The organism is Pseudomonas sp. DCB_AW (genome assembly GCF_026240895.1).
GTDB classification, from domain to species: domain Bacteria; phylum Pseudomonadota; class Gammaproteobacteria; order Pseudomonadales; family Pseudomonadaceae; genus Aquipseudomonas; species Aquipseudomonas kermanshahensis.
The window spans coordinates 54686-109011 of the sequence record NZ_JAPFCE010000004.1 but is presented as its reverse complement, the minus strand read 5'-3'; the positions used below and the strand labels follow the sequence as shown (position 1 = coordinate 109011).

Here is a 54326-nt window from a genome sequence, read left to right as displayed (position 1 = left end):
TGGAAAAGTCGCAGACGATCGATGCCAATTTCTCTCAGCTGACGCTGGGTGCCGATGGCACCAGCCTGCAGGAGACCAAGGGCCAGATGACCGTCAAGCGCCCGGGCCTGTTCTACTGGCACACCGATGCCCCGCAGGAGCAGGTGGTGGTGTCTGATGGCAAGATGGTCACCCTGTGGGACCCGGACCTTGAGCAGGCCACCATCAAGAAGCTTGATGTACGCCTGAACCAGACCCCGGCGCTGCTGCTGTCCGGTGACGTGTCGAAGATCAGCCAAAGCTTCGACATCGCGTCCAAGGAGCAGGGCGAAGTCATGGATTTCACCTTGAAGCCGAAAACCAAGGACACCTTGTTCGACTCCCTGCGCGTGTCGTTCCGCAAGGGCCTGATCAATGACATGCAGCTGATCGACAGCGTCGGCCAGCGGACCAACATCCTGTTCAGTGGGGTGAAGGCCAACCAGGCAGTGCCTGACAGCAAGTTCAAGTTCGATGTCCCGAAAGGCGCGGATATCATCCAGGAGTAACCGGAGCCCGTGATGGACCTGTTTCGAAGCGAACCCGTCGCCCAGCCCCTGGCTGCTCGCCTGCGCCCGTCCAACCTGGACGAGTACGTTGGCCAGGAGCACCTGCTGGCGCGCGGCAAGCCGCTGCGCGAAGCGCTGGAGCAGGGGGCGTTGCACTCGATGATCTTCTGGGGGCCGCCCGGGGTGGGCAAGACCACCTTGGCGCGGCTGTTGGCGCAGTTCTGTGACGCGCACTTCGAAACGGTCTCGGCGGTACTGGCAGGGGTCAAGGAGATTCGCCAGGCGGTCGAGGTGGCCAAGCAGCAGGCGGCCCAGTATGGCCGCCGCACCATCCTGTTCGTCGACGAAGTGCACCGCTTCAACAAGTCGCAGCAGGACGCCTTTTTGCCCTACGTGGAAGACGGCACGCTGATCTTCATTGGTGCCACCACCGAAAACCCGTCCTTCGAGCTCAACAATGCGTTGCTTTCGCGCGCGCGGGTGTACGTGCTCAAGAGCTTGGACGAGCCGGCGCTGCGCAAGCTCGTCGATCGTGCCTTGAGCGAAGAGCGCGGCCTGGGCAAGCACAACCTGCAGGTGGGCGACGAGGCCTTCAAGATGCTCATGGCTGCCGCCGACGGCGATGGCCGGCGCATGCTCAACTTTCTCGAAAACGCCTCGGACCTGGCTGAAGATGGCAGCGAAATTGGCGTCGAGCTGCTGCAAAGCCTGCTCGGTGACAGCCGTCGGCGCTTCGATAAGGGCGGCGAGGCGTTCTATGACCAGATCTCGGCGTTGCACAAGTCGGTGCGTGGCTCCAACCCCGATGCCGCGCTGTATTGGTTCGCGCGCATGCTCGATGGAGGGTGCGACCCGCTGTACATCGCCCGCCGCGTGGTGCGCATGGCCAGCGAAGACATCGGCAACGCCGACCCGCGTGCCCTGAGCCTGTGCCTGTCGGCGTGGGACGTGCAAGAGCGCCTGGGCAGCCCCGAGGGTGAGCTGGCCGTGGCCCAGGCCATCACCTATATCGCCTGTGCGCCAAAGAGCAATGCGGTGTACATGGGCTTCAAGACTGCCCTGCGCGAGGCGGCCGAGCATGGTTCGCTGGAAGTGCCGCTGCACCTGCGTAACGCCCCGACCAAGTTGATGAAGCAATTGGGCTACGGCGACGAATACCGCTATGCCCATGACGAGCCCGATGCCTACGCTGCGGGCGAGGATTACTTCCCCGATCAGCTTGAGCCCCGCCAGTATTACCAACCCGTACCCCGTGGCCTGGAGCTGAAAATCGGCGAGAAGCTACGGCACCTGGCCGAGCTGGATCGCAGCAGCCCCCGGCAACGGAGAAAACCGTGATTGCATTGATCGCCGCCGTCAGTGCAGGCGGCATCGCCGGCACGTTACTGCGCTTCGCCACCACGAACTGGGTGGTTGCCCACTGGCCACGGCACTTCTATCTCGGTACGCTGGCGGTCAATTTGATCGGCTGCCTGTTGATCGGCCTGCTGTATGGCCTGTTTTTGCACAAGCCCATGGTCCCGGTCGAGCTGCGCGCGGGCCTGATCGTCGGCTTCCTGGGCGGCTTAACCACGTTTTCCTCCTTTTCGCTCGATACCGTACGCCTCATGGAAAGCGGGCAGATGCCCCTGGCTTTGGGCTATACCGGTATCAGCGTGGTGGGCGGGCTGCTCGCGACCTGGGCTGGCCTGTCCTTGACCCGATTCTGAACCAACACCTACACATAACGAGAGAACGATATGCTCGATTCCAAACTGTTACGCGGCCAACTTCAGGAAGTGGCGGATCGCCTGGCCTCCCGTGGCTTCAGCCTGGATGTCGCGCGCATCGAATCACTGGAAGAGCGCCGCAAGGCCGTGCAGACGCGCACCGAGCAACTGCAGGCCGAGCGTAACGCCCGTTCCAAGTCCATCGGCCAGGCCAAGGCCAAGGGCGAAGATATCGCGCCGCTGATGGCCGACGTCGAGCGCATGGCCAATGAGCTGGCCGCAGGCAAAGTCGAGCTGGACGGCATCCAGGCTGAGCTGGATGGCATCCTGCTGACCATTCCTAACCTGCCGGACGCCAGCGTGCCGGTTGGTGCCAGCGAAGACGACAACGTTGAAGTACGCCGCTGGGGCACCCCTAAGGCCTTCGACTTCGAAATCAAAGACCACGTCGCCCTGGGCGAAATCAGCGGTGGCCTGGACTTCGAAGCGGCAGCCAAGCTGTCCGGCGCCCGCTTTGCCGTGCTGCGTGGCCCGATTGCCCGTCTGCACCGCGCCCTGGCGCAGTTCATGATCAACCTGCACACCGGTGAGCACGGCTACGAAGAGCACTACACCCCGTACCTGGTACAAGCGCCGGCCCTGCAGGGCACCGGCCAGCTGCCGAAGTTCGAGGAAGACCTGTTCAAGATCAGCCGCGAAGGCGAGGCTGACTTCTACCTGATCCCAACCGCCGAGGTTTCGCTGACCAACTTGGTTGCCGGTGAAATCCTCGATGCCAAGCAACTGCCGCTCAAGCTGGTCGCCCACACGCCTTGCTTCCGCAGTGAAGCCGGCGCATCGGGCCGTGACACCCGTGGCATGATCCGCCAGCACCAGTTCGACAAGGTCGAAATGGTCCAGGTAGTCGAGCCATCCAAGTCGATGGAAGCCCTCGAAGGCCTGACCGGCAACGCCGAGCGCGTGCTGCAGCTGTTGGAACTGCCCTACCGGGTACTGGCGCTGTGCACCGGCGACATGGGCTTCGGTGCGGTGAAAACCTACGACCTGGAAGTGTGGGTACCGAGCCAGGACAAGTACCGCGAGATCAGCTCCTGCTCCAACTGCGGTGATTTCCAGGCGCGTCGCATGCAAGCCCGCTGGCGCAACCCGGAAACCGGCAAACCAGAGCTGGTGCATACCCTCAACGGTTCTGGCCTGGCAGTAGGCCGCACCCTGGTGGCGGTATTGGAGAACTACCAGCAGGCCGACGGTTCGATCCGTGTGCCTGAGGTGCTCAAGCCGTACATGGGTGGTGTCGAGGTCATCCGCTAAATGGATTACCTGCCACTGTTCCACAAGCTGCAGGGCGGCCGGGTACTGGTCGTCGGCGGCGGTGAAATTGCCTTGCGCAAAGCACGCCTGCTGGCGGATGCCGGCGCCGCGCTGCGCGTGGTGGCGCCCGAGGTTGACGGCCAACTGGCCGCACTGGCCCGGGAAGGTGGCGGTGAGGTCTTGGTGCGCGGCTATCAGGCGCCCGACCTGGTCGGTTGCCGGCTGGTGATCGCGGCCACTGATGACGCTGGGCTGAACGCCCAGGTGTCGGCCGATGCCCAGGCGCTCAACCTGCCGGTCAACGTGGTGGACGCGCCGGCCCTGTGCACGGTGATCTTCCCGGCCATCGTCGACCGCTCGCCGTTGGTGGTGGCAGTCTCCAGTGGGGGTGATGCGCCCGTGCTGGCGCGTTTGATTCGCGCCAAGCTGGAAGCGTGGATCCCTTCGGCCTACGGCGAACTGGCCGGGCTGGCGGCGCGGTTCCGGCACCAGGTCAAACGCCTGTACCCAGACGTCAACCAGCGTCGCGGCTTTTGGGAAAATGTCTTCCAGGGCCCGATTGCCGAGCGTCAGCTGGCCGGGCAGGGTGCCGAGGCCGAACGCCTGTTGCAGGCCATGGTCGATGGCGCGCCGGTGCAGCAGGGCGGTGAGGTGTATCTGGTCGGGGCAGGGCCGGGCGATCCGGACTTGTTGACCTTCCGCGCCTTGCGCCTGATGCAGCAGGCCGATGTGGTGCTGTACGACCGCCTGGTGGCCCCGGCCATCATCGACATGTGCCGGCGTGATGCCGAGCGTATCTACGTCGGCAAGCGACGCGCTGACCATGCCGTGCCGCAGGACCAGATCAACCGCCTGCTGGTCGACTTGGCCAAGCAGGGCAAGCGCGTGCTGCGCCTCAAGGGTGGCGATCCGTTCATCTTTGGCCGTGGTGGCGAGGAGATCGAACAGCTGGCCGAGCAGGGCATCCCCTTCCAGGTGGTGCCCGGCATTACCGCGGCCAGTGGTTGTTCAGCCTATGGCGGCATCCCGCTGACCCATCGCGACTACGCCCAATCGGTGCGCTTCGTGACTGGGCACCTCAAGGATGGCACCAGCAATTTGCCTTGGGATGACCTGGTGGCACCGGCGCAAACCCTGGTGTTCTACATGGGGTTGGTGGGCTTGCCGACCATTTGCGCCGAACTGATTCGTCATGGGCGTGCGGCCAGTACGCCAGCGGCGCTGGTGCAGCAAGGCACTACGCGCAATCAACGGGTGTTTACGGGCACCCTGGCGGATTTGCCGGCGCTTGTCGCCCAGCATGAAGTGCATGCGCCGACCCTGGTGATTGTTGGGGAAGTGGTGCAGTTGCGTGAGAAGCTGGCGTGGTTTGAAGGTTCGCAACATAGCTGAAACGGGTGGGGCCGCTTTGCGGCCCTTCGCAGCACAAGGCTGCTCCTACACAGGCGTGCGCCGGACCTGTAGGAGCAGCCTTGTGCTGCGAAGGGCTGCAAAGCAGCCCCGCTGTGTCACCGGTTAACCCAGATCCCCTGGCCCGCCAACCGCTCCCGATCATGCGCCACACCAAAGTCCTGCAATGGCCCTTTAGGCACGATCCCATTCGGGTTGATGGTCTTGTGGCTCATGTAGTAATGCTTCTGGATATGCTCCATATCCACCGTCTGCGCCACCCCCGGCCACTGGTACACTTCGCGCAGCCAGTTTGACAGGTTGTGGTAGTCGCTCAGGCGTCGCAGGTTGCACTTGAAGTGCCCGTGGTACACCGCATCAAAGCGCACCAACGTAGTGAACAGTCGTACATCCGCCTCGGTGAGGTACTCGCCAGCAAGGTAGCGATTGCGGCTCAGCACGTCTTCCAGGTAATCCAGCTCATTGAACACGTCGTCAAACGCGGCCTCGTAGGCCTCTTGCGTGGTGGCGAAGCCTGCGCGGTAGACGCCATTGTTCACCGCGGGGTAGATCCGTTCGTTCAGCGCTTCGATCGCCGGGCGCAAGGGCTCGGGGTAGAGGTCCAGGCGGTTGCCGGTCAGCTCGTCGAAGGCGCTGTTGAAGATGCGGATGATCTCGGCCGATTCGTTGTTGACGATACGCTTCTCTTTTTTGTCCCACAGCACCGGCACGGTAACGCGCCCGGTGTAGTGCGGGTCATCCTGGGTGTAGCGTTGGTGCAGGAATTCGAGTGCATCGAGGTGGTCGCCGGTGGAGCCCTGCTGCTGGTCGAAGGTCCAGCCATTCTCTTGCATCAGCCAGCTCACCACCGACACATCGATGAGCGGCGACAGGCCCTTGAGGGCACGGAAAATCAGGGTGCGGTGCGCCCATGGGCAAGCCAGCGACACGTACAGGTGATAACGGCCGGCCTCGGGTGCGGGCAACGCGTTGCGGCGCTGGGCGTTTTCGCGTTTGAAGGCCCCGTCTTTACCGGTTTCATACCACTGGTCGTGCCAGCGGCCGTCGATCAAAAGGCCCATGTTGAGCTCCTGGAACAAAGTTGTTTGTCGTTGGAGCCCAGTCTAGGGAATATCGTTCGAATAAATAGCGCAAAGACTCGGGGTCTTTAATCGATTAAATCGATGCGTTGCGTTCGCTCCAGTAGCGACGCGCTGTGGCGAAGGCGTCGTCACGGTTCTGCCCCAGCCCGCGCAAGGCCAGGGCCATGGTGGCGACCACGGCCATTTCGCCGTAGCTGTCTTCGGCTTCGCCCTGCCACACGGCGAGCAGTTGCTGCGGCTGCAGGCTCGGTGGTTTGACATGGCGGCGTTCGCTCAGGGCTGGCCACTCTTCATCCCAGGCCTCGCCCGCTGTAGTGCCATAGAGATGGCTGATGACATCGGGATTGACCTCGATCTCGCCGCCATCGCCCTTGATCACCACGGCATGGTCGCCGAGCAGGCGGCTAGCTTCACGGTGCACCGCCTGGTAGCCAGGGTGGAAGATGCTCTGCAGGCCGCAGCGTGCACCCAGCGGGTTCAGTACCCGAGCCAAGGAATGGATTGGCGAGCGCAGGCCCAAGGTGTTGCGCAGGTCAATCATGCGTTGCAACTGGGGTGCCCAGTCCTGCAACGGGAAAAACGCCAGCCGCTGCTGGTCGAGCGCGGTGCTGACGGCCGTCCAGTCGCGGCACAGCGGAATCTGCAGCTGTTCGAGCAGTTGTTCAGTGAACATGCGCCCGGCGGTGTGGGCGCCGCCGCCATGCATCAGGATGCGCACCCCGTTGTTGGCCAGGCACTTGGCCGCCAGCAGGTACCAGGGCAGGTGGCGCTTCTTGCCCGCGTACGTGGGCCAGTCCAGGTCCACGGCAATGTGCGGCGCTTGCAAGTGCGCGCGCAGGGCCTCGGTGAAACCGGCCAGTTCATCGGCGCTTTCTTCCTTGTGCCGCAGCAGCATGAGGAAGGCGCCGAGCTGGGTGTCCTCGACTTTGCCTTCCAGCAGCAAGGTCATGGCCGCGCGGGCTTCTTCGCGGGTCAGGCCGCGCGCGCCGCGCTTGCCTTTGCCAAGGATGCGCACGAATTCGGCGAACGGGTGTTCGGCGGGTGTTTCCAGGGTGAGCGGGCGTGGTTCGATCATATGCAGTTGGTCGGCTTGGGCAGGCCCGCCAGCTTGGCGGCAAGTTTGGCAGGAGTGCCGTTGAACAGGCGGTTCAGGTGCGGGCTGTTGCCCTTTTCAGGGCCCAGCTTCAGCGCGGTGTACTTGATCAGCGGGCGTGTGGCCGGCGAAAGCTGGAATTCCTGGTAGAACTGGCGCAGCAGCTCGAGGATTTCCCAGTGGTCAGCGGTCAGCGGGATGCCTTCACGTGTGGCGAGGGCATCGGCGACGGCAGGGGACCAGTCGTGCAGGTCGACCAGAAAGCCGTCTTTGTCCAGGGCAATCGTTTGATCGCCAACGTTCAGCGTACTCATAGCCAGCTGTTGACCTTGTCGTAATGCAGCGACAGCTCGACGAATGCAGCATAGTCCACAGGCTTGGCCAGGTCGTTTGCGACCGCGCGGGCGTGCAGGTCTTCTTCGAGGGCGAACAAACGCTGCTCGAGCGCGGCGGCTTGCAGCAGGCGCTGGGGCTCGCTGCCGGCGTGCAGTGCATAGACCGCATCACCGCACAGCAGCAGTGCATCGTCGGCACCGAGCAGGCGCAGGCAACTGGCCAGGCGGTCGTCGCCGAAGGGCGAGTGGGCAATTACATGCAGGGTTGTCATCACAGCGTTACCACCTGGTCAAAACGGGCGATCAATGCGGTCAGTGCCGCGTCGTCTAGCACCTGCACCGGTAGCGCCAGGGTGTCGGCGGCAAGGCCGCGCTGGCGCAGGCTATGGCTGCAGGCGAAGAGCGCTTCGACGCCGAACATCGGCAAAGCCTGCAGGTTGGCCGCCAGGTTCTTCTGTTGCAAAGTTGAAGGTTGCTGGCCCGGGGCGAGCTGGAACACGCCATCGTCCAGGAACAGCATGCCCGGCGGCAGGTCGAACGCGCCACCGGCCAGTGCGATGTCCAGCGCCTCACGGGCCGATGGGCCGTTCCAGGGTGCCTGGCGGCTGATGATCAACAAGGACTTGGCCATTTCAATCGCCTCCGAAGCAGATCAGCCGATCGGCACTCTGCGCCGCCTCGTGCAGTTGGCCGAGCCCGGACAGCTCCCAGGGCTTGGGCAGGTTCGCGGCTGGCCGTTGATAGCGGCTGGCTTCGGCCTCGTCGAGCACGCCACGGCGCAATGCAGCGGCAATGCACACCACCGCGTCCAACTGGTGGTGGTCGATGAAAGTGCGCCATTGGGCGGCGACATCCAGCTCATCCTGAGGCGTTACCACGTTGGCCGAGGCACTGTGCACCCCGTCCTGATAGAAGAACAACCGGGCAATCTCATGCCCGCCGGCCAGCACCGCCTCGGCAAAGCGCAGGGCGCGGCGCGAGGAGGGCGCATGGGCCGGGGAAAAAACCGCGATAGCGAATTTCATGGACAACTCATGCAAAGGAATGCCGCCATGATAAAGCAAAAAAGCCCAACCCCGCTCATACAAGGACCTCGTAGCCTTGTGCAGAGGGGGGGGCTTTTCAGCGAGGCGTTGAAGGGTCAGGCGCGCTCTTTGCTCTCTGGCAGGAACCAGTTCAGCACCAGGGCGCAAATACCGCCGGTGGCGACGCCCGACTCCAGCACATTGCGGATTGCCGCCGGCATGTGGGCCAGGAACTCAGGCACCTGGGCCACGCCCAGGCCCAAGGCCAGCGACACGGCAATGATCAGCAGGGCGCGACGGTCCAGCTGCGTGCTGGCCAGGATGTTGATACCCGAGGCCGCTACCGCGCCGAACATCACCATAGCCGCGCCACCCAGTACTGGCTCTGGTACCGCCTGGATTACTCCGGCAACCGACGGGAACAGGCCCAACAGCACCAGCATCACGGCGATCCAGATACCAATATGGCGGCTGGCGATGCCGGTCAGCTGAATAACGCCGTTGTTCTGGGCGAAGATTGAGCTGGGGAAGGTGTTGAACAAGCCGGCCAGCAGCGAGTTGGCGCCGTTGACCAGCACGCCGCCTTTGATCCGCTGCATCCACACCGGGCCTTCGACCGGTTGGCGCGAGACCTTGCTGGTGGCGGTGACGTCACCAATGGCTTCCAGCGACGTCACCAGGTAGATCACCAACATCGGGATGAACAGCGCCCACGAGAAGCTCAGGCCAAAATGCAGCGGCGTGGGCACCTGGAACAGCGCAGCCTCGTGCATGCCGGTGAAGTCCAGGCGGCCCAGGTAGCCCGCGAGCGCATAGCCCACCGCCAAAGCGATGACGATAGCGCAGCTGCGCATCCATACCACCGGGATGCGGTTGAGAATGACGATGATCGCCAGCACCACGCCCGACAGCAGCAGGTTTTCGCCATTGGCGAAGGTGCCGTTGGCCATCGCGCCAAAGCCGCCGCCCATGCTGATCAGGCCGACCTTAATCAGGGTCAGGCCGATCATCAGCACGACGATGCCGGTCACCAGTGGCGTGATCAGGCGTTTGACGAACGGCAGGATGCGCGAAACGCCCATCTCCACGAAGGAGCCTGCGATCACCACGCCAAAAATCGCCGCCATCACGCCTTCTACCGGCGTGCCTTGCTTGACCATTAGCGCACCGCCAGCGATCAGCGGCCCGACGAAGTTGAAGCTGGTGCCTTGAACGATCAGCAACCCCGCGCCAAACGGCCCGAAGCGCTTGCACTGAACGAAGGTGGCGATGCCGGAGATCACCAGCGACATGGATACGATCAGGTTGGTGTCCCGCGCCGAAACACCCAGCGCCTGACAAATCAGCAGGCCAGGTGTCACGATCGGCACGATGATCGCCAGCAGGTGCTGCAGCGCCGCCAACAGGCCGATCAGCAGCCGTGGCTTGTCCTCAAGACCCAGCACCAGTTCATTGGCAGGCGCCGATGCGCCTGGGCTGTGTTCGTGTGAGCTCATTGCAGAAAGCCGCCCCGGAAGAAAAAAGGAGCGCATTCTACGGGCTGAAGTGCAATTGGGGTAGTGGCAAGCACGATGGCGGCATGATCGGTGTCTATTCGCTCAATAAGCTGACTTTTAAGTCAGTCTTTGGCGCACAAAAAAGCCCGCCGAAGCGGGCTTTTCCATGAGGCGCAGTATCAGTCGTCGCGGCCCATGATGCCGAACAGCTGCAGCAGGCTGACGAACAGGTTGTAGATCGATACATACAGGCTGATGGTCGCCATGATGTAGTTGCGCTCGCCGCCATGGATGATCGCGCTGGTCTGGAACAGAATGCAGACCGACGAGAACAGCACGAAGCCAGCGCTGATCGCCAGTTGCAGGCCGCTGATCTGGAAGAAGAAGCTGGCAACCACCGCACCCAGCAGCACGAAGAAGCCTGCCGTGATGAAGCCGCTGAGGAAGCTCATGTCCTTGCGGGTGATCAGCACATAGGACGACAGGCCACCGAACACCAGTGCGGTCATGGCGAATGCCGAGCTGACCACTTCAGCGCCACCGGCCATGCCCAGGTAACGGTTGAGAATAGGGCCGAGGATGAAGCCCATGAAGCCAGTGAGGGCGAAGGTGGACACCAGGCCCCAGGCCGAATCACGCAGTTTGTTGGTGAGGAAGAACAACCCGTAGAAGCCGATCAGCACCACGAACACGTTCGGGTAGCCGACGCGCATCTGCTGGGCCACAAAGGCCATGACACCGCTGAAGGCGAGGGTGAGTGCCAGCAGGCTGTACGTGTTGCGCAGGACTTTGCTGATCTCCTGCTGCTCGACCTGCTGGCCGTGGTGTACGGCGTAATCCTGTTCGCGCATGGCGAGGCTCCTTGGTAAACCTGTGGTTTCAGACGTTCAGATGCTAGGAGTCTATCAGACGTCCTGCAACCCGCGACACAGAGAGTTTGACAGCGTGTTTCATTACGGTATTATGGCGGCCGCAAAACGAGCTGGAAGCGTGGCCGAGTGGTTTAAGGCAACGGTCTTGAAAACCGTCGATGGGCAACTATCCTAGAGTTCGAATCTCTACGCTTCCGCCATATTCAAAGCCCTGATTATTCAGGGCTTTTTGCGTTTTTAGGGCATAGAAAAACTACCCGTGGGAACACTCTTGGGAATGGTTTATCTCGGAAGCGCTTCTGATACGTCCGTAGGTCTGAGCCCGTCGATTGGCGCCTTCTCGAAGATGTCGAGCAACTGCCTACCTCGGCCCCAGCATGACTAAGTCCTTAGCTGCTCGCCTTCGCTTCGAGTTCGCCCCACTTCAGTCGAGCCAAGCTCAGATCGCTGCCTAAGGGTCTCGGCTTAGCTGACTTGTCCAGGAAGAAATATCTGATTCATTCCTTGCCGGGGTTCTTCTGCGCTTGCTGGTGCGCTTGCGCCGGTAGTAGGTGACCTTTTCAGCGAGTCGATGAGCTCGTTTTGTTACTCGCCCTCGGCCTGGCCAATAGCTCAGAGGTGCTGACCCCGCGCCCCTCGACGGTCGGTTGATGCTTTGTTTGCCGACCGCCATCCCCCACTGCTGCGTCGCAGATCAACTGCTTGTAAATGTTGTCGCCATCGATGCTAAGGCCGCCCCGCCCGAGTAGGTCGGCGGGCTTGAGTTTTAGGGGGAGGGGTTTAAAAGGCCAGGAGGCGCAGGTAAGTGCGAATAGAAGCTCGCGAGGATATAGCTTCGGTCGAAGCCGCACGACACAACGCAAGGTCGGACGGCCCCATTTTAGTGTCTTGTAGAGGGTTTGGATTTAACTCTTTCTGTATAGGCTCAATCCACAGCCGTGATAATCATTTGGAGCTTGGGCGACCTGGAATATGGCTAAGGATCGATTTGGAGAACCCGCCATCGACACAGATATCCTGCCCCGTGACATAGCCGGCTAGCGGGCTAATGAGAAATTCGATCACGTTTGCGATGTCTAGCGGTTCGCCGATTCTGGCCAGTGGAATGATCGCTTCTCGTGCTTTCTTGATCTGCGGATCAGCGTACATTTTTTCAGACATGGGTGTATGTGTCATGCCTGGCGACACGATATTGACCCGAATGCCTTCAGGTGCCCACTCCAGAGCGAGAGTTTGCGCCAGCATTGTTAATGCTGCCTTGGTGGGGCTGTAGGCGCCAGAGCCGGCGTGCGGAAGCTGGCCAGACATCGACGAGGTAAAGCACGCTGAGCCTCGGCTCTCGCGAAGATGCGGGTAGCTTGCTTTGGCAAGCAGCCAGGCGCCGCGAAGATTGACGGCGAACATGTCGTCCCAATCCTCAATGGACAAATTGCAGATCGCGCCGGGGCTGGCGACGCCAGCATTCGCAACCAGCGTGTCAAGCCCGCCGAATTCGGCTACTGCAGCTGCTACCAGTTGGTCAGGCACCGCAGGATCGCCGAGATCACCAGACAATGAGATCGCGACGCCACCCATAGCCATGATTTTTCGAACGATTTCATCCTGGGTTGCGTTTGGGGCTTGCCCACAAACGGCAATTTTCGGCTGCGAGCCCCGGGCAAGCGCAGCCTCCGCGATTCTCAGGCATACCGAAGCACCGATGCCGCTACTACCGCCACTCACCAAAGCTCTCATTTAACAACCCTCACACATAGATTTTGTTGTAGGTGGAAGCCTTAACCTACAAAACCGGGTGCAATTTTGCAATCAAATTGACAATGGAATTCCATTACGTTATGTTTTTTTCACCATCAGAATGACCTTGACAGCGCAACGGCTGTCGCCATCCACATACATCCATGGTCGCGTCTTCCTCTAAGCGATAGTGGTCAGCCTACAAAATTCATAATATGAATGGCCCGTTTCACTCCGGTGAGTACTCAACTGAAAGGATGTTTCGATATGATCATCAGCACGTTTTCTTATCTGTGGTCATCCACGGCAATCGATGCAATTGCGCAGCTCTCTGAGCATGGGCACCGTGTGTTCGAGGTGCCCGTAAGTTCGCCACATTGCTGGCCGGTGGAAATGTCGACTGCAGAGCGTTCTGCTGCAAGCGTGCGTCTGCGTCAGTACGATGCCAAGATCAGGTCGCTCAATGCCGGCGGCTATGACGTCAACTTGGCAAGTCCCGCCGCCAACATGCGTCAGAAGAGCATTGATCACATTAAGGCGGTGATTGACCTGGCTGTCGCTTGGGATACCCAGGAGGTGGTGATATCTCCTGGCACGCGGCGCCCGATGATTTCTCCACCGCTCGAAAAGACTTATGATTGGATGTACGAGAGCCTGGCGGCTCTGACGCCGCTGGCGAAACAGGCTGGTGTGCGCTTGCTGCTAGAAAATACCCCGTATTGCTTCACCCCTACGATGCGGGAGTTGGCTGAGGTTGTTGATACTGTCAATGATGATGTCGTCAGAGTCGTTTATGACATCGCCAACGCTGCTTACATAGGTGAGGACCCAGTAGCGAGTTTGCTGGCCTACCAGAGTGCTATCGACTTTGTGCATGTGTCCGACACCGGCACGGATGTGTGGGGGCATGATCCAGTTGGTACCGGAGTGGTAGACTTCATCGGATTGGGTGAGGCCGTTCACGCGACCTGCGGTATTGAAAACTGCGTGCTCGAAATCATCCGCGAAGAAAACGCCTTATATGAACTGAACAAAGGTGTGCAGGATCTGCGTGAGAAGGGGTGGAACATTCGGTAGTTGCCTTTCTATCGCTCGTCGCCCCAGTAGCCCTGAGGCCCGCAATGGGCCCAGGTGCAAGTTAGAGCATTAGCGCGCAGCTTACGAGTCTCCCCCGCTGACAGATGTCCACAGAGACCAGCACTCTCCCACCCTGCTGGCCGAACGTTTCAAGTGTTCAATATGAGCATCCAAGGTTTCCTCGCGCATGCGTGCAATGGGGCCGGCGATGCTAAGGGTTGCCACCGGAGCTGAGTTGCTTGATCGTGAGGGGTCGAATACAGGCACTGCCACGACGCACACGCCCACTTCGCCTTCTTCTCGTACTACCGCATGCCCCTCTTTGCGAATCAGTGCGATGTCATCAAAAATGTCGCGAATCGAAACGCGTGCGTTGGGCCCTGCATATTCTCGGCTATTCTCGATATCCCAGGCGGCGAGAATGCGCATGGCGCGCTCATCACGCATAGTGGAGAGCCATGCTTTGCCTGCCGCAGTGGTATGGGGAATGATTTTTTCGTCTAGGGCGCGGCGGTATTGAAGGCCCCTGGTATTTTTCGTGGCCTGCAGTACCCAAGTCAGATGATCCTCTGCAACTTCCGCCAGGCGAACATGCTCGCCGGTTTCGCTGGCTAGTTCGTTGAGCAAAGGTTGCATGATCCTGGAAAACCCAGTTTCAGTGATGTAGTTCACGCCCATGCTGGGAATTTTCAGCGTCAGGCAGTAATGGTCCTGCTCGTCCTGGTAAACGTAGCCTCTTTCCCGCAGGGCGCTCAATATACGGTGAGCCGTGGCCATCGCCACTTGAGTCTGTTCACTGATTTCAGACAGGGCGAGGCCGCCTGGATGGGAAAGGAGCAGTTCCAGAGTATTGAAGTAGCGGCCTATATGTGACAATTTTTAGTCCTTTGTTTCGCGTCAGGGCATTATAGGGTGATGGGGGCGCCACCCAGGCGATCTGACTCATAGGCCGCCTCGATGATACGCATGACGCGGTGCATGGTTGCTAGCCCGGCGCCTGTATAAGCAACGTCTCGGTCAGGCGCGAGAATGTCGGTTACGAAGTTGTCGTAATACACGTCAGAGTTCAGGCTCATGTGCAGTTCACTTGCCTGCCCGGCCGCGTTGACCAGCCGCAAGCCGTCAGCGGTAGAGCGCGCATAGAACTGATCAGTTGACATTGAAAATGAATACTCCCGCTGCTCGGGTGTATTGGCGGGATAATTGTACCCCGTTTCGATAGTGCAGATGCAGCCACTCTCGGTCACCAGGGTCATCAACGAGCCGATCTCTACTGCTGTCAGTAACGAATCGCGATACATCACTGCCGACACGCTGCGAATCGCTTCTCCGGAGATTTCCTCAACCAGATCGACGAAATGAGGGGCGAGATTGATCGTGCATCCGCCCCCCGATCGTTTTGGCTCAAGCATCCAAGAGCAACTGTTAGCCAGGTAGCGTCCAGGCGGGCCAGCGTTGAATCGAAACGCCAGGGTTCTCCACTTGGCTTCACTCTGCCTGGCTTCTTGTTTTAGGCGGTTCAGTAATTCACTGTGCCTCCATATCAACGGCACCGCCACGAATAGACCGTTGGCTTCGGTGCGTTGGTAAAGGTCCAGCACCTCATGCTGGGTTAGCCCGCAAGGCTTTTCCATCGCGAAGGGGACCTTTTGCTCGATCAATGCCTCGCCCATGGCATACAGCTCATCATGCGGGCCAAAGGCGAAGGCAAAATCAGCTTTCTCGTTTTCCAGCAGGGTTTCCCAGCGATCGTAAAGTTGCGCTCCGAAACGCTGGGCGAGAGCGGGCCCCCGCGACCCCGTTGCGTCGGACACCGCCGTGACCGTTACATCAGGCAAGCGCTCAAGCGCATCGAGATAGAGCGGGGTGTGCCAGTGGCTGACTTCTAGGAGAACGACTTTCAAACATCCACCTTTATAAATAAGTATGTTTGACAAACCTGCGGTGCCATGGAGGTTACGGATCGAACCGCGAAAGAATAGCGCGCAAGCTACATTTTTGAGGTTGCAAAACAGCCTATCACGACCCTGTTATGAACGAAAGTAAGTTACGTTTTGATCGGGCGCTGTGGAGCAATAGCAGTCGGCGTGAGGGGTGCGCGCATGCCGAAAGCATGCGCATCGTGGAATGTTCTGATTGGAGTGATGAAGAGGGTGCGGGCTGGCAGTCAAGGGAGGGGTATGGGAGGCTACAATCCCGTCGAGTAACGGCGCTCGATGTCTTCAAAACCCAAGAAACTAAGAGCCAGCAAGGCCTGGCCTACGTGCATGGGCTGGCCGTCAAGGGTTTTGCATCCGCGTGATTGTGCCTCAATTAATAAAGCGGTCGGCTCGGCTCGAGTGATGATGTCGACCACCACCGTAGCTGGGTTCAGGCGCGCTGCTTCTATTGGCATCGGATCATCAGGGTTCATGCCAAGCGGGGTAGCATTGATAACGATGTCATGACCTGTAGGGTCTGGAGGCCCTGCTTGTACGTTGCACGCCCCTTCTTTGCCAGCGTTTTGCGCCAAGTCAGCGGCGCGGAGCGGATCCAAATCTGAAATGGTCAGTGAGCGAGCGCCAGCAGCGGCAACGGCGAAAGCGATGGCCCTTCCCGAGCCCCCAGCTCCGACCAGGAGAACTGATTTCCCGTGTAGAGAAACACCCTGACGCTGCATGCCCAGTACGCAGCCGAGCCCATCGAACACAGCTCCCTCCCAGCGACCGTCCTTGTCGCAGCGAACCACATTGATTGCGCCGATCTGGCGCGCGGTAGGGTGAAGAATGTCTACGACTTCAAGCATGGTTTGCTTGTGCGGCATGGTGACCAGTAGTCCAGCGAGGTTGCGGATTGTGCGCGCGCCTTTTACGAACTCGGCCAGGCCCTGCGTACCGACCTCCAATGGAATGCAGACGGCGTCAGACTGTGCTTCGGCGAATAGCCTATTCAGCAGCATCGGGGATTTGGCGCTCTTGAGCGGATCACCTATCAATCCATAGATGCGCGTTGTGCCGGTGATGAGTGGATGCATGTGAACCTACTGTAGTTGACGGGGGCACGCCAATTGCCAGCTCGCAGCTGTTGGACTTTGTTGCTGGCGGCGCACACGTTTATCGCCGGGGTGCTTAACGTGCTGCGCAGAGCAACTGCGCAACACGTTGAGAGTGATGGGGCTGGTTGTCAGTCGGGCATCACTGGAGTTGATTTTTGAGCGCTTGATTGGGGGTGCTAGTGCTCGATCTGGGATTGGATTTTTCCCGCAGCAGTTCGTACTCCTCTTTCGACATTGGCACAGCGTTGGGGTCACCCAGTTCGCTCAGACGAATACGGAACGTTTCGCGGGTAGTAAACGCCGCAATGGCGCAGATGGCACAGATACCGAAAGTCAGCGCTCCAATTTTCAGAGGGATATTTTCGGTGCCAGGCGGCGCAACCGATACGAACAGGGCTGGTAGAAACGCAGTGCATGCCACGCCGATGTTTTGACCGATGGCCATACCAGTGACGCGTACCCGTGTGCGGAACAACTCAGGGAACATGCTTGGGAAAACACCATTGAAACCTTGGTAGGCCACGCCCCACATCAGAAGCGAGAGAATCAAAGACAGCCAGAGATTGTGGATACTGATTGCATAGAGGTACCCAAACGACAAGAGACCGCCGCAGAGCACGCCCACGATCACCGGGGGGCGACGGCCAATTTTGTCAGAGAGTTTACCGACGAATGGGATAAGTATCACAGCGCACAAATTGCCCAGGACAGGAATCCACATGAACAAGCCGGAGGGAAAACCAATACCGTAAGCTGGCTGGACTGCATAGGTGGCGCCGAACACGGAGGCGAGGATTGCAAGTACTGCAGAGAGTGCCATGCAGATGACACGCAACACATCCTTCCAGCTTTCGGTGAGTACCTCGACTACTGGCAATTTACGAGGCTTGTCCTGTGCTCGCGCCTCCGCGAAGACTGGGGCCTCATGTACTTCGCGGCGGATGATCCATCCGACCACAAGCACCACAGCGCTAAGCAAGAAGGGAATTCGCCAGCCCCATGACGCAAAGTCATCCGCAGGCATGAATTGGGCGAGCGGCAGGAAAACCGCCGCCGCGAGCAGTTGCCCGGCTTGCACCCCTTGAAGGGTGAAGCTTGCGAAGTAACCACGGCGCCCGTCAGGTGCATGCTCCATGGTCATAGAGCTTGCGCAAGACACTTCACCGGCAACCGCGAACCCTTGGATCAGGCGCAAGATAATCAGTATTGCGGGAGCCCACACGCCGATCTGCTGGTAGGTTGGGAGTAAGCCAATGCACATGGTCGAGAAGCCCATCAAGAACATGCAGTAGACCAATACTGTCTTGCGGCCATGGCGGTCACCCAGGTGCCCTAGCACCACTGCTCCTATGGGTCGTGCGATGTACCCAACGCCGAAGCTAGCGAGTGAAACGATGATTCCTACGGTTGGATCGTCCGTTGGAAAAAACAGTTGCGGGAAAAGCAGGGCAGCGGCAGTCGCATAGATGAAAAAGTCGTAGTACTCCAACGCCGAGCCGATCCAGCCGCTAGCTGCGGCCTTCCTTGACTGACGCTTGGAGTGTGGATCGCTCGGGATGCCATGGCTCATGAAGTGTCTCCGGTACCGTAATTTTGTTATTGTAACGTCGTTCCATTTGTAATGTTGTTCCCGCGCATTGCCTTTGTCAAGCGTGCTGGCACGGTTCAGGTTCATGAGTCGGCCAGCCCTTGGGCTGGCTGTTCACGAGCCATTCATTGTTTATGGGAGCGGTAGGCCCGCCAGCGTGAGTTGCAGCCTCATCGCTGTACTTCTAGTGAGCCGGGTATAGATAAGGAGTAGGGGACGGGCCAGCGAGTGAACGTATTTGCGTTGACTTGACGATCACGTGATGATTACTATTGTAACTGTGTTCCAGATAGAACGGCGTGACATTTTTTGTTGGCGCTGCTCAAAACCAGCTGAGAATAATCCCATGAGAGTCGTTAAAGGTGCTGTTGATCGTTGCCTTGAGGCTATCGAGCTGCTGGCTCGTGAGGCCCGCTGGATGCGAATGTCCGATATTGCAGGTGAATTGGGGATGGAAAAGGGGCCTGCGCACCGTGTGCTTGCGCAGTTGGTGGAGCAAGGGTGGGCCGAGCAGGATGAGGCGACGTCCCAATACCGTCTGACACTCAAATTGGCGCTTTTGGGGCAGCGTTATCTGAACGGCATCGGATTGCCGGAGCTTGTTCAGCCGATCATTGAAAATGTAGCGTCTTTATCCCATGAGCTGGTACGCCTGACTGTCGTCTGCGAGGGCGGCTTGTCCTGGCTGGCCTCGGCTCAAGGCGCTGCACCTGGGTTGATGTACTCGCCCGCCATGGATCAGCCTATCAATCTGTACACCACCGCTAATGGCAAAGCCTGGCTTGCATCTATGCCTGACGAGCAAGTTGTCGAGATTGCTATCCGCGACGGTCTGGGCAAAGACCAGGGTACAGGCAAGGGTCCTCGGGCTATCAATACTGTCGAACGCTTACTTTCCGACTTGGCGGCGACCAGAGCACGGGGCTATGGACTCGTTGTGGAAGAGGCTGAGGCCGGCGTGTGGGCAATCGCGGTTCCGGTGAGGCTCATCCCATCTGGAATTGTGGTCGGGACCATGAGTATCGCCGGTCCGGTGTTGCGCATGCATCCAGACCGCTACGAGGATTTGCATGCACTGCTCGAGGATGCTGCGAACAAGCTCGGTACGGTATGGCCTCGGCAATCCAGCGTGCAGGGATGAAGTACATGGATAAGTTCAGTCAATCAGCCGATGCGCCTGAATCCATCCTTCTGCAAGCCGCCGCGCACCTCGCGAACGCACGGCAAACGGGTAATAAATTAGATGCCCTGCCATGCAATGAGATTTCACTGAGCCTAGAGCAAGGCTTCGAAATACAGCAGCATGTCGGTGTGCTGGCCGGGAAAAAAGTGGGCGGATGGAAATGCGCACTGCCCAAGCCTGGCAAGTGGATAGTCGCGCCCATCTACACCGATTGCATCGTGAGCTGCGATCAATACTCCCTGGGCTTCGCAACTTCCAAAGTGCGAATCGAACCTGAGCTTGCATGCGTGTTAGGGGCCGGCCTTCCTGCCCGCGCGGCACCTTACACGGCCGACGACATAACGCGCTCTATCAGCCAGGTACACCTTGCGCTGGAGGTGATCGACTGTCGGTACACCGATCCGCAAAAGGTTACGTTTGAGCAGTTGCTGGCTGATGGGTTGTTCAACCATGGGCTAGTCCTGGGGGCACGTGCCGTTTCACTAGCCTCGAACAATTTGCCCACTCACCTTGATGTAACGCTTAGTCATCCGGGTGTCGAGCCTGTGAGCGTTGCCGGCACTCACCCGGATCAAGACCCCGTCTCGCCGATCGTCTGGCTTGCAAATTTTCTTTCTGCACGGGGCATTGATCTGCAAGCGGGTCAGGTCGTGATCACCGGCTCCTATGCAGGGGTACTCGAAGTTCCCACTCACCAGCCGCTGGACATCCAGTTCGGCGAGGCAGGTTCACTGTCTGTCTTTTTTTCAACGCTTGAGGAGTAACGTATGCGCTTGGTTCGTTTCGGTTTGCCTGGACAAGAACTGCCTGGGATTTTGGATGCTCAAGGACAGGTCAGGGATCTCACTGGCATCGTCGATGATATCGATGCAGCGGCGCTGTCGCCGTCCAGCATCGAGAAGCTGCGCGGTGTCGACATTGAGCGTCTGCCGTTCGCGCCTGCTGGATCGCGTCTAGGGCCGTGTGTGGGCAGTGTGCCGAACCTGATCTGCATCGGTCTCAATTATTCTGACCACGCCGCCGAGACCAACACGCCTATTCCGAGCCAGCCAGTTGTATTCAATAAACACACAGGCTCTATCAGCGGTGCAAACGATCCTGTGATTCTGCCGGGTGATTCGAAGAAGCTCGACTGGGAAGTTGAACTGGCCATCGTGATTGGTTCACCCGCCTGGCACGTAGAAGAAAGCAAGGCGCTGGATCATGTGGCCGGATACTGCCTGGCTAACGATGTCTCCGAACGTGCCTATCAGCTTGAGTACGAAGGGCAATGGACCAAGGGTAAGAGCAGCTTTTCCTTCGCGCCACTTGGCCCTTGGTTGGTGACTCGCGATGAAATCGCCGATCCGCAGAACCTCGACCTCTGGCTGGAAGTGAACGGCAAGCGTTATCAGAACGGTAACACTCGGACCATGATTTTCAGTGTCGCGCACATCGTTTCTTACCTGAGCCGTTTCATGCCGCTCATGCCGGGTGATGTGATTATCACCGGGACACCACCAGGTGTTGGGCTTGGACAGAAACCAAATGTGTTTCTCAAGGCGGGTGACGTCATGCGCGTAGGGGGCACAGGGCTGGGCGAACAGTCTCAGGCGGTAGTGCCGTATGTAGCGGAAATGGGAGCTGCCTGGGTTGCGGGCCGTCATCCTAACGTTGATTAATGCCGGAGAATGAGACATGAGCTTTGCAGGAACAGGTGTGGTTGCAATTTGGCATGATCTTGTGCCCGACGCGCGGGATGAGTTCTACGAATGGCATAACCGTGAACACATGCCAGAGCGCGCGGCGATTCCGGGATTTCAGCGGGGGCGACGATACATCGCGCTCGATGCTGGGCCTGCTTATTTCAATCTGTACGAGGCTGATTCTGTCGAGGTGCTGGGGGGGCCAGATTACCTGGCTCGCCTAAATGCGCCGACGCCATGGACACAGAAAGTCGTGCAGTCATACCGTAATGTCGCTCGATCGATTTGCGACGTTCATTACACGGCCGGTGTGGGTAATGGCGCTTATTTGGTGACCCTGCGCTTCAATGTCGCCGTCGAGCGCTACACGGACGTTCTGCAAGCATTGCGCGATCGAATGTTGCCCCCGCTGGTCGATGCACAAGGGATCACCGGTGTCCACTTCTGCACCGCTGATGAAGCCGTCAGCAAGGTTGAGACTGCGGAGAAGAAGGCCCGATCAGAGGGCACTGAAATTCCATCCTGGATCATCATGATCGAAGGTTGCGCGGCTGACTATGTCGGACATATCAGAGAGCGACTGGTCGCGGAGTTGAGCAACCTGCTGGACGACCCTGAGCAGCAGCTCGCCACCACGCTTTACCAACTGGAATACACCCGCTGCAAGACACCTTCCAGCGCGGGTTGAGATTTGCTGACCTGCAGCGACACTGCAGGTAGTGCTTGATCGTTTTCCTCTTCTGGGCGCGCCTCGCCAAGTGTCATGCGCTGTGTCTCTGGCGTGCTCATTTTTTGACTTTACAGAGGGTACCGGGAGTTTGGCCTGCGCTCACGAATTAACGGGCTCGGCCGTCGCCGTCTGCTGGAGTCGCAAGAATAGCGCGCCGCTCTTAGCCACGCGCTGCGCCACGGAGGCGCAGTAATAAGCCTGAGGTCATGCAGGCTTGCGCTATTCATAGAAAACGGAAGAACCCTCTGCTTGAAGGGGGCGTCAATTAATAGAAAGCGTTGTACAAAACCTCGTTGAATGAATGCTCGGCGTGACAAGCTGCGTTTATATTAAATGTCTGTGATGGAAATAATAAAAAATGAAAATCCGCGCATCCGAATATATTTACAATAACGCAAAGGTATTTTTTGTTCTGCCGCTTCTCAGTACGGTAGTCTGCGTGCAGGCAACCGAGGCTGGATTTATAGGGGATTCAACTGCTGCGCTGGCGCTACGTAATTTTTACATTAACCGTAACTTTGTAAGCGACTCTGCCACTCAAGGCAAAGCAGAAGAGTGGAGTCAAGCTTTTATCATGAATTATAAGTCGGGCTTTACCCAGGGGCCGGTGGGCTTTGGCGTTGACGCCCTGGGGCTGTTCGCCGTGAAGTTAGACAGTGGGCGTGGCACCCGAGGAACACAATTGCTGCCCATTCATGACGATGGCCGCGCGGCCGATGATTACGGGCGTTTGGCAATTGCAGGTAAAGCGCGGTTCTCTTCTACAGAGCTCAAGGTCGGCGAATGGATGCCCACGCTGCCAATCTTGCGTTCAGATGACGGCCGGTCGTTACCCCAGACGTTCCGCGGTGCACAGATTACTTCTCGAGAAATCGAAAATGTTACCCTCTACGGCGGGCAATTCCGTGCTAACAGCCCGCGAAATGATGCCAGCATGGAGGATATGTTCCTCGCGCAGAAACCGGGCGTTACCTCTGATCGGTTCAACTTCCTGGGTGGCGAGTATACGTTCAATGACAAGCGGACGATGCTCGGCGTGTGGGGGGCTGAGTTGAAAGATATCTATAGTCAGCAGATGGTGCAGCTCACCCATAGCCAATCCGTTGGCGACTGGACGCTGGGTGCCAATTTACAATGGTTCACTGGTAAGGATGAGGGGCGATCTCTGGCGGGAGATCTTGATAACCGTACAGGATCTGGTTTGTTTTTCGCCAAGTATGGTGCAAACACATTTTATATCGGGTTGCAAAAGGTCTCTGGTCAGGATGGTTGGATGAAAGTTAACGGCACGTCGGGTGGCTCACTGGCCAATGACAGCTTTAACTCTAGCTACGAAAATGCTAATGAGCGCTCTTGGCAGTTGCGACATGATTATAATTTCACGGTACTGGGTGTGCCCGGGCTGACCCTTATGAACCGGTACATCAAGGGAAGCGGTATCCATGTGGGTACTGAGACTGACGCCAAGGAGTGGGGCAGGGAGAGTGAACTGGCTTATGTTTTTCAATCTGGCGCACTTAAAGACCTGAACGTCAAATGGCGAAATTCGACACTGCGTCGAGCGTGGGGGACTAATACTAGTTTCAATGAAAACCGCCTAATCATTAACTACCCGCTTTCGCTGTTTTGATTTACAGGGATTGTTAGTGGCCCCCGAGCGTCTGTGGTCTGCAGTTAACGGCAGGCTATATTAGGAAGGACTAGCTGGGTAGAGTCGCGTTCGGTTGCGATGAAGCCCATGCGTAAAGCAGTGGGCGTCATCGAGAAATGAACGTACAGATCGCCAGGTAGACTAAGTTCACGGTGATAAGCTCACGCATCATGGCTGTGGCCAGCCGCCATCGTATGGGCATTCATACTGCTGCCTTCCAGTTTGTAGTAGCACACCCCACGGATCCGCGATCATCCGGCTGTGCGGGTGCTGAGGCAGACAGTTGGGTTGATGGTGAGGCCAATTCCCTTTTGTTTGCTCTCGCGAACCGGGGATATCGATTCTGATTTCAACGGGCAAAGCAAAGCCCGCCAAGGCGGGCTAGGGCGGTTCCGTCAGAGGGCAGCGTTATACTTTTTGCTGTTGCCGGCGCTGGACACGGGTCACGGCGATCTGCACGGCAGCCGCTACAACGCAGAGCAAGCCGATTTTCCAGCTGCCCTCCAGCCCGAAATGCTCGGAGGCCTTCCCAGCGATGAGTACGCTAAAGAAGATGGCGACAGGCAGGATCAATTTATTCATTAGGGCTTCCAGCAGAGAACGACAAAAGGCGTAAAGGGCATACGGTTCGGGTCATTAGGCTTGGTCAGCCTCGGCGGAATGCACCTTGCGCACGATCACATCGATCCGATGCCAATTCACGGATTCAGAATCGATGATCATAGGGGATTCCGTTTCACGCAACAGGATAACCTCAAGCCCTTCTGAAAGCCGCCGAACGTCTTCCACGCTTTGAAATGACATCTGCACTTGGCTCGCCCAGCTGTGCCTCAGGCCGAAGAAATGGCCCACGAAGGCGCCACCTGGCAGTAGTGCATCGCGCACCTGGCTCCAGAGGTAATCGAATCGGCCAGGGTGGCAAAAAGGCAGGGAAAGGCCGGCGTGGATCAAGTTCGAGGCAGGCAACTCGGTGAGGTGCTCAAAGTCTGCGACTTTCGCGTCGAGCATGCGGGCGTCGCTCGATGAGCACTTGCGGATCGTCCTGGCGATGGCTTCAGGTTCTTTGTCGATTGCCAGAACCTGCCAGCCTGCCTGGATGAGTTGCCAAGCCTCATTGCCGGCGCCGCACCCCAGGTCGACTGCGTGGCGTGGGTATTGATCTTTGACGTGGTCAATCGCGTAACTGAGCAGTGGGGAGGGGGCACGTTTGTCCGTGCGCTCATAGAAAGCGTTCCAGCTCGTCATCGATAAAGCGTCCTGACCAGTCCATTGTTCATCAGGCCATTGAGGGAGTGGCCCTGCATCATCGATGGATATTATCTCGGTAACTCACCCCGCCTGGGTTCGGTGTATTACTGCACGTTACCGAGTACATCCAGCTTGAGTTAACCCCTCACCCTCAGCGCGCCAAATTCAAAGATGGGTACGTATCCACCCGTCAGCCACGTCGCCCATCGTCAACGGCTCGCCGCTCTTGATCCAGGCCATGAAGGCGCGATCAAACTTGAATGCGCTTCCGCACTCATCCGTCAGGAACCGTCGAACTTTTTGCGTGCTCCGGTAGTGTTTGTCCAGCGGGGTGCTTCTGGTGATCGGCCCTGCGTGCCAGTCAACGCTCATTTCCCTATTCCCGTTCGAAGGCATGAGCAAAGAGCTTACCCGCGCAGACGCTACAAATCACTCATGCGCTGGCCGCTGGCTGAACAGGGGCTACTGCAAGGTCGGTGGTTTGACCGTGCCCGCCATCTTGCTCAACACCGCCTCTATTCGCGCGATCGACTTCTCAAGGTCATCGGCTTCCTTGTCATAGCCCTCCTTTCTAAATCGATCACGCGACTGTCGCAGGTTGAGCAGGTTTTTTTGCAGTTTCAGGGCCGAGGCGTCGAACGGGTCCATGCTTTTCTCATGCGGTGGGCATCCGTGCCGTTGTAGGAAAATGGGACCGTAGCAGCTCGATTTTGCCGATGAAACTGATGTTTCATACAGGGAAATGCCACTGCTTGGATTTCTCCTACGATGCACGGGTAAAGATCCTACAAACTTCGCATCTGACCGTTTCAAATCGTGTGCTGCAGATGGTCCTCAACGCCCCGGGCTCAAGGGTTTTGAGCAATTTCGGTCGCGCCGTCGCCCGCAGCGGTGTAAAGCAAGGCCACCGAACGTTGTGAAACCTTATGTAGCAATTACAGCCCCTGAAGTAGGGGCTGCTGACGCGGGAAACACGTCGGTGACTACAGGTGGTCCGCGTCGATCACTGCTTGAGCGAACGCATCGGGGGCTTCTTGGGGCAGGTTGTGGCCAATGCCGCCACTGATCAGGCGGTACGCGTACTTGCCGGTGAAGCGTTGTGCATAGCTTTCTGCCGGTGGGTGCGGTGCTCCGTTGGCATCACCTTCCAAGGTAATGGTCGGCACACTGATGCTGGGGAAGGTGGCCAGTTTCGCTTCCAGTGGGGCGTAGCGGGCCTCGCCCTGTGCCAGCCCCAAGCGCCAGCGGTAGTTGTGCACGGTGATGGCAACCTGATCGGGGTTGTCCAGCGCCTTGGCACTGCGCTCGAAGGTGGTGTCATCGAAGGCCCACTTGGGTGAGGCGGTTTGCCAGATCAGCTTGGCGAACGCATGGCGGTTCTTGTCATAACCGGCTTGGCCGCGCTCGGTGGCGAAGTAGTACTGGTACCACCATTGCAGTTCGGCACTGGGCGGGAGCGGCGCCTTGGCGGCTTCCTGGCTGCTGATCAGGTAGCCACTGACTGACACCAGTGCTTTGACCCGCTCGGGCCACAGGGCCGAGACGATGTCGGCAGTACGGGCGCCCCAGTCGAAACCGGCGAGTACGGCGTGCTGGATGTGAAGGGCGTCCATGAAGGCGATGACGTCGCTGGCCAGGGCCGAGGGCTGGGCATTGCGTAGGGTCTGCGCTGAAAGGAAGCGGGTCTGCCCATAGCCCCGTACGTACGGCACGAGCACGCGGTAGCCTTTTGCGGCGAGCTTCGGTGCCACCGCCTCGAAACTGTGAATGTCGTAGGGCCACCCATGCAGCAAGATGACCACAGGGCCATCGGCTGGGCCTTGCTCGACATAGGCCACATCGAGAACGCCAGCTTCAACGTGCTTGAGTGGGCCGAAGCGCTCCGCTGGGGTGGCCGTTGCCTGAGCCGGTGCTGACGCAGCCGAACAGGCGGCAGTCGCCATCAGGCCAAGGGGAAGAAGGGCACAGGCGAGGAGGTGGCGGATGCGGCGTGTTGGGTGGCTTGAAGGTGTCGAGGGGTGGGCAAGCATCGTGCATCTCCTTGGCAAGGCCATAGGTATGGGTTGATGCAAGCCAGTAAAGAGGACCTCTGTATCGAGGGTATGTCCGATTTAGCTGTAGGAAACGTTCTTGTGTATCAGGTCTCAGTTTGTACACATAAAGATACAACCACGCCGTCGCAGCGTGTCAGACCGCTTCTGCTACGATCGATAATTTTCCCCAGGCCAAGGAGAGGCCCTATGCATTACGTCGTGATCGAGCGCCACCGCAGCGAATACCCAAGGCCGATTCGTTTTGCCAAGGGCACGCTGCTGGATATCGGCCCGCGCTATGAAGGCGAGCCGGGCTGGCAGGACTGGTACTTGTGTTCATGCCCTGGGCAGGAGCCGGGGTGGGTGCCGGCGCAATTGATCGAGCGGTTCAGTGTGGAGAAAGGCAGGGCGCTTGATCACTACTCGGCCCATGAGCTGGATGCCGACCCCGGGCAACTGGTGCAGAAGGTGCGCTCGCTCAATGGCTGGATGTGGTGTCGGCGCCATGACGATGATGAGTTCGGTTGGTTGCCGCTGGCAAAACTGGAGCAATTGAGTTGAGGTGGGTCGCGCCGCTGTGCTGATCACTGGCATCTGATCCGCTTTTTTTCTACAAACCTGCATCTGTAACCGTATCAGCCATGGACCGACAATAGGCCCATCCCCGCATCACACTGTAGAGGTTCCGATGGGCAAGCTGACGCTGTTCCTGGGTGGTTTTCTGCTCCTGACCATTCTGATAGGTATTTTGGGCACCATTCCGCCAAGCTGACTTTCACCCGACTCCTCCCTTCGCGGCCCGTCTGATTCGCCAGATGGGCCCACCCGCCTGCGCCCTCGGCTACTCCGTTCATTCACCATGACTGATCAGTGGTACCTGCAAGTAATTCTCAAGTGCGAATGGCTCGTGTAATCTCCCGCCGCCGTCCTGCGGCCCACGTTGATGGGCCGGTCTTTTGCCTTGGAGTCGAAACACACATGGAATGCAAGAAAGGCACTTCAGCCATGCTGGAGTGGCGTAGCCGTTTTCTCGCTGAAGGCACGCTCGATGAGGACGCGTACGACGAGGCACTGCGCAGCGCGGGCGTATTGGAACAGGCGGGTGAGATCAGCACGCTTGAGTGGATCGAGTTGGTCAGGCTGGCCAATACAGCGTTGCTGCATGTGCGATAAGTCGTTCTTTGCGCTGGGAAATCTGTCCACAAAAAACGTGGGTAGGTCTGTGGATAAAATGCTGCAAGCCAAGCCGGAAGCGGGCTCTGTTAAATTGAGCAGAATTTGAACAGTCCTTTTGAGTCCTCGCCGTCACGCCGACAGGCCGGCGCGGCGCAGGGCCTGCAGCAGTTCACGAACCCGCGCGGGCAACTCGCCGGCCGGGTACAGCGCGTGCATTTGCGGGTCTTGGCCGGTGCTTGAGGTCAAGCGGTATTGCGGGCACACCCGCACCAGGCGCCCGGCCTTGACCTGAGTTTCGCCCACCCAGGCCGCCAGGCGGGCGATACCGGCCCCGGCCAGTGTGCTGTGGTACACCGCATCGCCGGAATCCAGCCGAAGCCGTGGCGTCGGGCGCATGTTGGTGATCAGGCCATCTCGGCAAAAATGCCAGGCTTTGAGTATGCGTGGGGCGGTATGCAGAATCAGTGCGTGGTGTTCCAGGTCTTCTGGGTGTTGCGGGTTGCCGGCCCTGGCCAGGTAAGCCGGGCTCGCATAAAGATGGCGCTGGTAACCCCACAGCGGATAGCCGATCAGTTCGCTGGATTGCGGAAAGGCACCGCGTACCACGAAGTCAAACTTGTCCAGCAGCGGGTCCAGGGCGGCATCGCTGTACTGCACGTCCAAGGTCACCTGTGGATGACGCTGGGAAAACTCAGCGAGTACCCGGGGCAATACATGCTCACCCAGCAATTGCGGCACGGCGAAACGGATCCAGCCTTGGGCGCTACCGCTTAGCGCGGCCAACTCGTCGACTGCATCACGTTGCACATCCAGCAAGCGTTCGGCATGGGGGAGCAGGCGCTCGCCAGCTTCGGTCAGGGTCACCGCGTTGGCGTTGCGGTTGAGCAGTTTACTGCCGGCGTTGTCCTCCAGCGTTTGCACCGCTCGGGTTACCGCGCTGGGTGAACGCCCTAGGGCGCGTGCCGCAGCGACGAAGCTGCGCTTGTGGGCGACACTGACGAACGCCTGAATCTCCCGCAGCATGTCCAAGGCCATTGCCTGCTCCTCATTGCAGTTTTCGCAATGTGGCATTTCAACACAAGCGCGGCACTTTGATTAGCCTTGCAGCCTGTCTTACTGCCTGGAGTCGCGTCATGATGGATATCGCTGTACTTTCTGTGTTCGCCTTTGCCGCCGGGTTGATCGATGCCGCCGTAGGCGGTGGCGGGCTTATTCAGATCCCGGCGCTGTTCAACGTGCTGCCCACCGCGCAACCGGCTGCCTTGCTGGGCACCAACAAACTGGCCTCGGTGTGCGGCACTGCCTTTGCGGCCCGCTCGTTCATCCGCAAGGTCACATTGGACTGGGGGCTGATCGTGCCGGCGGCGCTCAGTGCCTTTGTCATGTCGTTTGCCGGCGCCGCCACGGTATCGCTGGTGCCGCCCAGCGTGATGCGCCCCGCCGTACTGGTGATGATCGTGCTGATGGCGATCTACACGTTCTGCAAAAAGGACTTCGGCACGTTGCACAAGCCCACGCAGATCGGCCGCAAGGAGCAATGCCTGGCGGTGTTGATCGGCGGGGCCATCGGTTTTTACGACGGCCTGTTCGGGCCAGGGACCGGCAGCTTCCTGATCTTTCTGTTCATTCGTTTTTTTGCCTTGGACTTCCTGCACGCCTCGGCTTCGGCCAAGGTGGTGAACATCGCCACCAACTTGGCGGCGCTGGTGTTCTTCGTGCCGTCGGGCAACGTGCTGTATGCCATCGCCTTGCCCATGGCGGCCTGCAACATCCTCGGTGCGTTGACCGGCACCTGGCTGGCGGTGCGCAAGGGCGCAGGTTTCGTGCGCGGGCTGTTCCTGATTTTGCTGTGCGTACTGATTGCCAAGTTGTCCTGGGATTTGCTGGCCGGTTGAGTCAGACCACCTGGCGCTGTGCCTCGGCCTGTTCGACGCGGTTGCGGCCATGCGCCTTGGCCCGGTACAGCGCCTGGTCAGCGCGCGCCAGTAGCTCGTCCAGGCTCGGCGCCGGGGTGTCGGCGGCGCAGCCGTCCAGGCCGATGCTCACGGTGATCTGCAGGCGATGGTCGGCGTGCACCACGTGCAGGTCCTGTACGGCCCGGCGCAGGCGTTCGGCAGTGAATTTGGCGCGATCTGGCGCAAGGCCTGGGAGGATCACGACGAACTCCTCGCCGCCCATGCGCGCGAACAGCTCGCCTTCGTGCAACTGGTCTTGCAGGGTGCGGGCGAACTGGCGCAGTACCTGGTCACCGATTGCGTGGCCATGCGCGTCGTTGATCGCCTTGAAGTGATCGATATCCAGCATCATCAACGTCAGCGGCAGCGCTTGGGCATGTTGCTGGCGGCTATCGAGCAGTGCATTGGCGCGGCGGGTGAACGCGCTGCGGGTCAGCACCCCGGTCAGGTGGTCGATGGTGGCCTGGTGCGCCAGGCGTGCCATGAGGCTGCGATTGGCCTGGCTGACGCAGGCCACCACCAGCGGCCCGAGCACCAGCATGGCGATGCCCAAGCGCGCCGACATCAGGGTGGTGACCCCGGGTTCGCTCTGCGGCACGCTGAAGTGCATGAGGTTTTGCGCGACTGCGACGATGAGGGTGCTGCCGGCGGTGAGCGTCAGCATCGAGACCAGAAACGGCGGGTAGGTCCAGGCACACCACAGCAGGGCGGCGATCGGGAAGGCAATCGCCCCCGGCCCACCGAAGGCGATGCTGAAGGCCAGCGAGCCAAGCAGCACCAGCAGCGGCGGCAAACGCACTGCCTGGGCGCCACTGCGCACCATTGCCCGCACCGAGGGCGCCGTCAGCAGCACCGGCAGCACCAGTATACTGGTCGAGAATTGTTCACTGAACCAGGCCAGCCAGGTGGCCTGCAGCGATTGCTCGAACCACGGTGCGGCCATCACCGAGGCCATGCTCGCGGCAACCATCGCGCCAGCGGCGCATGCGGCAAACACACTGAGTACGCCATGCGGGCTGCGCATGCGTCGGTGCAGGCGCGGCACGCGTGACAACAACTGCCACACGGTGAACACCATGCCGAGGTTGCACAGGTTGAACCACAACGCCGGCTTCCAGGCGCTGCCGCACAGCAGGTCTGCCAGCACCATGGCCAGCCACACCAGCATGAAGCCGAGGGCGTTGGCCTGGCGGGGGTAGCGCAACAGCACGCCGACCAATACCGCATTCACCGGCCAGAACAGGGAGAGGGACTCGATGGGACGTGCCAGGATGCCGCCGAGGGTCAGGGCAAACGTGAGGCAAAGCAGCGCGACATAGGGCAACAAGCGCGATTGGGCTGGAAAAACCATGAACTCGACCGGCAAGCGGAAACGAAATCCAGGACAACGGCTTGAAGCACCTGGGGCAATTACGTGTCAGTGTGTTTCGACAGGGTACTTGATGTCAATCTGCCGCGATCCTGCAAGATAATGCCAAATTGCCGCTATCCCCAGTCGATTTCCTTACAAGCCAAAGAACCACGGGACCATCACCACAGTCACCAGCATCACCAGCAAGGTGAATGGCACGCCGACTTTGACGAAATCACCGAACCGGTATTGCCCCGGGCCCAGCACCAGGGTGTTGACCGGTGACGAGACGGGCGTCATGAACGCAGCCGATGCGGCGAGGGCCACGGTCATGGCGAAGGGGTAGGGCGACATGCCCAGTTGCGTGGCCGTGCTGATTGCCACCGGCGCCATCAGCACGGCAGTGGCGGTGTTGGAAATGAACAGGCCGATCACCGCCGTCACGGCAAACAGGCAGGCAAGAATGGCACTGGGGCCGGCCCCGCCCAGCACACTGACCAGCCCGGTCACGGCCAAGTCGATGCCGCCGGTTTTTTGCAGGGCCTGGGCGAACGGCAGCATGCCGACGATCAGTACCAGGCTCTGCCAATGGATTGCCCGGTAGGCGCTGTTCATGTCGATGCACCGGCCTGCGCCCATCAGCAGGCAGCCGATCAGCGCGGCGATCACATTGGGCACCGCGCCGCTGACCATCAGCCCGACCATCACCGCCAGGCTCAACAAGGCCTGCGGCGCACGCGTGCGGGCCGGGGCGACCTGGTCGATCTCGGCGGGCAAGCTCAACACCAGAAAGTCGTGCGGTTTGCTCTGCAGTTGACGCACGGCTTTCCAGGGCCCGACCACCAGCAGGGTATCGCCCAGGCGCAGCTTTTCTTCCACCAGTTGCTCTTCGATGGCCACCTGATCGCGGCGCAAGCCGACCACGTTGAGGTCGAAACGGGTGCGGAACGCCAGCTCGAGGATGCTCTTGCCGATCAGCTGCGAGCCGGGTGGCAGCGACACTTCGGCCATGCCCAGTTCCTGCGACTGATCGATGAAGTAGGCCGCCTTGAAATGCAGCGGCTCCAGTTGCATGGTCTGGCACAGGCTGCGCAGGTCGTCGCGGTTGGCGAACAGGTCGAGCAGCAGCACGTCGCCCTGGTGCAGCACGGTATTGGAGTCGGCGGTGATCACCCGTGTGCTGAATTTATGCTGGCGCTCGATGCCGATCACGTTGGCGCCATGCTTTGTACGCAGCTCCAGCTCGCCCAGGGTGTGGCCAATCAGCGGTGAGTGCGGGCGGATGCGCAGGCGCCGCTCGCGACCGCTGAGCTTGTAGTCCAGTACCAGGTCAAGCAACGTGCGGCGGGTTTCCACCCGGCCGTCCTTGCGCACTTCGCCGTTGAGCCAGTGGCGGGTGAGCAGCATGTAGCCGATGCCCAGCACCAGCACCACCAGGCCGAACGGGGTAAAGCTGAAGAAGTTGAAGCCCTGTTCGCCATGGCGCACCAGTTCGCTGTGCACCACCACGTTGGGCGGCGTGGCCACCAGGCTGAGCATGCCGCTGATCAGGCCGGCAAAGCTCAGCGGCATCATCAGGCGGCTGGGCGAGAGCTTGAGGCGTGCGGCGATGCTCAGCACCACCGGGATGAAGATCGCCACCACTCCCGTAGAACTCATCACCGACCCCAGGCCCGCCACCGCCACCATCAGCAGTACCAGCAAGCGCGCCTCACTGTTGCCGGCGCGTTCGCTCATCCATTCGCCGATGCGGTAGGCAATGCCGGTGCGTACCAGGCCTTCGCCGATCACGAACAGGGCAGCGATCAGTACCACGTTGGGGTCGCTGAAACCGGCCAGCGCCTGTTCCACCGTGAGGATGCCCGATAACGGCAGGGCGAGGATCACCATGAGGGCGACCACGTCCATGCGCGGGCGGTTGATGATGAAGAGGACGACGACGATGGCCAGCAGGCCGAGGACCCAGAGCAGCTCGTGGTTCATGGGGAGGGGGTGTTCCTTCACACAGGGGCACGGTAGACATTAGCAGCCAGTGTGCCAGCTTGGGATGAAGGGTGTGTTGATGTGTTGCAGGGTTTAAGACGCAAAAGGGGCCGCTATGCGGCCCCTGTTTATCACTTGGATCAGTGACGGTGACGGTGGTGCTTCTTGCCGTTGTTGTCGCCCATGTGGTTACCGATGGCACCACCGGCCGCGCCACCCAGGCCGGCACCAATGGTGGAGCCGGCAGAACCGCCGACTTTGCCACCGAGCAGCGAACCGCCCGCAGAACCCAGGCCACCGCCGATGGCAGCCTCGGTGCGGTTGCCCTTGCGAGCGCCTACCGCACTGCCGGCAGCGCCGCCGACACCGGCGCCGATGGCAGCGCCTGTGCTGCCGCCGATCTGTTGGCCGACAACGTTACCCAGTACACCACCCAGGCCACCGCCAATGGCGGCGGTACCGTCACCGGCGAAAGCGCCCTGGCACAGCAGCAGGCCGAGGGCAAGGGAAGGCAGAGTCAGACGCATGGTACGAACCTCAAAAGGAATCATCAGTTTAAGGTGCCGCGCAGCGGGCGGCGGGTCAGGGTTGCAAAGACGCTTCAGCGGTAGTAGCGGTCACCGCGGTATTGACGGTCGTCGTCATCGTCACGGTCATGCCGATGATGGTGGCCATGGCCACGGTCGCGATCACGCCAGCCATCGTCGTCGTCATGGTAGCGATGGCTGTGGCAGCCAGCAGTCAGCGGGATGGCGGCAATCAGCGAAAAGCTTGCAAGGCGGGTCATCACGATATAGGTCCTTGATCCGCAAAGGTTTACGGGACACTTCCTGAGACTGGGATCGATCCATTTGGTTTCCTGGGCGGGCAAAAAATTGTCCTGCCAGCGATGAGTGGCGTGCTTGCCGGCTGCTGTTCTGTCTCGCTCGGTCATGGCCGAGCCGGCCGTCGGCACCTAGACTGCACGGTAAGCCGCAGCCAAGACGGCAAAACTGCCACACGGTGAATCACGATGATCGCCCACACCCCCACGCTGTTCGCCGCGGTCGCCCTGGTAGCGACCATTCTGGCTTTCTGCCTGCTGCTGGTCGGCCGCAGCAACCGCCGCGACAACCTGCTGCTTACCGGCTGCGGGCTGCTGGTGCATGCCTTGGCGTATGTCTGCTACACCGTTTACGCGCAAGCGCCGCTGTGGCTCAGCTATGGCCTGGGCAACAGCTTGCTGTCACTGGCCCTGGCGTTTTATTCGGCCAGCTTGTTCCGGGTGCGTGAGCAAGTGATCCCGTGGCGGCTGATCTTCATCATCCCGGCGTGCATGCTGGTGGGGCTGATGCTGCTGCTCGACACCCTCGAACCACGCATGCTGCTGGCGACGCTGGTGCTGATGCTGCAGTGCTCGATGATCCTGTACTGGGCCAGGCGGTACGTCGAGCGACCAGGCAGGGCGCACCTGCTGCTGCAGATCGGTGCGCTGATCAGCCTGGTCGGGTTGGGCATGCGCGCCGTGGCGGTGGCCAATGGCACGGCGGTGGAAATGCGCTATGACACCAGCAACCTCAAACAGAGCATTTCGGTGGCGATCGGCACAGTCACGGTGATGATGTATTCCATCGGCCTGGTCTTGATGGCCAAGGAGCGTAGCGAATCGCGCCTACAGCACTTGGCCTTGCGCGATGTGTTGACCGGCACCTACAACCGCCGGGCGATCCTCGAACGCTTCGGCGTGGAGCTCGACCGAGCCCGCGAGGCGCAGAGCAGCCTGGCCGTGGCCATGATCGATATCGATCACTTCAAGCGGATCAACGACCTGTATGGGCACCTGGCGGGTGACGAGGTGTTGTGCCATTGCGTGCGTCAGTTGCAGCAGCGTTTGCGCCAGGGGGACAGCCTTGGGCGCTATGGTGGGGAGGAATTCCTGCTGCTGTTGCCAGGTACCGACAGAAGCGGGGCGATGGCCGCGCTGCAGGGTTTGCGGGAAGCGATCGCCAACAGCCCCGCGCGTTTTGCCGGTGATGAGATCGAGCTGCGTTTCAGCGTCGGGCTGTGGTGCGGTGTGCCGGGGCCCAGGGACAGCACCTCCAGCCTGTTGGCGCAGGCGGATGCAGCGCTTTATCAGGCCAAGGCCGCCGGGCGCAACACCGTGCACATGGCGGCCTTGGTGCAGGTCAGTTGATTCAGCTGGCCGGGTGGATCGCCAACACTACCCCATTGGTGATCTGCACCAGCACGTAGTGCTCGCCCATGCGTACCCAATGGCTTTCCTTTTCTGGGGTGGGCAGGCCTTTGGCCTTCCAGTCTTTTACCGTCTCATCATCGCGCTTGTATTGGTCGGGGGCCTTGTCACCCACCTTGAGTTCACGGTTGTGGGTTTCTGGCCCAGTAATGCTTTCTTCGGCGGACGGGGCGGCAGAAGCGGCCAACGGCAGGCAGGGCAGGGCGGCGAGCAGCAAGGCGGGTATCAGGTGATGCTTTTTCATCGCGGTTTCCTTGTGACGGCATGTTCCTACTGCGACAGCAGCATGCGCCCGACAATTCACTCGCGGTGCCGCCAATGCTAGAGTCGCCTTCTTTTTTGCCCTGAGGATTGAACATGCGAGCGATTCTGCCGATGGCCGCGGTACTGATGCTGGTCGGTTGCGCTTCCGCGACCATGGAAACGGCACGTGGCGGCAAGCCGACCGCGCAGCTCGATTCGCACAAGGCGCCAGAACTGGTTGCCCAATGCATTCAGTTCAGCTGGCAGGAAGAGGCGGTGTTCGGGGACGATGCCAGTGGCTACCTGGAGCCGCGCAAACAGGGTGGTTTCACCGTGTATACCCGCGAGGCCGAGGCGTTCGTGGACGTTTATCCGCAGGCGGGTGGGGCGCGGGTCGATTACTACGCGCAAAAAAATGACGGCGTGGCGCTGCAGCGGCGTGCTGCTGCGGCGACGTGCCTGTAATAAAACAGTACGAGCAGACAAGGACGTCAACCATGGACCGATCGCTGCAACTCAACCGCACCAGCTGGGACGAACGCGCGCCCTTGCACGCTGCCTCGAAAGACTATGAGGTCGAGCTGCTGGTCGAACGCCCCGCGCATCTTTCCGAAACCGTTCGTTTCGACTTGCCGCTGCTGGGCGATATCCACGGGCTCAACGCCGTTCACCTGCAGTGCCACATCGGCACCGATACCCTGTCGCTCGCGCGCCTTGGCGCGCAGGTTTGTGGTCTGGATTTTTCCGCGGCTTCGCTGGCACAGGCGCGGGCGTTGGCCGAACGCTGCGCAGCGCCAATCGCGTATGTGGAGTCAGATGTCTACGCCGCCGACCAGGTGCTGCCAGCGGGCACGTTCGACCTTGTCTACACCGGCATCGGCGCGCTCTGCTGGCTGCCCCGCATCGAGCCGTGGGCGCGCGCTGTGGCGGCCTTGTTGAAACCGGGTGGGCGGCTGTTCCTGCGCGATGGCCACCCGATGCTGATGGCCGTCAACGAAGACCACCAGGACCGCCTGTTGATCGAGTATCCGTACTTCGAGCACGAAACCCCGACGGTGTGGCACACCGACCAGACGTACGTCGAAACCGACCAGCGCCTCGTCCATACCGAGACCCATGAGTGGAACCACGGCCTGGGCGAGGTTATCAGTGCCTTGCTGGCGCACGGGCTGCAACTGACAGGCCTGGTCGAGCACCCGAGCATCCCTTGGGAAGCGCTGCCTGGGCAGATGGACAAGGGCGCCGACGGCGAGTGGCGTTTGCGCCACCAGCCGTCACGCCTGCCCTTGAGCTACACCTTGCAGGCGATCAAGGCCTGATCAGGACAAGTAACCACCGTCGACGTTGAGTGCGGTGCCGGTGGTGTAGCTGGAGGCGTCGCTGGCCAGGTACAGCACCGCGCCGGCCATTTCCTTGGGGTCGGCCACGCGCTTGAGCGGGATTTGCTGCAGGGCGGCGTTGAGGATGGCCTCGTTCTTCACCAGCGCCGAGGCGAACTTGGTATCGGTCAGGCCGGGTAGCAGGGCATTGCAGCGGATGCCGAATGGCGCGCATTCCTTGGCGAAGACCTTGGTCATGTTGATCACCGCAGCCTTGGTCACCGAATAGATGCCTTGGAAGTGCCCAGGCGAAACACCGTTGATCGACGCCACGTTGATGATGCTGCCGCCGCCGTGTTCGCGCATCAGCTTGCCGGCTTCCACCGACATGAAAAAGTAGCCGCGGATATTGACGTCGACGGTCTTCTGGAAGGCGAGCAGGTCGGTGTCCAGCACGTTGCCGAACTGCGGGTTGGTGGCCGCGTTGTTGACCAGGATATCCAGGCGCCCGAACTGTTCGCGTATCCCCGCGAACACCTGCTGGATCTGCTCCATTTCGCCGATATGGCAGGCCACTGCGGTGGCCTTGCCCCCGGCGGCGATGATCGCGTCGGCAACGTGCTGGCAGCCGTCCAGTTTGCGGCTGGAGACAATGACATGGGCGCCCTGCTGCGCCAGCAGATGGGCAATGGCCTCGCCGATGCCGCGGCTGGCGCCGGAAACGAAGGCGATCTTGCCGTCAAGGTCGAACAAGTGGGTCTTGGACATGCTGTTTTCCTTGTTATCTGTCGTCAGAGCGTGGAGGTGCGGGTCACCTGCAAGGCCATCTGCTCCAGCAGCCGGTTCATGTGGATGAACTGAGCGAAGCGTTTGTCCTGGGTTTGGCCGTGGTAGTAGCGGTAGTAGATCTGCTGGACGATGCCGGCGAGGCGGAACAGGCCATAGCAATAGTAGTAATCGAAGTTGTCGAGGCGAATGCCGGCGCGCTCGGCGTAGTAGTCGACGAACTGCCGGCGGGTGAGCATGCCGGGCGCGTTACTGGGTTGGCGGCGCATCAGTTGCACGGGCGCCGGGTCTGCTGCCTCGATCCAGTAGGCCAGGCTGTTGCCCAGGTCCATCAGTGGGTCACCGAGGGTGGCCATCTCCCAATCCAGCACACCGATGATGCGCATCGGGTTGTCGGCATCGAGTATCACGTTATCGAAGCGGTAGTCGTTGTGGACGATGCCGGGGCGTGGATGGTCGGCGGGCATCTTGTCGTGCAACCAGGCAATCACGTGCTCCCAGCGCGGGGCATCATCGGTGATGGCTTTGGCGTAGCGGCTGGTCCACCCCTCGATCTGGCGTTGCACATAGCCTTCCGGCTTGCCCAGGTCGGCCAGGCCGCAGGCTTGGTAGTCGACCTGATGCAGCTCGACCAGGCGGTCGATGAAGCTTTTGCACAAGGCTTCGGTGCTGGCTGCGTCGAGCTTGAGTTCAGCCGGGATGTCCGAGCGCAGGATGATGCCGTTGACCCGCTCCATCACATAGAACTCGCCGCCGATCAGGGTCTCGTCGGTGCAGTGCACGTACGCCTTGGGGCAGTAAGGGAAGCCACTGTTGAGCTGATTTAGGATGCGAAATTCACGGCCCATGTCGTGGGCCGACTTGGCCTTCTGCCCGAATGGCGGGCGGCGCAGCACAAACTCTCGGCCGGGGTAGGTGACCAGGTAGGTGAGGTTGGAGGCGCCGCCGGGGAACTGGCTGATGCTCGGCAAGCCTTCGAGGCCGGGAATATGGGCCTTGAGATAAGGGTCGATGACGGCCGCGTCGAGTTCTTCGCCGGGGCGGACCTGGGTGGACTGATCGGTGAGCGTCATGCGTTTTCCTTATTTTCGTTCGCAACAACTATTGGCTAATCTAATGGCCTGCTGGCGTTGGAACAAGCGTGCCAGCCGTCATATAGGTAAGGGTCTTGCTGATGGATCAATCGCCTTGATGTGATCGGGCAAAAAAAAACCGAAGCCGGTCAGGCTTCGGTTTTTTGATCAATCGGCGTGCCCATCACTCAGGACGGGAACAGCTCGCTGAGCTTCATCGACAGCATCATGTCGCCCTCGACGCGCAGCTTGCCGCCCATGAAAGCCTGCATGCCGTCGGTCTCGCCACTGACGATACCCTTGAGGGTCTCGCTGTCCAGTACCAGGGTGCAGTTGGCGTCTGGGTTTTCGCCTTCTTGGATGTCACACGTACCGTCCTTGATGATCAGGGCGTACTTTTTGTCTTCGTCGGTGATGTCGAAGCCGAACACCAGGTCCAGGCCTGCGGCAGCGGCTGGATTGAACTTTGCTTTCATCGCTTCGACGGCTTTAGCTACATCGCTCATGGCGTAATCCTTATTAAGTTATATTCGCGTCCGCAGGGACACAACAAGCCGGGCTTATCGGTAGGTGACAAGCTCCGGCGCCCTCAACAGCTGCACGTGGGCTTGGCTGTTGAAGGAGGCCAGTGCCACGTCGCGGCCCCGAAACTTCAGTTGGCTGAGCGACGTGTTGATGATCTGCCAGTTCAGCGCGAAGGCTTGGCTGGGGGTAATGCCGGTAACCAGATGGAGCAGGGCCGCAATGGTGCCGCCGGAGGTGAAGATGGCGATGTTGTCGCCACTGCCCGCGCCTTCGAGCACACGTTGCAGGCCACGCTGGACGCGCGCGGTGAAGGCCTGCCAGGTCTCCAGGCCATCGTCGGCAGGATGATCGCCCGCGTGCCAGCGCTGCACCATCAGCGCGAACAGGCGCTGGAATTCGCTGCGATGCTGCGCGCCATTGCGCAGGATGTGCAGGGCATCGGGTTCTTGCGCCAGCAGGCCGGGCAGCAGGGCACGGATCACGCCATCGGCATCGAACTCATTGAATGCCGCATCGGTCTCAACAGCCGGAACCGGGCAGCCTGTGGCGTGCAAGGCCTCCAGGGCCAGGCGTGCGGTATCCTGCTGGCGGCGCAGGTCGCCGGCCACGCAACGATCCAGCTGCACATCGAGCAGTGCCAGGTGTTCACCCAGGGCTTGGCTCTGACGCACACCGATGGTCGAGAGGACGTCGTAGTCCTCGGCACCGAAGGAGGCTTGGCCATGTCGGATCAGGTAGAGGTTGCCCACGGAGGTATCCGGCCTGTTGGAGGTTGCTGCGAGGTTAGGATGTGCCACACAGGCTGTCAACGAAAAAACATACAAGCGTTTGAAAAGGTTGTTTGAACTGTGTTGCCAGCGTTTACACCGGCTGGCAGCGCCTCAGGCGCACCGGTATGCTTGCAGCAGTTACGCGCCGAACTGGCGCTGGTCTATGAAGGAGTCAACGTGGAGTTTCTTGCCGAATACGCAAGCTTTCTCGCCAAAACCGCCACCTTGGTGATTGCCATCCTGGTAGTGCTGTCGGCCATCGCCGGTTTGCGCGGTAAAGGGCGGCGCAAACCGGGCGGGCAATTGCAGGTCACCCGCCTCAACGAGTTCTATAAAGAGCTGCGTGAGCGCCTGGAATCGGGCCTGCTCGACAAGGCCCAGCTGAAGGCCCTGCGCAAACAGCAGGCCAAGGCGGAAAAACAGCAGAAAAAAGGCAAGGCCGAAGAAAAGGGCCGGGTCTTCGTGCTCGATTTCGATGGCGACATCAAGGCCTCGGCCACCGAGAGCCTGCGCAACGAAATCACCGCGCTGCTGACCCTCGCCACCCCGCAGGACGAAGTAGTGCTGCGCCTGGAGAGTGGCGGTGGCCTGGTACACAGCTACGGCCTGGCGGCTTCGCAGCTGGCGCGTATTCGCCAGGCGGGCATCCCGTTGACCGTGTGCATCGACAAGGTGGCGGCCAGCGGCGGCTACATGATGGCCTGCATTGGCGAGAAGATCGTAAGCGCGCCATTTGCCGTGCTGGGTTCGATTGGTGTGGTGGCGCAACTGCCTAACGTCAATCGCCTGTTGAAGAAGCATGACATCGATTTCGAAGTGCTCACAGCGGGCGAATACAAGCGCACCCTCACCGTGTTCGGCGAAAACACCGAGAAGGGCAGGGAGAAGTTCCAGGAAGACCTGGACATCACCCACCAGCTGTTCAAAGACTTTGTCTCGCGCTATCGCCCGCAGTTGCACATCGACGAAGTGGCCACCGGCGAAGTCTGGCTGGGCGTGGCGGCTCTCAACCGCAAGCTGGTTGACGAGCTGCAGACCAGCGACGAGTACCTCAGCGACCGCGCCCGCAACGCCAACCTGTTCCACCTGCATTACGCCGAACGCAAGAGCCTGCAGGAGCGTATCGGCATGGCTGCCAGCGGCACGGTGGAGAACACCGTGGTGGGGCTTTGGAGCAAACTCGGCCGCTTGCGCTAACACCTTGAACCCCTTGAAATTTTTTTATGTTCAGGGGGTTGCAAGGTTCGATGATTGAAGACATAATGGCGCCCATCGAAACGCAGCGAACTTTGAAAAAGGTTCAGTGTTTCAAGGAGATAGCAAAGCGCAAGCAGCTAGATCCGACTTTGAGGCCGAGTAGCAAAGTGGTTATGCTCCGGATTGCAAATCCGTCTACGCCGGTTCGATTCCGACCTCGGCCTCCATTATTCGAAAGCCCCGCAGATTAACGTCTGCGGGGTTTTTCTTTGTGGGGCGGAAAATACAGAAGCCCCTTGAGGCGTGACGCCTAAGCTCAGCACGTGTTGGGCTTTTCCGTTTTTAGCGACAGGGTTATTTTTCAAGGTGTACCGACTGTTGCGATTCACAAAAAAGAAACTCTCCAAGGCGCTGCGAAAGTGGTTCGTCTACCTCGCTGTTGCAGGTGTCGCGGGCCATTCCAGCCGACTGTTCGACCACCTTTCCCTGTGGAAACCCTGGCGTTTAGCTAAGGGCGTTGCCGCATACCTCATTGCCTTTTGATGACGTTTTATACTGAAAGGGGTACTGCAGCATGAAGCGGTGTGCCAGGGTACAAATTTATAAGTAGCGCTTCCGACCCTGGAGGAGTATTGATGGCTTCCCGGCGCAATGTCGGAGGGAGTCACCTCAATGGATCGCAAGCCAAGCAATCAGGAAGTCGCTGTGGCGATCGGCATTAGCGAAGCGGAAGTCATTCGGTACAGAAGCGAGACGTTGTTGCTCGGCGATGGGTCATGGCTCATCCACTTCACATTCTTGATGCCCAAAGAGCTTCGGTTCGGCCTGACCGGGAGCTTTACCCACATCTTGAAAGCGGCGCCGCCGGCCGGTGACCGGCGAGTGGAGGCCCTGTAACGGCAGGCACCGGTGGCAAGGGCAGGGGATTTCGCCCATTCTGTGGCCGATGCAGCGTATAGTGACAAACGAGTTGCTGCATTTCAGTGACTCCTCTATCGAGGTTCAGTCATGAATGCCTCCCATCAGTCCCCCACGCACAAAGCCCACCTGCGGCTAGACGAGCAGATCAAAGCATTCCTTTCTAAGGGCGGAGCCATCCAGGAAGTGGCGTCTGGCATTGGTGCATCCGATCGTGTTGGCCCCAAGCTGCCATCGGCGAGGTGGCCCAGCTCCAAAGTCGTCAGGTAAGGCGAATGGGGTCGCACAGCGACCCCAATGACGGCTGAAGAAGCGTTATTGAGGTGGGTAGCGTGCCAAGTCCGCTTCCAGCTTTTCAGCGTCGCCTACCCGCTTGCGCACTTCGGCGTAAAACTGCTGGCTTTGGTTCTGAAACCGAATGTAGTCGCGGTCGCACGCTTCTTGCGCGGCCGTGAGTTCGTGGCCGGCAAGCCCCTGGATGGATTGGCGTGACAGGATGTAGGCCTGCCAGCAGTTCTCTACTTTGAGCAACCCGCGAGCGAACGCTTTTGTCTCGATTGTCGCCATTGGAGCACCCTCTTTGCGCCGAAAATCGGCACGTCGGTGTGGATCGCCAGAGCGACGATGGGCAATGTGTGGAAAAGCCGAATACCCGAGTATCGGATAGTGGAGCTTAGTGCGTTTTGAAGGGGGCGCTCGTAGGTCAGCCGGTCGGGCGATGCAATAGAAAAGAAAAGCCCGCCTGCAAGGGGCGGGCTAAAAGAACGTACGGAGCAAGGCCAGTGTGCCGCCTCTATTGTCGGTAATACGTGAAGCGGGGGTCATTAGGCTGTCGTTTGGTGTGGGTAGGGTTCAATTCTGGGGGGTATGTGGGCTGCGAAGTGTAGGGCGTTGGAGCTTCTGCGCTTATAAGATCGAGCGCCGCCCGCGCGGCGCTTCGCAGCGCAAGGCTGCTCCTACATCTGTTTCGGGCCAGTCACGCCTATGGCATCTGCCTTGGTTGCCCGACCCGATATCGCGCCATGCGCCAAGGAGCCGCGCGCCAATGCCCCAGGAATAACTGGCCCGAAACAGATGTAGGAGCAGCCTTGTGCTGCGAAGCGCCGCGCGGGCGGCGCTCGATTTCAAACGCGCTAAAAATCTCAAGCCAGGCCCTTCGCCCCACTATCAAAAATCACCACCCAAAAAAAGCCCGCCATGAAAAGGCGGGCAAATAACGTTTGAAGGGAGAGCCTGCAGATTGCGCCCGCTCCGTTAACTCAGCATTAAGCCGCAACCCATTGACCTCGCCCCCTGTTCAGCCTATACAAGCCTCCCGCCATCCCAGGAGCCCGCCCCGCATGCGCGACGAAGACGATCTGCACGAGCCCGAGCATGACCACCTGCTCGACCACGAATTCCTTTACGACGGCATCGACCCCGAGGCAGACGCCCAGGGCGCCGAAGACCCTGTCGAGGAGGATGATGAAACGCTGGATGACCTCGATGACGAGGAACGTGATCACCCAGCCTGGTTCGACGACTGCGAAGACGCGTGAGTCAGCGACGGTCCAGTGAGAAGCGGCCGGGGCCACTCACGGCCAGCAACAGCAAGCCGCCAATGATGCTCAGGTTTTTCAGGAACTGGGTCATGTTGGCGCTGCGCTCGGGGTCGACCATGTTCCAGAACGGGTGGCCGATCAATGCGGTGCCCAGCACGAACAGTGCAAACAGGAAGGCCAGCGGGCGCGTGTAGAACCCCAGAATCAGCACGATGCCGACGAAAAACTCCATGATCACCGCAACGGCCGCGGCGATCGTAGGGGCGGGGGCGCCGAGGGAGGTCATGTAGCTGACCGTGCCTTCAAAGCCGGTCAACTTGGCCCACCCGGACACAACAAACAGAATCATCAGCAGAATGCGGGCAACCAGGATGATGAAGTCGCGTTGACCATCGAACAGGGAGTAGCGCATGGCGGCATACCAGTGGACGGGGACAAGCTCCACTCTAGCAGTTGCACCGGGGATTTCCGCTGGGCAGCAAAAAGGCGCCACCAGGGCGCCTTTTCGAAGGAATTTGGTGCGAGTGGCGGGACTCGAACCCGCAAGGCTCACGCCGGCAGATTTTAAGTCTGCTGTGTATACCAATTCCACCACACTCGCACTTGAATGGGCCTTGACGACCGACGGGCTTCTAAGCAGAGGTATCTCAGTAGAAAGCGCGTTGCATTCAAGCGCGCTTTATAACCCATTGTTATAGTTGAGTCAACCGCAGCACCTATGATCAAGGGAAGACAGCCCTCACCCGTGGCCGCAATGCCTGTACTCGTCGACCGAGAACGCTGACAATCAGTTGCCACAAGGGCGGCTGCAGAGGACACTCCTGATCACGCCCAATTCCTCCCCGCTGTGCCTGTGGAGTTTGCATGGTTTCAGCTGACTGTCTCGAACACCCTGTCATGCCCGCGCACCGCTACGAACAGCTGGTTCAGTCGGTGGTGGACTACGCCATCTACATGCTCGACCCGACGGGGCATGTGGTGTCGTGGAACGCTGGCGCCGAACGCATCAAGGGCTACCGGGCCGATGAAGTGATCGGCCAGCATTTCTCGTTGTTCTTCACCCCCCAGGATTGTGCGCAAGGGCGCCCCGAACGCTTGCTGCGCCAGGCGCTCGAGCAAGGCGTGGCGCAGGATGAGGGGTGGCGCGTGCGCAAGGACGGCTCGCAATTCTGGGCGCTGGCTGCGCTGGATGTGATTCGCGATGACCTTGGGCAGATCATTGGCCTGGCCAAGGTCACCCGGGACATTACCGACCGGCGCGAATCGGCACTGCAGCTCGACGCTGTGCGTGCGCAGCTGTTTCAGGCGCAGAAACTCGAAGCGCTCGGCCAGCTGACGGGTGGGCTGGCGCATGATTTCAACAACATGCTCACGATCATCCTGAGTTCCGCCCGGCTGGCCCTCACCTCCCATGACCCGGAGCGCGTCCAGCGCCTGTTGCATCACATCATTGAAGCCGGCGAGCGGGGCACCGAGCTGACCCAACAACTGCTCAGCTTTGCCCGCCACCGCAAACTGGATGTCACGCGCATCGCGCCCCTGGAGTTGATCGCTGCCACGCGTGGCTTGCTCGAGCATTCGCTGACAAGTGAAATCGACCTGCAACACCATTTGCCCGCGAGTTTGCCCGCCATCGAAGTGGATGCCGGGCAGTTGCAGATGGTGCTGCTCAATTTGCTGTTCAACGCCCGCGACGCCATTGAGGGTAAAGGCAGCATTGGCCTGGCGGTCGATGTTGTTGAACTGGTCGGGGACGTAGAAGGGTTGCGGGGCCGTTATGTGTGCTTCGAGGTGCAGGACAGCGGCAGCGGGATTGCTCCCGACGTACTGCCACGTATCTTCGAGCCGTTTTTCACCACCAAGGCCTTCGGCAAGGGCACCGGCCTTGGCCTCAGCCAGGTTTATGGCTTTGCCAAGCAGAGCAATGGCGCCATCAGCGTCGACAGCGTGCCTGGCCAAGGCACGTGCATGCGTCTCTATTTGCCCGCGTGTGACCCATAAGCGGATCGCCAATTCTACAGGTACACACCATGGCACAAGCACTCAAGCGGCTGGTGACGGGGATCGAAGGGCTCGATGCCCTGCTCAAGGGCGGGCTGGTCGCGGGCGCGTCCTACATCATTCAAGGCCCGCCTGGCGCGGGAAAAACCATCCTCGCCAATCAGTTGGCCTGTGGCCACGTACAGGGTGGCGGCAGGGTGTTGGTGGCGACGTTGCTCAGTGAATCGCACGAGCGGCTGTTCCAGTACCTTGGGACGCTGGCGTTTTTTGATCCGACCCTGGTGGGTGACCAGATTCAATTTGTCAGTGCCTTCGATACCCTGGAGCAGGAAGGGCTCGATGCCGTGGTCAAGCTGCTGCGCCAGGAAATCAACCGGCAGCAGGCCAGCCTGCTGATCGTCGATGGGGTGCTCAATGCCCGCGTGCGCGCCGAAACGACCCTGGACACCAAGAAATTCGTGTCGGAACTGCAAGGCCACGCGGCCTTTGCCGGCTGCACCCTGCTGTTGTTGACCAGCGCCCGGCTGGACGAAGGCAGCCCGGAGCACACCATGGTCGATGGTGTGCTCGAACTGGGCGAGCAACTGGTGGGCAGCCGTGCCGTGCGCCATATTCAACTGCGCAAGACGCGTGGTAGCGCAGCCCTGTCGGGGCGCCATGAATGCTTGATCGATGAAGCGGGCATGCATGTTTTTCCACGTCTTGAATCGCTGTTCAGCCACCCCAGCCACCTGGGCAACGCCAGCCTGAGCCGTGTTTCTTCGGGCATTCCGAGCCTGGATGAAATGCTCGACGGCGGGCTGGCCACAGGCTCGGTCAGCCTCATCATGGGGCCCTCCGGTATCGGCAAGACCTCCCTGGGCCTGGCCTTCCTTAGCGCGTGCACGAAAGAAGCCCCTGGTGTGCATTTTGGCTTCTACGAAACGCCCGAACGCCTGCGCCTCAAGGCGGCATCGCTGGGCTACGATTTTGCCGCACTGGAACGCGAAGGTGCGCTGCAGCTGTGCTGGCAGCCCACCACGGAGGGTTTGCTGGACCAGGTTGGTGCGCGCTTACTGGCGCGTGTAGAGGCCCAAGGCAGCAAGCGTGTGGTGATCGACAGCCTGGGCGCCTTCAGCCGTTTGGCAATTGACCCGACTCGGCTCAACGCGTTTTTCCGCGCCTTGACCGGCGAGTTGCGGGCGCGAGGCGTCAGTGTGCTGCTGACCTGGGAGATGCGTGACATGTTCGGGTCGGAAATCATGGCCCCGGCACCGGACCTGTCGAGCATCGTCGACAACTTGATGCTGATGCGTTTCGTCGAACTGGATTCCCAGCTGCGGCGCATGCTGTCGATTCTCAAGGTGCGTGACAGCCACCATGACCCCGCGCTGCACGAGCTGTTGCTCGGCCCGCAGGGCATTATCTTGCGCAAGGCCTTCGAGGGCGCCAGCGGCGTGCTCTCGGGGACGCCGGTGCAGCAAGGCAGCGGGTGACGGGGCGGCTGATGAACACCATTCTGATCGTCGATGACGAATACCTGATCGCCGACATCCTCGGCTTTGCCCTGGAGGATGAAGGTTATCTGGTGGAAAAGGCGAGCAATGGCCTTAAGGCGCTGGAAGCACTGAAGGAAAAACGCGTCGAGCTGGTGATCACCGACTACATGATGCCGTTGCTCAATGGTGAAGAGCTGGCACGCAGGATGCGCGATGAGCTGCAGCTAAGCGACTTGCCGGTCATCCTCATGAGCGGCGCGCAGGCCAGCCAAGGATGCCCGGAGCTGTTCGCCGCGGTGTTCGACAAGCCCTTCGATATGGACAGGATGATCGCCAAGGTGCGCGAACTGCTGGGCACCTGAGGCGCAGGTCGATCAAGCGCGTCCGTGCGGCTTGAGGCAGTGCTGCTCAGTGCGAGTCGTCGTGTTTTTCCGGGGCTGGGTTGCCAGCCTGGATACGCTTGAAGATCTCTTCGCGGTGCACCTGAACATCTTTCGGTGCATCGATGCCAATCCTCACCTGCATCCCTTTGACGCCCAGAATGGTGACTTTGATGTCATCGTTGATGACGATGCTTTCGCCAACCTTACGGGTGAGTATCAGCATGTAGTTCTCCTTGGTAATGTTGAAATCCGTCGGGCTAATTGCCGCGGCGGTGGGAGCCAGTCCCTCTTCCTTCTCATTAAAGACGCTTTCGGCGGATAGGAATTCCCCGACAGACAAATTCTGTTGCGTATCTTCAGGTGCAGGCGCCGGTAACTGCCGCAAGCGGTGTCCCGGCGAAGGTGCTCGGTGGCAAGAATAGGGGGGTTCAGCCCGGATGGGAAATTTCTCTGCATCATGGCCTAAATAGACAGTGTCAATGATCGTCCTGTTCCTCCAGCGCCTGTAGAAATAACAACAGCGCCACTTCTTCTGGATCCAGGCCTTTGCGATTACGTTTGCGGGGCAAGCTGGCCAGGCGGCCGAGGGCAAAGTGTTCCAGCACGGCTGGGTGGATGTAGCAGCGCCGGCATACCGCCGGGGTATTGCCCAGGCGCGTGGCGACCTGCTTGACGATGGCAGCGACCTGGCGTTTCGCTTCGGTTTCCGGCTCCCAGGCCAGCGGCCTGAGCAGGTTCAGCGCAAGGCTGCTGCCAGCCCAGGTGCGGTAGTCTTTGGCGGTAAAGTCAGCGCCAGTAAGCGCCTGCAAGAATTGGTTGATATCGCTGGAACCGATGCTGTGGCGTTGCCCCTCTTCGTCGAGGTACTGGAACAGCGCTTGGCCCGGCAGCTCCATGCAGCGCTTGAGCAGGTTGGCCAGGCGCCTGTCGTGCAGGGTGACATCGTGCTCGACACCGCGCTTGCCGCGGAACTGGAAGCGGATGGTGCCGCCTTGCACCTTGACGTGACGGTTGCGCAGCGTGGTCAACCCGTATGACTGGTTGTCACGCAGGTAACGCTGGTTGCCGATGCGGATCAGGGTGTGGTCCAGCAGGCTGACGACCAGTGCCATCACCTTTTCCCGGTCCAGGCCCGGTCTGGCCAGGTGGGTCTCCAGTTGCGAGCGCAATTTCGGCAGTGCCTGGGCAAATGCCAACATGCGCCCGTATTTGTGCTGGTCGCGCAGTTCGCGCCATTGCTCATGGTAGCGGTACTGCTTGCGGCCACGGGCGTCGCGGCCGGTGGCTTGCAGATGGCCTTGCGGGTCAGCGCAGATCCACACATCGCTATAGGCCGGAGGGATCACCAGTGCGGCAATGCGTGCGAGGGTGTCGGCGTCGCGAACCCGCTGCCCCTCGGTGTCCAGGTAGATGAAGCGGTCGCGCCAGCGCCGTCGGCTCAGGCCCGGTTGGCTGTCGTCAACGTAATGCAGGGTGCGGGGCAGGGGGCAGTCGAGCATTGGCGGCAGGCCTCGATCAGGTCTCTGATCAATGGACAACGGCCGCGTCAGGGTTGCTCAGCCCAATAAAGCCACCGACTTGATCTGGGCGATCAGGGCCTGGCCTGGGTGTAGGCCAAGCTGGTCTGCCGAGAAGCGGGTGATGCGCGCCAGCAAGGCATTGCCCCCGGCATCCAGGCTCACCAGCACATGGGCCGGATTGTCTGCCGGGCGGGTTTCGCGCACCTGCACCGGTAGCCGGTTGAGAATGCTGGAGGCGCTGTCCGCCGTCAGGGCCAGGCTCACGTCGCGCGCCTGCACCTTTACCCGCAGGGTGCTGCCCATGACGTGAGCGGGGTGGGCGATGCGCAGTATCGGCGCGCCGCTGCCGGGCAGGCGCAGATCGAGCAGGTCGTAATGGGGGTCATGCCCGACTACCAAGCCTTCGAACACCACCCCGGCATCTTCGCCCTGGGCCAGCGACAGGTCCAGGCGTGCAAGCGTTTCGCCAATCGGGCCGCTGGCCACGGCCTGGCCTTGCTCCAGCAGCACCAGGTGGTCGGCAAGGCGCGCTACTTCGTCCTGGGCATGGCTGACATACACCAGCGGGATATCCAGCTCGTCATGCAGGCGCTCCAGGTACGGCAGGATTTCGCGCTTGCGCGGCCCATCGAGGGCAGCCAACGGCTCGTCCATCAACAACAGTCGTGGGCTGCTCAGCAGCGCGCGGGCGATACCGACCCGCTGCGCCTCACCGCCGGACAACGTGGCGGGCCGACGTGCGAGCAGGTGGCCGATGCCCAGCAACTGGCACGCCTGTTCGAGGCTGACCTTGCGCTCGCTGGGCGCAACCCGGCGCCAGCCAAACTCCAGGTTGCCGCGCACCGACAAGTGCGGGAACAGGCTGGCTTCCTGGAATACATAGCCCACTGGGCGCAGGTGAGGCGCTTGAAAATAGCCGCGGCTGCTGTCTTCCCAGACCTCGCCATTGACTTCGATGTAGGCGCTGGCGGCGCGCTCCAGCCCTGCCAGGCAACGCAGGCAGGAGGTTTTACCAGACCCGGAATGGCCGAACAACGCGCTGATCCCGCGCCCTGGCAGTTGCAGGTCGACATCCAGGGTAAAGTCGTCGCGTGCCAGTTTCAGGCGCGCCACAATCGATGCAGTCATTTCAGCTCCAGCCAGCTTTGCCGCGGCGCCCCGCGTACAGCAGGAGCAGCACCAGGAACGAGAACACCAGCATGGCACCGGCCAGCCAGTGGGCTTGCGCATACTCCATGGCCTCGACGTGATCGAAGATCTGCACCGAGACCACGCGGGTTTTGTCGGGGATGTTGCCACCGATCATCAGCACCACGCCGAACTCGCCCACGGTATGGGCAAAGCCCAGAATGCTGGCGGTGATGAAGCCAGGGCGGGCCAGCGGCAGTACCACATGGACGAAGGTGTCCCATGGGCTGGCGCGCAGGGTGGCAGCCACTTCCAGCGGCCGTTGGCCGATCGCGCCAAAGGCGTTTTGCAAGGGCTGCACCACAAAGGGCATGGAGTAAATCACGGAGCCGATCACCAACCCGCTGAAGCTGAATACCACGCTGCCCAGGCCCAATGCGTGGGTGGCCTGGCCGAGCCAGCCATGGGGCCCGAGGGCGAGCAGCAGGTAAAAGCCGATGACCGTCGGTGGCAGCACCAGCGGCAGGGCCACCACCGCGCCCACCGGCCCGCGCAGCCAAGAGCGCGTGCGCGCCAGCCACCAGGCGATGGGCGTGCCGACGATCAGCAGGATCAAGGTGGTCAGGCTGGCCAGTTTGATGGTCAGCCAGATGGCACCCAGGTCACTGGCGTCCAGTGGCATCAGAGCTCATAACCGTAGGATTTGATTACCGCGGCGGCTTTCGGGCCTTTCAGGTATTCGACCAGCGCCTTGGCAGCGGCACTGTCCTTGCCTTTGTTGAGGATCACAGCGTCCTGGCGGATCGGGTCGTGCAGGTTGGATGGCACGATCCAGGCTGAGCCGCTGGTGACTTTGCCGTCCTTGTAGATCTGCGACAGCGCGACGAAGCCCAGTTCGGCATTGCCGGTGGACACGAACTGGAAGGCCTGGGTGATGTTCTGCCCTTCGACGATCTTGCCCTTGGTGGCCTCGGTCAGTTTCAGCTTGTCGAGCACCTGGGTCGCGGCCAGGCCGTAGGGGGCGGCTTTAGGGTTGGCGATGGACAAGTGCTTGTACGTGTTCTGCTTCAGCACGTCCCCCTTGGCATCCACGTAACCTTCTTTCGCCGACCACAGGGCCAGGGTGCCGATGGCGTAGGTGAAACGCGAGCCTGGGACGATTTCCTTTTCCTGCTCGAGTTTGGCCGGGGTGCTGTCGTCGGCGGCGAGGAACACTTCGAACGGCGCGCCATTCTTGATCTGGGCGTAGAACTGCCCGGTAGCACCATAGGCGGCGACCAGCGTGTGGCCGGTGTCCTTTTCAAAGTCTTTGGCTATGGCCTGAATGGGGGCTGTGAAGTTCGCTGCGACCGCGACCTGGACTTCGTCGGCCCAGGCAGTGTTAAGGCAGATCAGGCTGGCCAGGGCAGTGGCGGCCAGGTGGAATGGGCGGATACGCATGAAGACAGCTCCTTGGGTTATCGTTATAGCGTGAACTATATAGCGATAGGCCATTGGCCGGGAAGGGGGCTGGACGACCACGGCGGTAATGGCCTGCAAGTGCTGTTCAGCGCGATAGCGTTTGCAGTGCCTTGCTGGCAATTTCCTGGGTCAGCTCAGCTGCCGGCATATGCCTGCCCAAGCGCAGCGCCTGGCCCGACCACAGGTTGCTGAAGTCGCTGTTGCCTTGCGGGTCGGTGATTGCACGCAGTGGCATCAGCGCGCCACCTGCCAGCGGGAAGCGCGGTGCCAGGTCGCTCATCGGCCCAAGCTCACGCATGATGCGGTTGTTGATGCCCCGCGCTGGGCGGCCGGTGAACAGGTTGGTCAGGGCCGTGTCGCTGGCGGGCGCGGTGTCCAGCGCGCGGCGGTGGGCCGCAGACACCTTGGCCTCGGGGCAGAACAGGTAGGCCGTGCCGATCTGCACGGCCGAGGCGCCCAACGCAAGGGCCGCGACCAGGCCACGGTGGTCGGCGATGCCCCCGGCTGCAATCACCGGCACCGTGACCGCGTCGACGATCTGTGGCACCAGGGCGAAGGTGCCAATCTGGCTGGTGATGTCTTCGCTGAGGAACATGCCGCGATGGCCGCCCGCTTCATAGCCCATGGCGATGATCGCGTCACAGCCGTTGCGCTCCAGCCACAGCGCTTCTTCCACCGTGGTAGCACTGGACAGCACCTTGGCGCCACTGGCCTTGACCCGTTGCAGCAGGTGGGGCTCGGGCAGGCCGAAGTGAAAGCTCACCACTTCAGGGCGCAACTGTTCGACCAGCTGGCAGCTTTGCTCATCGAACGGCGCACGGTTGGAGACCGGCGTAGGGGCGTCGAAATCGGCACCCACCTCGCTGTAGTAAGGCTTGAGTACCTGCTTCCAGCGCGCCTCGCGGATCGCGTCGGGCGGTGGTGGTTGGTGGCAGAAGAAGTTCAGGTTCAGCGGCCGCGTAGGGCAGGCCGCGCGGAACGCTTCGATCTCATCACCTACCTGGTCACTGCTCAACATGGCGCAGGGCAGTGCGCCAAGGCCGCCCGCAGCGCCCACGGCAATGGCCATGGCCGAGCCCGTCGCACCTGCCATCGGTGCCTGCAGAATAGGCACTTCAATGCCCAGCAGATCGAGAATACGGCGGTCGGGCCAAGGGCTCATGCGGGTCTCCTTGCGGGCGGCGTGATCGGTGCGGCAGTACCTGCGGGGCGTTTACAGGGCCTTGCTGACCTGGATGTCGCTGATCTTTTCGGCGTCTTCGCCGTGGATCTTGCGCAGCGCTTGCAGCGCCTGCTCCTGGGAGGCATCGCTCATGAGTGCGAAATCCCAACGGCGCTCGCCGTCGATTTTGTATTTGATGACGTACTTGATGGTCTGGGTCATGGCGGTCTTATCTGAGTTTCGACGACGAGCGACGGATGATCTTGATCTTGTGGGTCAAGGTCGGCTTGCGCGTTACCGAGATCGGGCGCGTGGTCACGGTATCGAGGGTGATGTTCCAGAAACCGGTACTTGGAACGGTGATCTTGGCCGGGAACTTGTCGAAGGCACCACCATGGTAGGTGTGTCGACCGCCATTTTTGAAGCTGCGGAAGTTGGCGTCGTTCATCAGGCGGATGTTGCAGCGCTGGGAGCACTCGATGACGACGATATCGTCCTCGTTGAGGTGCTCGCGCTGGTGTACGAATTTCATGTGATGCTCCGCAAGGTTTGGATCTGCAAAGGCGAAAGATACCACGATGTCACGCTAAGCTGCCGCGCTCGATGGCCAGGCGTAGATAATTCTGCCAAAGCAGGGAGCAAACAGGCCTGGCTGTGGTCGAATTGGATTCTTGATGGCAGAGGTGCTGCAAATGAAGTGGATGGTGGCGGCGTTGTTCCTGGGGCTTGGGGGCTGTGTCAGCGTTTCGGAGCTTGAGCAGTCGCATGAAACGCTGGATGTGATGTCTGGCAAGACACCGCGTGAATACGCCGATTGCGTCAAGCAGAAGCTGGCCGATACCCGTGATCCGTTGGTCGAGGAGCAACGCGGTGATGGCTTGCGCCTGATCGTCCCGCAAAAGCTCACGGCCGGGGCTGGGCCGGCGGCACTGGTCGATATCGACTCGCGTGGCAGCGGCAGCAGCATCAAATTGCATGAACGGTTGAACAACTTCCCGTTGCGCCTGGGTGATGTGCGCACCGCAGCGACGCAGTGCATTTCTGGCCATTGATCTGGCGCAACGGATGCGCGGTTAAAAGGCCAATAGCTGTCACCTGGTAGGTGTTGGCGTTGTTGCGACTTGCCCTACGGGTCTAGTATCCATTTGCTTATGTTTTTTAAGCCTAAGCTTATAACAAAAGAAATGGAGATTCGTGATGACCCCGTTGAGTCGAGTCGTGATCGGCAGCCTGCTGATCCTGGCCTGGCCCACGGCGCATGCCGCCGATGGCCAGAAGATCTTCACCCAGGGCGGGGCGA

Annotated in this window: 64 protein-coding genes and 3 tRNA genes (2 of these 67 running past the window's edge); 28 read left to right on the top strand and 39 right to left on the bottom strand. The window is 60.3% G+C overall.

Going from position 1 to position 54326, the window contains the following annotated elements; genetic code table 11:
• The 5 genes in view from lolA to cysG are tightly spaced (at most 30 nt apart) and all read left to right on the top strand, a layout consistent with a single transcriptional unit that may run on beyond the window.
• A protein-coding gene (gene lolA, locus OO306_RS04980; protein ID WP_027592731.1) for an outer membrane lipoprotein chaperone LolA crosses the window boundary here: on the top strand, positions 1-527 show its 3' portion. It extends 97 nt beyond the left edge of the window; 527 of the gene's 624 nt are visible here — the last part of the coding sequence; its start codon lies beyond the left edge, outside the window; the stop codon is at positions 525-527.
• Positions 528-539: 12 nt separating this feature from the next.
• Positions 540-1865 (top strand): replication-associated recombination protein A, encoded by a 1326-nt coding sequence (locus tag OO306_RS04975; protein WP_085273001.1) that lies wholly within the window; start codon positions 540-542, stop codon positions 1863-1865.
• A complete protein-coding gene (gene crcB, locus OO306_RS04970; protein ID WP_085273002.1) occupies positions 1862-2236 on the top strand; it encodes a fluoride efflux transporter CrcB in 375 nt (124 codons plus the stop codon). Before OO306_RS04975 ends, crcB begins: the two co-directional genes overlap by 4 nt.
• 30 nt (positions 2237-2266) lie before the next feature.
• Positions 2267-3547: a serine--tRNA ligase gene (gene serS / locus OO306_RS04965; RefSeq protein WP_085273003.1), complete on the top strand. Its 1281-nt coding sequence runs from the start codon at positions 2267-2269 to the stop codon at positions 3545-3547.
• A complete protein-coding gene (cysG, locus tag OO306_RS04960) occupies positions 3548-4939 on the top strand; it encodes a siroheme synthase CysG (RefSeq protein WP_027592727.1) in 1392 nt (463 codons plus the stop codon).
• A gap of 116 nt (positions 4940-5055) precedes the next feature.
• Here the strand turns inward: cysG and OO306_RS04955 are convergent, their stop codons facing one another.
• The 8 genes from OO306_RS04955 to OO306_RS04920 all read right to left on the bottom strand — a co-directional run bounded on the left by OO306_RS04955 (position 5056) and on the right by OO306_RS04920 (position 10839).
• Positions 5056-6018 (bottom strand): glutathione S-transferase family protein, encoded by a 963-nt coding sequence (locus tag OO306_RS04955; protein ID WP_099428817.1) that lies wholly within the window; start codon positions 6016-6018, stop codon positions 5056-5058.
• Between the two features lie 94 nt (positions 6019-6112).
• Complete coding sequence (locus OO306_RS04950; RefSeq protein WP_265967905.1) at positions 6113-7114, bottom strand: glycosyl transferase family protein; 1002 nt, start codon at positions 7112-7114, stop codon at positions 6113-6115.
• A complete protein-coding gene (locus OO306_RS04945; protein WP_027592724.1) occupies positions 7111-7446 on the bottom strand; it encodes a TusE/DsrC/DsvC family sulfur relay protein in 336 nt (111 codons plus the stop codon). The genes OO306_RS04950 and OO306_RS04945 overlap by 4 nt, the downstream gene beginning before the upstream one ends.
• Positions 7443-7739 (bottom strand): sulfurtransferase complex subunit TusB, encoded by a 297-nt coding sequence (gene tusB / locus OO306_RS04940; RefSeq protein WP_265967904.1) that lies wholly within the window; start codon positions 7737-7739, stop codon positions 7443-7445. Before tusB ends, OO306_RS04945 begins: the two co-directional genes overlap by 4 nt.
• Positions 7739-8098, bottom strand: a complete 360-nt coding sequence (gene tusC, locus OO306_RS04935; protein ID WP_265967903.1) for a sulfurtransferase complex subunit TusC — start codon at positions 8096-8098, stop codon at positions 7739-7741. The genes tusB and tusC overlap by 1 nt, the downstream gene beginning before the upstream one ends.
• A 1-nt stretch (position 8099) precedes the next feature.
• On the bottom strand, positions 8100-8492 hold the full coding sequence (gene tusD, locus OO306_RS04930) for a sulfurtransferase complex subunit TusD (RefSeq protein ID WP_099428820.1): 393 nt from the start codon (positions 8490-8492) through the stop codon (positions 8100-8102).
• A gap of 116 nt (positions 8493-8608) precedes the next feature.
• Positions 8609-9988, bottom strand: a complete 1380-nt coding sequence (locus OO306_RS04925; RefSeq protein WP_033696754.1) for a nucleobase:cation symporter-2 family protein — start codon at positions 9986-9988, stop codon at positions 8609-8611.
• Between the two features lie 179 nt (positions 9989-10167).
• Positions 10168-10839, bottom strand: a complete 672-nt coding sequence (locus OO306_RS04920) for a Bax inhibitor-1/YccA family protein (RefSeq protein WP_265967902.1) — start codon at positions 10837-10839, stop codon at positions 10168-10170.
• Positions 10840-10972: 133 nt separating this feature from the next.
• Here OO306_RS04920 and OO306_RS04915 point away from each other — a divergent pair.
• Positions 10973-11060 (top strand) — tRNA-Ser (locus tag OO306_RS04915).
• Positions 11061-11805: 745 nt separating this feature from the next.
• Here OO306_RS04915 and OO306_RS04910 read toward each other — a convergent pair.
• On the bottom strand, positions 11806-12594 hold the full coding sequence (locus OO306_RS04910) for an SDR family NAD(P)-dependent oxidoreductase (RefSeq protein WP_099428822.1): 789 nt from the start codon (positions 12592-12594) through the stop codon (positions 11806-11808).
• 267 nt (positions 12595-12861) lie between these two features.
• Between OO306_RS04910 and OO306_RS04905 the strand changes: the two genes are divergently transcribed.
• Positions 12862-13671 carry a sugar phosphate isomerase/epimerase gene (locus OO306_RS04905; protein ID WP_099454722.1) on the top strand — a complete coding sequence of 270 codons (810 nt, stop codon included), beginning with the start codon at positions 12862-12864 and terminating at the stop codon, positions 13669-13671.
• A gap of 81 nt (positions 13672-13752) precedes the next feature.
• Here the strand turns inward: OO306_RS04905 and OO306_RS04900 are convergent, their stop codons facing one another.
• From OO306_RS04900 to OO306_RS04885, 4 genes are all read right to left on the bottom strand, one after another.
• Entirely contained in the window at positions 13753-14547 is a 795-nt protein-coding gene (locus tag OO306_RS04900) for an IclR family transcriptional regulator (protein WP_265967901.1), read from the bottom strand.
• A gap of 29 nt (positions 14548-14576) precedes the next feature.
• Positions 14577-15575, bottom strand: coding sequence for a Gfo/Idh/MocA family protein (locus tag OO306_RS04895; RefSeq protein WP_265967900.1), 999 nt, complete (start codon positions 15573-15575; stop codon positions 14577-14579).
• A 284-nt stretch (positions 15576-15859) separates the two neighbouring features.
• Positions 15860-16684 (bottom strand): shikimate dehydrogenase, encoded by an 825-nt coding sequence (locus OO306_RS04890; RefSeq protein WP_265967899.1) that lies wholly within the window; start codon positions 16682-16684, stop codon positions 15860-15862.
• A gap of 160 nt (positions 16685-16844) precedes the next feature.
• Complete coding sequence (locus OO306_RS04885) at positions 16845-18275, bottom strand: MFS transporter (RefSeq protein ID WP_027592715.1); 1431 nt, start codon at positions 18273-18275, stop codon at positions 16845-16847.
• A 280-nt stretch (positions 18276-18555) separates the two neighbouring features.
• On the opposite strand from OO306_RS04885, the gene OO306_RS04880 reads away from it, so the two are divergent.
• From OO306_RS04880 to OO306_RS04860, 5 genes are all read left to right on the top strand, one after another.
• Positions 18556-19434 (top strand): IclR family transcriptional regulator, encoded by an 879-nt coding sequence (locus OO306_RS04880; protein ID WP_265967898.1) that lies wholly within the window; start codon positions 18556-18558, stop codon positions 19432-19434.
• Between the two features lie 5 nt (positions 19435-19439).
• A complete protein-coding gene (locus tag OO306_RS04875) occupies positions 19440-20240 on the top strand; it encodes a 2-keto-4-pentenoate hydratase (RefSeq protein ID WP_265967897.1) in 801 nt (266 codons plus the stop codon).
• Between the two features lie 3 nt (positions 20241-20243).
• Entirely contained in the window at positions 20244-21137 is an 894-nt protein-coding gene (locus tag OO306_RS04870) for a fumarylacetoacetate hydrolase family protein (protein WP_099428828.1), read from the top strand.
• Positions 21138-21153: 16 nt separating this feature from the next.
• Entirely contained in the window at positions 21154-21849 is a 696-nt protein-coding gene (locus OO306_RS04865; protein WP_027592711.1) for a hypothetical protein, read from the top strand.
• Positions 21850-22249: 400 nt separating this feature from the next.
• Positions 22250-23521, top strand: coding sequence for an OprD family porin (locus OO306_RS04860; RefSeq protein ID WP_265967896.1), 1272 nt, complete (start codon positions 22250-22252; stop codon positions 23519-23521).
• A gap of 429 nt (positions 23522-23950) precedes the next feature.
• On the opposite strand, the gene OO306_RS04855 is transcribed toward OO306_RS04860, so the two are convergent.
• The 5 genes from OO306_RS04855 to OO306_RS04835 form a co-directional block, all read right to left on the bottom strand.
• Complete coding sequence (locus OO306_RS04855; protein WP_265967895.1) at positions 23951-24124, bottom strand: hypothetical protein; 174 nt, start codon at positions 24122-24124, stop codon at positions 23951-23953.
• A gap of 54 nt (positions 24125-24178) precedes the next feature.
• Positions 24179-24787 carry a trans-aconitate 2-methyltransferase gene (locus tag OO306_RS04850; protein ID WP_265967894.1) on the bottom strand — a complete coding sequence of 203 codons (609 nt, stop codon included), beginning with the start codon at positions 24785-24787 and terminating at the stop codon, positions 24179-24181.
• Between the two features lie 168 nt (positions 24788-24955).
• Positions 24956-25162 (bottom strand): DUF6434 domain-containing protein, encoded by a 207-nt coding sequence (locus OO306_RS04845; RefSeq protein ID WP_027592708.1) that lies wholly within the window; start codon positions 25160-25162, stop codon positions 24956-24958.
• 90 nt (positions 25163-25252) lie between these two features.
• Positions 25253-25438 (bottom strand): hypothetical protein, encoded by a 186-nt coding sequence (locus OO306_RS04840; RefSeq protein ID WP_186704073.1) that lies wholly within the window; start codon positions 25436-25438, stop codon positions 25253-25255.
• 335 nt (positions 25439-25773) lie between these two features.
• A complete protein-coding gene (locus OO306_RS04835) occupies positions 25774-26820 on the bottom strand; it encodes an alpha/beta fold hydrolase (RefSeq protein ID WP_238217273.1) in 1047 nt (348 codons plus the stop codon).
• A 210-nt stretch (positions 26821-27030) separates the two neighbouring features.
• Between OO306_RS04835 and OO306_RS04830 the strand changes: the two genes are divergently transcribed.
• Together OO306_RS04830 and OO306_RS04825 are read left to right on the top strand one after the other, a co-directional pair.
• Entirely contained in the window at positions 27031-27384 is a 354-nt protein-coding gene (locus OO306_RS04830; protein WP_085273059.1) for an SH3 domain-containing protein, read from the top strand.
• A gap of 417 nt (positions 27385-27801) precedes the next feature.
• Positions 27802-27996: a hypothetical protein gene (locus tag OO306_RS04825; protein WP_027592704.1), complete on the top strand. Its 195-nt coding sequence runs from the start codon at positions 27802-27804 to the stop codon at positions 27994-27996.
• Between the two features lie 132 nt (positions 27997-28128).
• Here OO306_RS04825 and OO306_RS04820 read toward each other — a convergent pair whose 3' ends face one another.
• Complete coding sequence (locus tag OO306_RS04820) at positions 28129-29034, bottom strand: LysR family transcriptional regulator (RefSeq protein WP_265967893.1); 906 nt, start codon at positions 29032-29034, stop codon at positions 28129-28131.
• Between the two features lie 98 nt (positions 29035-29132).
• On the opposite strand from OO306_RS04820, the gene OO306_RS04815 reads away from it, so the two are divergent.
• Complete coding sequence (locus OO306_RS04815) at positions 29133-29894, top strand: TSUP family transporter (RefSeq protein ID WP_027592702.1); 762 nt, start codon at positions 29133-29135, stop codon at positions 29892-29894.
• 1 nt (position 29895) lies between these two features.
• Here OO306_RS04815 and OO306_RS04810 read toward each other — a convergent pair whose 3' ends face one another.
• The 4 genes from OO306_RS04810 to OO306_RS04795 all read right to left on the bottom strand — a co-directional run bounded on the left by OO306_RS04810 (position 29896) and on the right by OO306_RS04795 (position 34075).
• Positions 29896-31320, bottom strand: coding sequence for a sensor domain-containing diguanylate cyclase (locus OO306_RS04810; protein ID WP_265967892.1), 1425 nt, complete (start codon positions 31318-31320; stop codon positions 29896-29898).
• A 138-nt stretch (positions 31321-31458) separates the two neighbouring features.
• Positions 31459-33288, bottom strand: a complete 1830-nt coding sequence (locus tag OO306_RS04805; RefSeq protein ID WP_099428837.1) for an SLC13 family permease — start codon at positions 33286-33288, stop codon at positions 31459-31461.
• A gap of 140 nt (positions 33289-33428) precedes the next feature.
• The gene (locus OO306_RS04800; RefSeq protein ID WP_027592699.1) at positions 33429-33815 is read right to left on the bottom strand and encodes a glycine zipper domain-containing protein; all 387 of its coding nucleotides are present in this window, start codon (positions 33813-33815) and stop codon (positions 33429-33431) included.
• Positions 33816-33889: 74 nt separating this feature from the next.
• Positions 33890-34075 (bottom strand): hypothetical protein, encoded by a 186-nt coding sequence (locus tag OO306_RS04795; protein ID WP_265967891.1) that lies wholly within the window; start codon positions 34073-34075, stop codon positions 33890-33892.
• A gap of 225 nt (positions 34076-34300) precedes the next feature.
• Here OO306_RS04795 and OO306_RS04790 point away from each other — a divergent pair, with 225 nt between their 5' ends.
• Positions 34301-35461, top strand: a complete 1161-nt coding sequence (locus tag OO306_RS04790) for a GGDEF domain-containing protein (RefSeq protein ID WP_099428838.1) — start codon at positions 34301-34303, stop codon at positions 35459-35461.
• A 1-nt stretch (position 35462) separates the two neighbouring features.
• Here the strand turns inward: OO306_RS04790 and OO306_RS04785 are convergent, their stop codons facing one another.
• On the bottom strand, positions 35463-35765 hold the full coding sequence (locus OO306_RS04785; protein WP_265967890.1) for an RcnB family protein: 303 nt from the start codon (positions 35763-35765) through the stop codon (positions 35463-35465).
• A gap of 113 nt (positions 35766-35878) precedes the next feature.
• Here OO306_RS04785 and OO306_RS04780 point away from each other — a divergent pair, with 113 nt between their 5' ends.
• Together OO306_RS04780 and OO306_RS04775 are read left to right on the top strand one after the other, a co-directional pair.
• Positions 35879-36229: a hypothetical protein gene (locus OO306_RS04780; RefSeq protein ID WP_027592695.1), complete on the top strand. Its 351-nt coding sequence runs from the start codon at positions 35879-35881 to the stop codon at positions 36227-36229.
• A 32-nt stretch (positions 36230-36261) separates the two neighbouring features.
• On the top strand, positions 36262-37083 hold the full coding sequence (locus tag OO306_RS04775) for a bifunctional 2-polyprenyl-6-hydroxyphenol methylase/3-demethylubiquinol 3-O-methyltransferase UbiG (RefSeq protein WP_238217283.1): 822 nt from the start codon (positions 36262-36264) through the stop codon (positions 37081-37083).
• Here the strand turns inward: OO306_RS04775 and OO306_RS04770 are convergent, their stop codons facing one another.
• The 4 genes from OO306_RS04770 to OO306_RS04755 form a co-directional block, all read right to left on the bottom strand.
• Positions 37084-37851 carry an SDR family oxidoreductase gene (locus tag OO306_RS04770; protein ID WP_027592693.1) on the bottom strand — a complete coding sequence of 256 codons (768 nt, stop codon included), beginning with the start codon at positions 37849-37851 and terminating at the stop codon, positions 37084-37086.
• 23 nt (positions 37852-37874) lie between these two features.
• Positions 37875-38942, bottom strand: a complete 1068-nt coding sequence (locus OO306_RS04765; protein WP_265967889.1) for a phosphotransferase family protein — start codon at positions 38940-38942, stop codon at positions 37875-37877.
• Positions 38943-39130: 188 nt separating this feature from the next.
• Positions 39131-39448: an SCP2 sterol-binding domain-containing protein gene (locus tag OO306_RS04760; protein ID WP_085273065.1), complete on the bottom strand. Its 318-nt coding sequence runs from the start codon at positions 39446-39448 to the stop codon at positions 39131-39133.
• A 54-nt stretch (positions 39449-39502) separates the two neighbouring features.
• On the bottom strand, positions 39503-40216 hold the full coding sequence (locus tag OO306_RS04755; RefSeq protein ID WP_265967888.1) for a histidine phosphatase family protein: 714 nt from the start codon (positions 40214-40216) through the stop codon (positions 39503-39505).
• 198 nt (positions 40217-40414) lie between these two features.
• On the opposite strand from OO306_RS04755, the gene sohB reads away from it, so the two are divergent.
• From sohB to OO306_RS28390, 4 genes are all read left to right on the top strand, one after another.
• Positions 40415-41434 (top strand): protease SohB, encoded by a 1020-nt coding sequence (gene sohB, locus OO306_RS04750; RefSeq protein WP_085273210.1) that lies wholly within the window; start codon positions 40415-40417, stop codon positions 41432-41434.
• Positions 41435-41587: 153 nt separating this feature from the next.
• A tRNA-Cys gene (locus OO306_RS04745) sits at positions 41588-41661 on the top strand.
• Between the two features lie 445 nt (positions 41662-42106).
• Positions 42107-42331, top strand: a complete 225-nt coding sequence (locus OO306_RS04740) for a hypothetical protein (protein ID WP_027592688.1) — start codon at positions 42107-42109, stop codon at positions 42329-42331.
• Positions 42332-42442: 111 nt separating this feature from the next.
• On the top strand, positions 42443-42622 hold the full coding sequence (locus OO306_RS28390) for a hypothetical protein (RefSeq protein WP_369124820.1): 180 nt from the start codon (positions 42443-42445) through the stop codon (positions 42620-42622).
• Between the two features lie 45 nt (positions 42623-42667).
• Here OO306_RS28390 and OO306_RS04735 read toward each other — a convergent pair whose 3' ends face one another.
• A complete protein-coding gene (locus OO306_RS04735) occupies positions 42668-42919 on the bottom strand; it encodes a hypothetical protein (protein ID WP_265967887.1) in 252 nt (83 codons plus the stop codon).
• Positions 42920-43692: 773 nt separating this feature from the next.
• On the opposite strand from OO306_RS04735, the gene OO306_RS04730 reads away from it, so the two are divergent.
• Complete coding sequence (locus OO306_RS04730) at positions 43693-43890, top strand: hypothetical protein (RefSeq protein WP_265967886.1); 198 nt, start codon at positions 43693-43695, stop codon at positions 43888-43890.
• A gap of 1 nt (position 43891) precedes the next feature.
• Here OO306_RS04730 and OO306_RS04725 read toward each other — a convergent pair whose 3' ends face one another.
• Both OO306_RS04725 and OO306_RS04720 read right to left on the bottom strand, forming a co-directional pair.
• Positions 43892-44305 (bottom strand): DoxX family protein, encoded by a 414-nt coding sequence (locus OO306_RS04725; protein WP_085273069.1) that lies wholly within the window; start codon positions 44303-44305, stop codon positions 43892-43894.
• A 104-nt stretch (positions 44306-44409) separates the two neighbouring features.
• Positions 44410-44494 (bottom strand) — tRNA-Leu (locus OO306_RS04720).
• 263 nt (positions 44495-44757) lie between these two features.
• Between OO306_RS04720 and OO306_RS04715 the strand changes: the two genes are divergently transcribed.
• From OO306_RS04715 to OO306_RS04705, 3 genes are read left to right on the top strand one after another with little or no spacing between them, the layout of a single operon-like run.
• Positions 44758-45894, top strand: coding sequence for a nitrogen regulation protein NR(II) (locus OO306_RS04715; protein WP_265967885.1), 1137 nt, complete (start codon positions 44758-44760; stop codon positions 45892-45894).
• Between the two features lie 29 nt (positions 45895-45923).
• Positions 45924-47369, top strand: coding sequence for an ATPase domain-containing protein (locus OO306_RS04710; RefSeq protein ID WP_265967884.1), 1446 nt, complete (start codon positions 45924-45926; stop codon positions 47367-47369).
• Positions 47370-47380: 11 nt separating this feature from the next.
• Positions 47381-47734 (top strand): response regulator, encoded by a 354-nt coding sequence (locus OO306_RS04705; protein ID WP_027592682.1) that lies wholly within the window; start codon positions 47381-47383, stop codon positions 47732-47734.
• Between the two features lie 46 nt (positions 47735-47780).
• Here OO306_RS04705 and csrA read toward each other — a convergent pair whose 3' ends face one another.
• From csrA to OO306_RS04665, 8 genes are all read right to left on the bottom strand, one after another.
• Positions 47781-47978, bottom strand: a complete 198-nt coding sequence (csrA, locus tag OO306_RS04700) for a carbon storage regulator CsrA (protein ID WP_023381281.1) — start codon at positions 47976-47978, stop codon at positions 47781-47783.
• 253 nt (positions 47979-48231) lie between these two features.
• A complete protein-coding gene (locus tag OO306_RS04695; protein WP_027592681.1) occupies positions 48232-49254 on the bottom strand; it encodes a DNA topoisomerase IB in 1023 nt (340 codons plus the stop codon).
• Between the two features lie 57 nt (positions 49255-49311).
• Positions 49312-50403 (bottom strand): molybdenum ABC transporter ATP-binding protein, encoded by a 1092-nt coding sequence (gene modC, locus OO306_RS04690; RefSeq protein ID WP_265967883.1) that lies wholly within the window; start codon positions 50401-50403, stop codon positions 49312-49314.
• A gap of 1 nt (position 50404) precedes the next feature.
• Positions 50405-51085, bottom strand: coding sequence for a molybdate ABC transporter permease subunit (gene modB / locus OO306_RS04685; RefSeq protein ID WP_265967882.1), 681 nt, complete (start codon positions 51083-51085; stop codon positions 50405-50407).
• Positions 51085-51843, bottom strand: a complete 759-nt coding sequence (modA, locus tag OO306_RS04680) for a molybdate ABC transporter substrate-binding protein (RefSeq protein ID WP_099428849.1) — start codon at positions 51841-51843, stop codon at positions 51085-51087. The genes modB and modA overlap by 1 nt, the downstream gene beginning before the upstream one ends.
• 106 nt (positions 51844-51949) lie before the next feature.
• The gene (locus OO306_RS04675) at positions 51950-53026 is read right to left on the bottom strand and encodes a nitronate monooxygenase family protein (RefSeq protein ID WP_265967881.1); all 1077 of its coding nucleotides are present in this window, start codon (positions 53024-53026) and stop codon (positions 51950-51952) included.
• 51 nt (positions 53027-53077) lie between these two features.
• Positions 53078-53248: a hypothetical protein gene (locus OO306_RS04670; protein ID WP_265967880.1), complete on the bottom strand. Its 171-nt coding sequence runs from the start codon at positions 53246-53248 to the stop codon at positions 53078-53080.
• A gap of 7 nt (positions 53249-53255) precedes the next feature.
• Positions 53256-53558 carry a DUF1883 domain-containing protein gene (locus OO306_RS04665; protein WP_027592676.1) on the bottom strand — a complete coding sequence of 101 codons (303 nt, stop codon included), beginning with the start codon at positions 53556-53558 and terminating at the stop codon, positions 53256-53258.
• A gap of 160 nt (positions 53559-53718) precedes the next feature.
• Between OO306_RS04665 and OO306_RS04660 the strand changes: the two genes are divergently transcribed.
• Both OO306_RS04660 and OO306_RS04655 read left to right on the top strand, forming a co-directional pair.
• Positions 53719-54078 (top strand): hypothetical protein, encoded by a 360-nt coding sequence (locus OO306_RS04660; RefSeq protein WP_027592675.1) that lies wholly within the window; start codon positions 53719-53721, stop codon positions 54076-54078.
• Between the two features lie 145 nt (positions 54079-54223).
• Positions 54224-54326, top strand: partial view of a cytochrome c gene (locus OO306_RS04655; RefSeq protein WP_186681141.1) — the beginning only. 548 nt of this gene lie beyond the right edge of the window; the window shows 103 of its 651 coding nt (coding positions 1-103); the start codon lies at positions 54224-54226; the stop codon falls past the right edge of the window.

Coding starts and splice junctions, on each gene's coding strand:
- OO306_RS04695 (WP_027592681.1), bottom strand. CDS start 49,254: ATGCTCGACTGCCCCCTGCCCCGCACCCTGCATTACGTTGACGACAGC.
- OO306_RS04705 (WP_027592682.1), top strand. CDS start 47,381: ATGAACACCATTCTGATCGTCGATGACGAATACCTGATCGCCGACATC.
- OO306_RS04870 (WP_099428828.1), top strand. CDS start 20,244: ATGCGCTTGGTTCGTTTCGGTTTGCCTGGACAAGAACTGCCTGGGATT.
- tusC (WP_265967903.1), bottom strand. CDS start 8,098: ATGGCCAAGTCCTTGTTGATCATCAGCCGCCAGGCACCCTGGAACGGC.
- modB (WP_265967882.1), bottom strand. CDS start 51,085: ATGCCACTGGACGCCAGTGACCTGGGTGCCATCTGGCTGACCATCAAA.
- OO306_RS04770 (WP_027592693.1), bottom strand. CDS start 37,851: ATGTCCAAGACCCACTTGTTCGACCTTGACGGCAAGATCGCCTTCGTT.
- OO306_RS04840 (WP_186704073.1), bottom strand. CDS start 25,438: ATGGACCCGTTCGACGCCTCGGCCCTGAAACTGCAAAAAAACCTGCTC.
- OO306_RS04920 (WP_265967902.1), bottom strand. CDS start 10,839: ATGCGCGAACAGGATTACGCCGTACACCACGGCCAGCAGGTCGAGCAG.
- OO306_RS04660 (WP_027592675.1), top strand. CDS start 53,719: ATGAAGTGGATGGTGGCGGCGTTGTTCCTGGGGCTTGGGGGCTGTGTC.
- OO306_RS04855 (WP_265967895.1), bottom strand. CDS start 24,124: ATGAATAAATTGATCCTGCCTGTCGCCATCTTCTTTAGCGTACTCATC.
- OO306_RS04905 (WP_099454722.1), top strand. CDS start 12,862: ATGATCATCAGCACGTTTTCTTATCTGTGGTCATCCACGGCAATCGAT.
- OO306_RS04670 (WP_265967880.1), bottom strand. CDS start 53,248: ATGACCCAGACCATCAAGTACGTCATCAAATACAAAATCGACGGCGAG.
- serS (WP_085273003.1), top strand. CDS start 2,267: ATGCTCGATTCCAAACTGTTACGCGGCCAACTTCAGGAAGTGGCGGAT.
- OO306_RS28390 (WP_369124820.1), top strand. CDS start 42,443: ATGAATGCCTCCCATCAGTCCCCCACGCACAAAGCCCACCTGCGGCTA.
- OO306_RS04885 (WP_027592715.1), bottom strand. CDS start 18,275: ATGAGCCATGGCATCCCGAGCGATCCACACTCCAAGCGTCAGTCAAGG.
- OO306_RS04740 (WP_027592688.1), top strand. CDS start 42,107: ATGGATCGCAAGCCAAGCAATCAGGAAGTCGCTGTGGCGATCGGCATT.
- OO306_RS04815 (WP_027592702.1), top strand. CDS start 29,133: ATGATGGATATCGCTGTACTTTCTGTGTTCGCCTTTGCCGCCGGGTTG.
- csrA (WP_023381281.1), bottom strand. CDS start 47,978: ATGCTGATACTCACCCGTAAGGTTGGCGAAAGCATCGTCATCAACGAT.
- tusB (WP_265967904.1), bottom strand. CDS start 7,739: ATGACAACCCTGCATGTAATTGCCCACTCGCCCTTCGGCGACGACCGC.
- OO306_RS04730 (WP_265967886.1), top strand. CDS start 43,693: ATGCGCGACGAAGACGATCTGCACGAGCCCGAGCATGACCACCTGCTC.
- OO306_RS04725 (WP_085273069.1), bottom strand. CDS start 44,305: ATGCGCTACTCCCTGTTCGATGGTCAACGCGACTTCATCATCCTGGTT.
- OO306_RS04760 (WP_085273065.1), bottom strand. CDS start 39,448: ATGAGCGATGTAGCTAAAGCCGTCGAAGCGATGAAAGCAAAGTTCAAT.
- OO306_RS04875 (WP_265967897.1), top strand. CDS start 19,440: ATGGATAAGTTCAGTCAATCAGCCGATGCGCCTGAATCCATCCTTCTG.
- OO306_RS04925 (WP_033696754.1), bottom strand. CDS start 9,988: ATGAGCTCACACGAACACAGCCCAGGCGCATCGGCGCCTGCCAATGAA.
- OO306_RS04880 (WP_265967898.1), top strand. CDS start 18,556: ATGATTACTATTGTAACTGTGTTCCAGATAGAACGGCGTGACATTTTT.
- cysG (WP_027592727.1), top strand. CDS start 3,548: ATGGATTACCTGCCACTGTTCCACAAGCTGCAGGGCGGCCGGGTACTG.
- OO306_RS04830 (WP_085273059.1), top strand. CDS start 27,031: ATGCATTACGTCGTGATCGAGCGCCACCGCAGCGAATACCCAAGGCCG.
- modA (WP_099428849.1), bottom strand. CDS start 51,843: ATGCGTATCCGCCCATTCCACCTGGCCGCCACTGCCCTGGCCAGCCTG.
- OO306_RS04890 (WP_265967899.1), bottom strand. CDS start 16,684: ATGCATCCACTCATCACCGGCACAACGCGCATCTATGGATTGATAGGT.
- OO306_RS04675 (WP_265967881.1), bottom strand. CDS start 53,026: ATGAGCCCTTGGCCCGACCGCCGTATTCTCGATCTGCTGGGCATTGAA.
- OO306_RS04775 (WP_238217283.1), top strand. CDS start 36,262: ATGGACCGATCGCTGCAACTCAACCGCACCAGCTGGGACGAACGCGCG.
- OO306_RS04735 (WP_265967887.1), bottom strand. CDS start 42,919: ATGGCGACAATCGAGACAAAAGCGTTCGCTCGCGGGTTGCTCAAAGTA.
- OO306_RS04795 (WP_265967891.1), bottom strand. CDS start 34,075: ATGACCCGCCTTGCAAGCTTTTCGCTGATTGCCGCCATCCCGCTGACT.
- OO306_RS04950 (WP_265967905.1), bottom strand. CDS start 7,114: ATGATCGAACCACGCCCGCTCACCCTGGAAACACCCGCCGAACACCCG.
- OO306_RS04710 (WP_265967884.1), top strand. CDS start 45,924: ATGGCACAAGCACTCAAGCGGCTGGTGACGGGGATCGAAGGGCTCGAT.
- OO306_RS04850 (WP_265967894.1), bottom strand. CDS start 24,787: ATGACGAGCTGGAACGCTTTCTATGAGCGCACGGACAAACGTGCCCCC.
- OO306_RS04910 (WP_099428822.1), bottom strand. CDS start 12,594: ATGAGAGCTTTGGTGAGTGGCGGTAGTAGCGGCATCGGTGCTTCGGTA.
- OO306_RS04865 (WP_027592711.1), top strand. CDS start 21,154: ATGAGCTTTGCAGGAACAGGTGTGGTTGCAATTTGGCATGATCTTGTG.
- OO306_RS04790 (WP_099428838.1), top strand. CDS start 34,301: ATGATCGCCCACACCCCCACGCTGTTCGCCGCGGTCGCCCTGGTAGCG.
- OO306_RS04785 (WP_265967890.1), bottom strand. CDS start 35,765: ATGAAAAAGCATCACCTGATACCCGCCTTGCTGCTCGCCGCCCTGCCC.
- OO306_RS04715 (WP_265967885.1), top strand. CDS start 44,758: ATGGTTTCAGCTGACTGTCTCGAACACCCTGTCATGCCCGCGCACCGC.
- OO306_RS04765 (WP_265967889.1), bottom strand. CDS start 38,942: ATGACGCTCACCGATCAGTCCACCCAGGTCCGCCCCGGCGAAGAACTC.
- OO306_RS04665 (WP_027592676.1), bottom strand. CDS start 53,558: ATGAAATTCGTACACCAGCGCGAGCACCTCAACGAGGACGATATCGTC.
- OO306_RS04800 (WP_027592699.1), bottom strand. CDS start 33,815: ATGCGTCTGACTCTGCCTTCCCTTGCCCTCGGCCTGCTGCTGTGCCAG.
- OO306_RS04845 (WP_027592708.1), bottom strand. CDS start 25,162: ATGAGCGTTGACTGGCACGCAGGGCCGATCACCAGAAGCACCCCGCTG.
- OO306_RS04805 (WP_099428837.1), bottom strand. CDS start 33,288: ATGAACCACGAGCTGCTCTGGGTCCTCGGCCTGCTGGCCATCGTCGTC.
- OO306_RS04825 (WP_027592704.1), top strand. CDS start 27,802: ATGGAATGCAAGAAAGGCACTTCAGCCATGCTGGAGTGGCGTAGCCGT.
- modC (WP_265967883.1), bottom strand. CDS start 50,403: ATGACTGCATCGATTGTGGCGCGCCTGAAACTGGCACGCGACGACTTT.
- OO306_RS04860 (WP_265967896.1), top strand. CDS start 22,250: ATGAAAATCCGCGCATCCGAATATATTTACAATAACGCAAAGGTATTT.
- OO306_RS04820 (WP_265967893.1), bottom strand. CDS start 29,034: ATGGCCTTGGACATGCTGCGGGAGATTCAGGCGTTCGTCAGTGTCGCC.
- OO306_RS04955 (WP_099428817.1), bottom strand. CDS start 6,018: ATGGGCCTTTTGATCGACGGCCGCTGGCACGACCAGTGGTATGAAACC.
- OO306_RS04945 (WP_027592724.1), bottom strand. CDS start 7,446: ATGAGTACGCTGAACGTTGGCGATCAAACGATTGCCCTGGACAAAGAC.
- OO306_RS04835 (WP_238217273.1), bottom strand. CDS start 26,820: ATGCTTGCCCACCCCTCGACACCTTCAAGCCACCCAACACGCCGCATC.
- tusD (WP_099428820.1), bottom strand. CDS start 8,492: ATGAAATTCGCTATCGCGGTTTTTTCCCCGGCCCATGCGCCCTCCTCG.
- OO306_RS04780 (WP_027592695.1), top strand. CDS start 35,879: ATGCGAGCGATTCTGCCGATGGCCGCGGTACTGATGCTGGTCGGTTGC.
- OO306_RS04975 (WP_085273001.1), top strand. CDS start 540: ATGGACCTGTTTCGAAGCGAACCCGTCGCCCAGCCCCTGGCTGCTCGC.